Origin of the sequence: Enterobacter sp. Tr-810, from assembly GCF_011752765.1 — a bacterium.
GTDB lineage: Bacteria > Pseudomonadota > Gammaproteobacteria > Enterobacterales > Enterobacteriaceae > Enterobacter > Enterobacter soli.
The window spans coordinates 1-57,671 of record NZ_VWWW01000007.1 but is presented as its reverse complement, the minus strand read 5'-3'; the positions used below and the strand labels follow the sequence as shown (position 1 = coordinate 57,671).

Sequence of the window (57,671 nt, the reverse complement as noted above, 5' to 3'; positions counted from 1 at the left end):
AGCTTGCACACCACTTCCAGCAAACGGCGCTTCCCCGTGCCCTGGAAATACGCCACGCCGGCTTCAATCATATGTCCGGCGCAGTAGAGTTCGTGGCACTCAGCCAGATTCGTCCAGCGCGCTTCGGGGGCTTTTACCGTGAAATAGGTGTTGAGATAGCCATCTTCGCATTGCGCCGCCGCGACCAGCTCAATCACCTCATCGGCGGTTTTTTCCAGTTCTGCGTCGGGCTTCTGGCACAGTGACCACGCCACGGCTTCGAGCCATTTCGCCACATCGCTGTCCTGAAACACCATGCCGTAGAATTCGCCTTTCTCCAGACCCGCAGCAATGCGGAAGTTGGTGATGGCATGGCTCGGTTCGGCCTCCGTCACGCGATCGTTGAGCGCATCCCACTGATAGGGAATGACCACATCGCGCACCAGCTGCTGATACTTGCCAAGAAAGGGATCGTTAATTTTAAGGGTGTGCAGGTCGGCTTCCATTATGGACATCTCGTTCTCCTCAGGACTGTACGTGACGCTGGCGCAAATCGGTGGAAATGCGCGACATCATTGGATTATTGAGTCTGCACCAGCGAATACTGACAGCCAGAAGCAGATGGAAAAGGGCAGGGAGCAATGTCTCCATGGCGGTGATGCCTTGCAGAGATGCAGGTGTCTGGTTACCGGCACCAGGCTGATAGGCCACGGCGATAAACACCAGGCTGATGATCCCGGCGCTGGAGGCCCATGCCAGCTTGATGAAAAACAGATTGAAGGCGAAGTTCATGCCAGATGAGCGCACGCCGGTTTTCCATTCGCCGTAGTCGTCGGCGAAGGCCATCAGTGAAAAGTGCAGCGGCAGCGTAAAGCCCAGGATGACACCGTTGCTCAGGATCACAACCAGCCACAACGTCTGGTAATTCGGCCCGCCGGGCAGGAACCACATTCCCGCTGCGAGCACGGCCAGCACCAGATTGGTGTAATAGTAGAGTTTGACCGTATCAAAACGGCGGGACAGCGGGTTAACGATCACCGCTCCAAGAATGGCCGCAAAGGTCACCATGGTGAAAAACAGTGAGGTGTAGGCGGTGCTGCCCTGGAGCACGTAGGTGATGAAGTACATGTATCCGCCGCCGCGAATGTTGAACACATTGATCAGCAGGAAGGACATTACCAGCATCAGCAGCAACTGGTCGTTTTTACGCAGGCCCGCCAGATGCTCGCGCAGGGTGAATTTGCCCATCAGCGCCAGCGGTACACGTTCACGCACCCAGAAGAAGCAGCACAGGAACATCACCACAGCGATGGCACACAGCACGCCTACCCCAAGCTGATAGCCTTTTGCAGCATTACCCTGACCTAATGCAGATACCAGCCACGGCAGGCCAACGGACACTAAAAATCCGGCAACGCCGCACAACACAAAGCGCCAGGACTGGCAGGAGATCACCTCGTTGTGGCGTGTGGTCATGGTGTTAATCAGCGCGCAGTACGGCACGTTGATGGCGGTATAGCCCACCGACAGGAGCAAGTATGTTCCGAACGCCCAGGCGATTTTCACCCCCATGCTGGCTTCCGGGACGGTGAAGGTCAGTACGCCGATGATCCCAATCGGGAATGCCACCCACAGCTGCCAGGGGCGAAAGCGTCCCCACCGGCTTTGCGTACGGTCTGCAATCACGCCCATCACCGGGTCGGAGATGGCGTCAAACACGCGAAGTGCAATAAACAATGTGCCGACAAGGGCAGGCGTCAGGCCAAAGATATCGGTATAGAAAAAGGTGAGAAAGTTCATGATAAGACAGGTAATGACCGTGCCGCCCGCGTCACCCAGGCCGTAGCCTATTTTTTCGCGAACCGACAGGCGGTCATCCATTACCTGTTGTGCAACGTCAGATTCAGTAATCGGTGTGGAAGTCATGAGGTAACTCCTCGGTAATCGATTTTTATCGTATTTGTGCAAGGTACCCTATTCATTCTGCACTGAACGGAAAGGCCAACAAGGGAAGGGAAAAGTATAAAAAGATGACGATTCCGACCTGATGCCAAAAATGTGAGTTGGATCGGGCGAATAAGCTAATATTTATTAATAATCAATGGATAAACTCAATTATTACGATGATAAAAGCGGGAAAGTGAATACCGATGCTTGAATTATCCATAGCGCTTCCGATTAAAGTACAAAATGGCGGGTTATTTATTTCCCGGGGGGTGGGTCGCCATCCGGCGAGAAAACTGACGTCGTGGGAGATTATTTTTGTCGAAAAAGGGACATTAACGATCCTCGAGGAAAATACCCTTTTTGAGGTGAAGGCTGGAGAGAGCTTATTGCTTTGGCCGAATCGGCGACACGTTGGCGTGGAGGATTTCCCGGCAGATCTCAAATTCTACTGGCTGCACTTTGAAGTGGAAAACGTTGAAGTGCAAAACACTGCACAGAACGCCCCGCAGCTGGCAATAGAACAACATTGCAGCGTCAGGGATGCGCAATATGTCATTTCACTGTTCCGCCAGTTTCTGAGCGAGCAGGAAAAATTACAGCGCAGTATTGCGCTGGAACTCTTGTTGCTCCTGATTTTGCAGCAGGTTTCGCTCTCATCCGGATATGAAGACAAAATAGATGAGGCTGGCGCCTCGATGGCGTGGAAGGCGAAACAGCTTATTCGCACACAATTTCATTTACCCCTTTCCACGTCGCATCTTGCCAGGGAGTTGCACTGTAATGCCGACTATCTGGGGAGGGTGTTTCGACGCACTTTCCATTTAACCCTGACAGAGGCGATTCATCGCCAGCGTGTCAGGGCGGCAGAAAAACTGTTACTGAACGACTCCGCATCACTCACCGAGGTGGCAACCCGCTGCGGGTTTAATGACGTGGGCTATTTCCGGCAGATATTCACTAAGCACACGGGCTTAACACCCGCCGTCTGGAAACGGCGGTATTGTAAGGAACATATTAATTCCGGGTGATTACTGCCCGTAATAGGCATTAGCACCGTGCTTGCGCAGATAGTGTTTGTCCAGTAGCTCTTGCTGCATTACCGGTAGCTGGGGGGCCAGCTGGCGTGAGAACAGACCCATATAAGCACACTCTTCGAGGACCACCGCGTTATGTACGGCATCGGCGGCATTTTTTCCCCAGGCAAACGGGCCGTGGGAATGCACCAGCACCGCCGGGATCTGCATTGGGCTAAGGTCACGTTCCTCGAAGGTTTTGATGATCACTTCGCCGGTCTGATACTCATATTCCCCTGCAATTTCTGCCGTGGTCATCAGCCGCGTGCAGGGGATCGCCCCGTAGAAGTAATCAGCATGAGTGGTTCCCCAGGCCGGTAGATCTTGCCCCGCCTGTGACCAGATGGTTGCGTGGCGGGAATGGGTATGGACGATGCCGCCAATCTCAGGGTAACGGCGGTATAGTGCAAGATGCGTTGGCGTGTCGGACGAAGGTTTTTTGCTCCCTTCGACAACCGCACCGGTGGCGATATCCACCACCACCATATCTTGTGCGGTCATCACGTCATACTCCACGCCGGAAGGCTTGATCACCATCAGGCCGCGTTCACGATCGACTGCGCTCACGTTGCCCCAGGTAAACGTCACCAGCTGGTGGGCGGGAAGTGCAAGGTTTGCCGCCAGCACTTCGGCTTTGAGTTGTTCTAACATGCCATGCCTCCTTCCTGCATCCGGGCTTCAATCCAGCGACGTGCCTGGATAATTTCGAGTACGGGTTCTTTTGCTTTTTCAGTCCACATTTCAATGAGGAATGCCCCGCGATAGTTCAGCTGATTCAGCGTGTTAAACACGCCGACAAAATCAACGCAGCCTTCGCCAAATGGCACATCGCGGAACTGTCCCGGGCTTTGTTCAGTGACGGGTTGGGTATCTTTCAGGTGGATTGCCGCAATACGGTCAATGCCCAGCGTCAACTCGGCGGTGACATCGTTACCCCACGCGCTCAGGTTGCCGACATCCGGGTAAACGCTAAACCACGGTGAGGCGAGCATGTCGTCCCACTTTTTCCACTTGCTGATGGAGTTCATAAAGGCGGTGTCCATGATCTCCACCGCCAGCATCACCTGAGCAGCAGCGGCTTGTTCCACCGCCCAGGCCAGCCCTTCGGCGAAGCGTTGCTGCGTACCCTCGTCATGCTCTTCGTAATAAACGTCATAACCTGCAAGCTGAATGGTACGAATACCCAGATCACGCGCCAGCCTGATGGCTTTGGTCATGATCTCGCGAGCGCGTTCACGCACGGTTTCATCGCGGCTGCCAAACGGGAAGCGGCGGTGTGCGGACAAACACATCGACGGGATAGACACGCCCGTTTCCAGCATGGCTTCGACCAGAGACGCGCGCTGCGTGGTGCTCCACTCGAGGCGGGATAAGCGTTCATCGGTTTCATCGACCGACATTTCAACAAAATCGAACCCGCAGCTTTTTGCCAGAACCAGGCGTTCTGGCCAGGAGAGTGTTTTTGGCAGCGCTTTTTCATAAATACCTAACGGATGCTGACGCATGGTTACTCTCCCCAGATGTCGCGGATTTGCGAATGGAATGCCTGCGCCACCTGCGGTGGATTTTCTGCACCTGCCAGCGCCCGCCCGGCGATAAAGGCTTTAACGTTGATCTGCTTAAACAGCGGCAGGTCGGCAGGGGTGATCCCACCGGTGACAGAAAGCTGCAAACCGATATCGGACAGCGCTTTCATTCTGGCGAGGTCTGCTTCACCCCACTGCTGACCGCTGGCCTGGGCGTCACGCCCACGGTGGTAGATGGCTTGTCGTACGCCAGTGCGATACCACGCGCGGGCATCGTCCAGTGTCCAGTTGCCAAACAGCTCCATCTGGATTTCCCCACCGCAGCGCTGCGCGACGTCATGGCCTTTTTCAACGGTTGCCAGCGGTGCGGCGCAGATGATGGTCATCCAGTTGGCGCCTGCGCCAAATGCCTGTTCTGCCAGCGTTTCCCCGGCATCGGCCACTTTCCAGTCGGCCACGATGATTTTGTCCGGGCACTGCTCACGAAGCGCCCGCACGGCCTGTAAACCCTCGGTCAGGCACAGAATGGTGCCCGCTTCGACGATATCGACATGATCCGCCAGCAAAGCGACATCGCGCTGCGCGGCCTGAAGTGAGGTATGGTCGAGCGCCAGTTGAAGTAATGGACGGCTCATAGGTCGAACTCCTTAACACGGGCGTGATAGCCCTGTAGTGCGGTAATCAGTAACTGGTATCGGTGGTATTTGTGCTGGTAGGCCGCATGGGCGCGCATGTCGGGCTCAATAATTCGGATGTCATGGCGCAGGGCACGCTGCGCAGCGTGAAAATCGGTATAGATGCCCGTACCGACGAGTGCGGCCAGCGCGGCGCCGGAACATCCTGTCTCTTCAACCTGCGGCAGCTCTATCGCCAGGCCGCTGACATCTGCCAGCATTTGCATCCACACATCTGAATGGGTTGGGCCGCCCGTGACGCGCAGTGATGTCACTTGCGTAAAGCGTTCGAGCATCCGGTTCAGGTGGGTCATGTGGCTGAAGACCACACCCTCATAAACCGCCTGCAAAAGATGGGCCCGGGTGTGCAGTGCCTGCATTCCGTAAAAGCCACTGGTCATCTCCAGCCCGGCGTTGCTGCCATAAAGAAAAGGCAGGAAGAACACATCGCTTTCCGCTTTCGGTAAGCTGGCGACGGCGTGGTTAATCTCCGTGAACGACACGTTACCCCACTGTGCGGTCAGCCATTCCAGGTTGCCGGATGAGGTAGGGCTGGCTTCGTGCACGATGTACTGCTGCGGGTGAACATAGCGACCATACACATAGGGGAAGGGTTCGTTATCGCGAATGCCGTTGGCGATCCCGCTGGTTACGGCCCAGGTTCCCATCACCGCGTTAAGCGTGTATTCGTCATGTAATCCGGCGCAGATCGCGGTGGAAACCACATCAAACAGCCCGCCAACGACGGGAGTACCCGCCGCCAGACCGGTAAGCGAGGCTGCCTGAGCGGTGATTTCCCCGCAAATTTCTGCTGATCCGACAATCGGCGGAAGCGCGCCATCAATTTCGCCAATCCCGAGCCAGCGCGTCAGCTGCGGGTCGTACTGGCCGGTGTTCATGTTGTAGAGGTTGGATTCTGAGATGTTGCTCTCTTCGCAGCCTTTTACCCCCGTCAGACACCAGCGCAGGTAGTCGTGCGCCATCATCACGCAGCCAATCTGCTGATAACGCTGCGGTTCGTTCTCTTTGACCCAGCGCAGAAGCGATGCCGGATGCCCTGTCCACAGTGTCTGGCGCGTGTGCGGATAGAGTTTTTCGGGAATGCCGTCCTGCTGCCAGCGCTGCACTATCTCCAGCGCGCGACGGTCAGAAGAAAGCATGGCGTTGCCCAGCGGTTGATCTTGTTTATCAAGAAGAAACAACCCTTTGCCCTGAGCCGAAATACCAACGCCTTTGATCTGCTTGCCGTCGACACGAGCGTTTTTGAGCAGCAGCGCGACGGTTGCATGGCAGTGCTGCCAGAGCTGGTGCATATCGCGCTCGGCATAGCCAGGGCGCGGGCTGAGGGTGGCAACCGAACGGCGCTCAATACAGACTTCTTTTCCCTGGCTGTTGTATAAACCGGCTTTCAGATAAGTACCGCCACAATCGATACCCAGCCAGAAGGGCTCTTTTTCACTCATCTTCATCTCACTTATGGGCCGGGTGGCGCTGCGCTTACCCGGCCTACGGTTCGGTTTCAGCCCTCCCCAACAGGAGAGGGCTGAGGTAAGGGCATCAGGCCGCACGTTTATGCGGATTCACCGTGGGATTCGTTTCCGATCCGGCATCGCATTTCGCTGGTAACAGCAGGGCCAGCAGCGATGCCAGCGCCAGAGAAACCGCCAGGCAGTAAACCCCTGCGTCTTTGCTGTACAGCGTGATAAGTATGCCCACCGCATAAGGGCCGCAGAAACCACCGAGGTTACCCAGGGCGTTAATGACACCGCGCGCACCGCCTGCCATTTCGGCACTGAACAGACGCGCAGGAATGGTCCAGAACACGCCAGCAGCGGATTGCAGGAAGAAACCGCAGCCCACCAGAGCGGCATAGGCCAGCCAGGTGTTCTCTTTTAGCGCCACTGAAAGGAACATGCAGAGCGCGAAGCCAATCAGCGGCAGGGAGACAAACAGTTTGCGTTTACCGGTGCGGTCAGAGAGTGAAGAGAACAGGAACATGCCCGCAATCGCGCCGATGTAAGGCAGAATGGCGAGCATCCCCACCTGGCCGATGCTGGTGTGTGTCAGCTCTTTCAGGATGGTTGGCAGCCAGAGGGTGTAACCGTAAATCCCGGTCTGGTAGAAGAAGTTCAGGGCGATCAACTGCCACATGGTTTTGTCAGAGAGCACGGCACCCAGTGAGGCATTTTTCACCTCTTTACCGGCGATGGCTTGTTGTTCAGCCGCCAGGGTTTGCACCAGGTAGTTTTTTTCAGCCTCGGAAATCCAGCGTGCTTCCTGCGGGCGGTCGTAAACGGTGAGCGCCCACAGCACCAGAACTACAATCGACAGCAGGCCTTCAATGATGAACAGCCAGCGCCAGTCGAGTGCGGTGATGATCCAGCCTGACAGCGGCGCGGTGATAATCCCGGCGATGGGCACAAACATAATCACAATGGCGTTCGCGCGGCCACGTTCGGCATCCGGGAACCAGTTACTGATCATTGTGAGTACGACAGGCAGCATCCCGCCCTCTGCCACGCCGAGTAAGAAGCGTAGCGCCAGCAACTGATACTGGTTTGTGACGAGACCCGTCAGTACCGAGAGCACCGCCCAGGCGACCAGCGACCAGCCAATGAATTTCTTACCACTGCCGTGAACGGCAATTTTGCCGCCAGGCACCTGGAGGAACAGATAGCCCAGAAAGAAGATCCCACCCGCCAGGCCTGCCATGGTGGCAGAAATACCCAGCTCCTCGTCCATGCCGCCAGGCATCGCAAATGCGATATTCACACGGTCCATATATGAAATAATGCAGGCGATAAGAATAGGAGGAATGATCCTTAGCCAGCGCTGGTGTGGAATATCCGCATGTAGAGCATTAGAAGAAGTGTTCATATTTAATGTCTCAGTTAATGTAACCGATATAGGGATGTTTTTTTTATTGTTATTGCGTTGCTTTATTCATAGCGCTAATACCGTCGCGCAAAATGGCGATGCGATGGTTGACGTTAGCATTAGCATTTATTTCCAGTAATTTAATACCGGAGAATTTCAATGTTGCGGTGCTCGCCGCAGTAAACAGTGTTTTGGCGTGTTCAGTCGTCATTAAACTTTCGGCGCAGAACGAAGAAAACGGCGCGTGGAGATCTTGCCAGTCACCGTATTCACCGGTTGCTGTTGTCCCGGAGAACATCAGTGCCCCAAGCTTGCCAGCTCTGAGCGCCGCCTGAACATGCTCAGCGGGTAGCGTGGTATTTCGTCCTTCAATGGCCGAACGCGCCCAGTTAATGCACACGCTGATATCAGTGTCTTTTACGACATCCAGCACCTGCTCCAGGGGTAAAAATCCCTTACGCGGCGCGCAGCCGTTCATGGCATCGCAGTGTTCCAGAACCAGATCGCATGACCAGTCCCATCCGGCGATTTCGCGAACCGAGCGGGCGAACGCGTCAGTGGCCTGCTCAACAGAGGCATTGCCTGCCTGAGGCGCGGCCTGCATTTCCAGCGCGATCACTTTGCCCGGGAAACGCGTATTGACGGCATTAATCTTCTGGCGCAAATGGCGGTAAAAATTGATGCTGGCTTTTCGCTGCTCTTCATCCGCGGAGGCCAGGCCAAAGGCACCGTTTGTGCCACGCCGGCGCATGGTTTCCATTACCGCCGTGACCACGATTTGCCAGTCGCCAGGCGTATGCCGGAACAACCATTCATCGCCATAAGGATGCAGATCTTCAAGGCAGGGTTGTTCCAGCCCGCGAATGTACGGCGTGTCGGAAAGTTCTCGCCAGAAGGTTTGTTCTTCTTGTTCCCCTTTCTGGTGAAACGAGGGTGCGCAGGGGTACGCACCAATAATAAAACCGGTGTTGGTCATTTCGCGTTCCTGTATTTATCAGAAAATTACTGTAATTCGCTGATTGCCACTTTCACTACAATTTTACGAATTGCAGTTTCCTTGTTTTTAATACAGGCAGGACGATGAACATCCTGCGGGAAAAATATGGCGTAATTGCCCGGAGTCATTTCAATAAATGATTCGTTTTCACTGCCGTGATAAAAAATAATATCCCGTTGTTCCAGTAACGATTCACTTATTTCGTTATTACCCGTATCAATAGCGATACCTATTTTTTCTTCACCCCAGGCGAGAAACTGGATATCCAGGTAACGGCGATGGACTTCAGGACGGTTTTCGTGTTTTTCCTTCGTTTTCAGGTCGAGCACCTGGGCGAAGATGTTCCGTCCGTCGATTTCCACAACGCCAGGCTCTAGCGCGCTGAAGTCCGTGTTGCGCAGAAAATCGAGTGCTTTTTCAATTGCCTGCGGCAGACGGCACGGGTTTGGCTGCGAAATATGTCCGAATATCATGGCGTCACTCCTTACAGCGACTGGATCTTCGCCCATACGCTGTCGTCAACGGTGATACCGTCACGACGGTTCTCTTCCAGCAGGCGCGTGAATTCATGTCCCGGCAAGCGAACAGCAACGTTTTCGTCTGAGCGCTCGGCATTGGTGATGAAATCCATAATGCGCTGAAGTTTGGCATCGCGGGTTGGGCCGTCGATCAGTTTATCGACCTCAATGGCGATAAAGATCTGCGATACGCCGTACTCGTCGCTGTTGTCCTGGGTGACTTCCGCCACGGAGGAGCCGTTAGAGAGCAGAGTCGCAATCATATCCAGCACGATAGACAGGCCAGAACCTTTCCAGTAGCCCATTGGCAGAATACGGCGGTTTTTCTCAATCACGCCTGGTTCTTTGGTCAGGTTGCCTTCGTCGTCAAACCCTCCGTCAACCGGCAGCGTGCGCCCGGCAAGGCGGTTCACTTCCAGCATCCCGTAAGAGAACATCGACATCGACATATCTACCATGGTGATGGGGTTGGACGGGATGGCGACGATCAGTGGGTTTGTCCCGATGCAGCACTCTTTCGAGCCCCACGCGGGCATCACGGCGATGGAGTTTGTCCAGCAAATGCCAATATAGCCTTTCTCCGCAGCCTGCCAGCCGTAGCTGCCGCCGCGCATCCAGTGGTTAGCGTTACGCAATGCCACCAGGCCAATCCCGTGGTCGGAGGCCAACTCTGTGGCGCGATCCATCATCTTTTTCGCCGTCAGATTGCCAATAGAACGCTGGGCATCCCACTGTTCGATCGCCCCCAGCGTGGTCACGCGTTTTGGTAGCGCATCAGGAATGATGTCGCCTGCGTCAAGCTGCTGGATAAAACGTGGGAAGCGGTTCACGCCGTGTGAATAGACGCCTGATTCTGTGGTGCGGGCAAACATCTCCGCACAGGCATCTGCGGTATCTGCTTTGACGCCGCGATTGAGCAGAACGCGATTAAATGCCGCTTTCAACTCTTCGAATGTCACTTTCATCCCTGTTCTCCTGTTCTTTTTAGGGGCCGCTGTGAGTGCTTTTTTATCTCTAAATTTCACTATGCGAAATCTGATTTCAAATATAGCGATCAATTTTTGCCAGATCAACGACATTCATGATTTTCAAAATCGATTAAAATCAAGTGGTTGTGTTTTTTCTGTTGAGATCGTGAACTAAGCCACACTTTGCGCTACCATCAGGGCGCGATAAAAAGGAGCCATTTGATGAGCATGAAAGAGAGCGAAATGACGCAAGAAAAAGAGAGGCCAGCAGGTAGCCAGAGCTTGTTTCGCGGCCTGATGCTGATTGAGATCCTCAGTAACTACCCGAATGGGTGTCCGCTTGCGCATTTATCAGAACTTGCGGGGCTTAATAAGAGCACCGTGCACCGGCTGTTACAGGGGTTGCAGTCGTGTGGCTATGTCACACCAGCCCCGGCCGCGGGCAGCTATCGCCTGACCACCAAATTTATTGCCGTTGGGCAAAAGGCGCTGTCGTCTCTGAACATTATCCACGTGGCGGCACCGCATCTTGAGACGCTGAACATTGCCACGGGTGAGACGGTGAACTTCTCCAGTCGGGAAGATGACCATGCCATTCTGATTTACAAGCTGGAGCCGACGACCGGGATGCTGCGTACGCGCGCCTATATTGGCCAGCATATGCCGCTCTACTGTTCTGCAATGGGTAAGATTTACATGGCGTTTGGCCACCAGGATTATGTGGCGAGCTACTGGGAAAGCCATCAGGATCAGATCCAGCCCCTGACGCGTAACACCATTACTGAACTCAGCGCCATGTACGATGAGCTGGCAGAAATTCGCGAACACAGCCTGGCGATGGATAAAGAAGAGAATGAACTGGGCGTGTCGTGTATTGCCGTGCCGGTCTTTGATATTCATGGCCGCGTACCGTATGCCATCTCTATATCGCTTTCTACCTCGCGTATGAAGCAAGTGGGCGAGAAGAACCTGTTAAAACCCCTGCGTGAAACCGCAGAGGCAATTTCCCGCGAGCTGGGCTTTACCGTGCGCAGCTAAACGTCTGGCAAAAAGCCAGATCGGGTGGCAAATGCCACAAATCTGGCTCCTTTCCCCTGTTTGATCAAAGCGCTGGCGCGCACCTCTCTGGCACTCTGCGGTTTTAAGCGCGCAGGCGGAGTGAAGAGATGAACCGGTTTATTGTTGCTGATTCGGAAAAGTGCATTGGCTGTCGTACCTGCGAAGTGGCCTGCGTGGTTTCGCATCAGGACACGCAGGATTGCGCAGCCGTTACTGCCGTGGCGTTCTCTTCGCGTATCCGGGTGATAAAAGGCGGGGCATTTACTACTGCGGTGGCTTGTCATCAGTGCGAAGATGCGCCCTGTGCAAATGTTTGCCCAACCCAGGCAATTCGTTCTGAGGCGGGAGTCTGGCGGGTGGAACAGTCTCGCTGCATTGGTTGCAAGAGCTGTATGGTGGCTTGCCCGTTTGGGGCGATGCAGGTTGCCGTGGTCGCGGAGCACGCCCAGGCGCTGAAATGCGATTTGTGCGCACATCGCGCGGACGGGCCAGCCTGCGTTGCTGCTTGCCCGACACACGCGCTGAGCTGTGTTGATCCCGCCAGATTACGTACCGAACGTCTGCGTTATCTGGCGTAAGGCGTTACTGGCCGCCTTCGCGCCAGGCGATTTCAATCTCTTCTGCAAGGATTTTCACGCCAGCTTCAATTTTGTCCGGATCGGGAACGTAGTTCATACGCATACACTGGTGCGTGTGCGGCCATGGTTTATCCAGACCCGGGAAGAAGTAATCCCCTGGCACCATCAGGACGCCGCGTTTTTTCAGGCGCTGATAAAGCAGCTCCGTCGAAATCGGCAGATCCTTAAACCACAGCCACAGGAATATCGCCCCTTCCGGTTTATGGATCAGGCAGCGTTCTTCCGGTAAATAGCGGCGAAGGATCGCAATCGTCTCCTGAACGCGCTGGTAATAGAACGGTTTAATCACGTCGTTTGACAGGCGCAGCAGGTCGTTGCGTTTGATCATTTCGCACATCATCGCCGGGCCGATACCGCCAGGAGAAAGGCTGATAATGCCGTTCATGTTGGTGATGGCAGTGATGATTTTTTCGTTGGCAACGATGATGCCGCAGCGGCTACCCGGCAGGCCGAGCTTGGAAAGGCTCATGCACAGCACAATGTTGGGGTTCCAGAGCGGGCGCGCTTCGCTGAAGATGATGCCGGGGAAAGGCACGCCGTAGGCATTATCAATCACCAGCGGGATGCCGTGCTGATTTGCCAGCGCATCCAGCTTCATCAGTTCGTCATCGGTGATGACGTTGCCTGTCGGGTTGGTTGGGCGCGACACGCAGATCATGCCCGTCTCTTCGCCAATATGCAGATGCTCAAAATCGACGTGATATTTGAACTGGCCTTCCGGCAGCAGCTCGATATTCGGACGCGCAGAAACAAACAGGTCTTCTTCCAGGCCGGAATCGGCGTAGCCGATGTATTCCGGAGCCAGCGGGAACAGCACTTTTTTGGTGGTGCCGTCGGCGCGGCGCCCTGCAAAGAGGTTAAACAAGTAGAAAAATGCACTCTGACTGCCGTTTGTTAGTGCAATATTCTGTGGCTCGATATCCCAACCCAGCTCTTCACGCAGCATATCGGCAAGGAGGGTGAGCAGCTCTGTTTTACCCTGAGGGCCATCGTAATTGCAAAGCGCATCAGTCGCTTTACCGTTTTCCAGCATGTTGGCCAGCAGCGTCTGGAAATACTCATTCATCTCCGGGATTTGAGCCGGGTTTCCGCCGCCGAGCATGATTGCGCCCGGTGTGCGCAGCCCGTCGTTGAGATCCTCCATCAGGCGGGTAATGCCTGAATGGCGGGTAAATTTGTCGCCGAAAAGTGAAAACGTCATAGCAGGTGTTCTGTCGAGCTTATTATGAAAGTGGGTAACCATAACGCTAGCATCGGGCGGGTGCAAATCGAGTGAAACGATAGGGTTTATTGTTTTATGTGGTGACGGTGTGATTGTGTGGTGGATTGTTCTGCTGGTTTAACCCTCTCCCTTTCGGGAGAGGGTTACGGTGAGGGATTACTGGTTTCCCGCCCACACCACCATGGCTTTATCGCCATTATGCTCACGTACAAAACCATACCCTTGTTTTAGCGAAAGCGTGGTCTGCTTACCTTCGCCAATGGCCGGGTGGCGGGCGCGGAACTGCCCCAGGATCTGCCAGTGGGCCACGGTTAACGCCTCTTTGCCCGTGACATCCTGCCAGTTCATATCCGAACGTGTTCCCTGAAGTGGGTCAGATCCTGTAGGGCCAAATGGGCGTTCGGATTCATCCCCGTAGTAGATTTGCACGCTTCCTGGTGCCAGCAGGAGCAGCTCTGCGGCACGCTGCCCTCCTTCACGGAACAGGCGGGTATCGTGCGAAGAGAGATAGCTCAGGACGTTGAATCCCTGGAGTTTTTCCGCCATTTGCTGCCAGGTTAAGTCGATATCGGCCAGGCAATCCACCGCTTTCGCCGCCTGTTCCTGATAGTCGAAGTTGATCATTGCGTCGAAACCGTGGCGGTAATAGTCGCTTTGCATAACCCCGTGGCCCCAGGATTCGCCGGTCATCCAGAACGGGGCATCATCGAGCTTTTTGGTTGGGTTTTCTGCTTTCCACGCCTTTAACGCTGCGCTTGCCTGGTCTTTCAACTGCTGCCAGGCGGCAAGTTCGACATGTTTAGCCGTGTCGACACGGAAACCGTCGATGCCGTAATCACGTACCCACTGGCTGAGCCAGTGAGTCAGGTAATCCCGTGGCGTGTAGCCGGCAATCTCTTTGGCGCGCGTATCTGGCTTGTGTTGATAAAAGTTTGGCAGGCCGGAAGGGACGGTCGATTCCGTTTTCAGGTCAGGTAAAAACGCCAGCGACATGGTTAAGTCGTCATAACCTGGGCTGTCGTAATCACCGATATCGGTGCGTATCCATTTTTTGCCCCACCATTTTTCCCACGCGGCTTTATCACTGAAATTAATGTAGTCGTTAAAACTGTGCCAGCTCTGGCCCGCGCCCGGTTTCCAGTCAGTCCAGTGTTCGCCCAGGGTCTTTTTCAGTTCGTCGCCTTGCAGGTACAGTGCACCAAACTGGAATTCCTGCATATCGGCGAGCGTGGCGTAACCCGTGTGGTTCATTACGATATCGAACAGGATGCGGATACCGCGCTTATGGGCTTCATCAATCAGATGACGCAAGTCGTCTTCCGTGCCCATATTGGCATCCAGTTTTGTCCAGTCCTGCGTGTAGTAGCCGTGATAAGCGTAGTGAGGGAAGTCGCCTTTTGTTCCGCCGCCCACCCAGCCGTGGATCTGTTCCAGCGGGGAGCTTATCCAGAGCGCGTTAACACCCAACTGCTGTAAGTAATCGAGTTTACTCGCGAGGCCTTTGAGATCACCGCCGTGGAACGTGCCAATTTCCTGCATCCCGTCTTTATGGCGACCGTAGCTGTTGTCATTCGTCGGATCGCCATTAACGTAGCGGTCGGTCAGTACAAAGTAGACGGCAGCATTTTGCCAACTGAAGGGAGCGGGTTTGTCGGTTTCGGCGCGCTCCAGCAGCAACAACCCGTTGCTGTTAGCCGCGGGCTGAAGTGTGATTTTTCCGTTTTGCACGGTCGCGGTTTGCTTGCTGTAGAAATCGCGCACCACTGAGCCTTCCGGGAAGGTACTGCTCACGTCCAGAGTCAGCGGTTTTCCGTCCCATTTTGGGCACTGACGGATAACATTTGTCACCGGCTGTTCCGTCGCGCTCTGAATCGTCAGCATCAGGGTCGGCGTGCCAGAACGGGTATCGACACGCATCTGGTAGTCGCCATCACGGAACAGGCGCCACTGCGGCGGGGTACCTTCGCAAGGTTTAAGTGACAACATCTCGTTGAGTTTTATGGCATCAGTTGGCTGCCAGCACGTGTTGTCAAAACTCACCGTCAGAGGACGGGTACCCTTCGCGAGCTTTGCATGGCTGGTAAATATCCCGGTGCCTTCAGCGCTGAACGCGCCAAAACCCGCTGATGACCAGTCGGCGTGTGCCAGTGCGGGTAACATCAGAAAAGCTAATGCAGTGCGTTTCATTCCATTTTCCTGTCGCGGCATTTTTGACCAGTGTGCCACCAGGTAAAGTCGAGAAACTCATCCCTTTGCGCTTTCTGAGAGGGTGATGCGAAAGGATGAGTGATCCCGCGCAAAATTAAGCAGTTATCTGCGATAACGCACACAATTTTTCAGGAATGATGTTTTAGTGAGCAACTTTTAGGTGACATAGTTTCGGAATTGGACTATTTCTTTAGGTGCTCTGGAAGTCTATTTTTGATATGATTTGAGATTCCGCTCTCAAATTTGTGAAAAAAATAAGGTGTTGGAATGTTTAAATCCGACCAGGAGACCTAATGATATCGACTCCCATTCGACGATTTGGGGCTACGATACTCATGTTACTCACCGTGTCATTTTCAGGTGAGGTGCTTGCGAAAACGCACACGGATACATCGAGTCACAAAGCCCACGTCATAAAGACGACGAGTAAAAGTAAGGTCAGCAGTAAACAAGAGTATTCTCGCAATAGTGCAAAGAGTAGTTCACTTCCTGATTTGCGAAAATACCCTTCCGGGACACCAAGGAAAAAAGCGTTTCTCCGGACGGTAATGCCTTATATTACAAGTCAAAATGCCGCGATTACTGCGGATCGTAACTGGCTGACATCAAAGCAGTACGATAGCCGCTGGTCGCCATCTGAACGCACGCGTCTGAAAGAAATCGCACAACGCTACAAGGTCAGCTGGAACGGTAACACGCGTCGCGTGCCGTGGAATGCGTTGTTAGAGCGTGTGGATATCATCCCGGGCAGCATGGTAGCAACCATGGCCGCAGCCGAAAGTGGCTGGGGGACGTCAAAGCTGGCGCGTAGCAACAATAATCTCTTCGGTATGAAGTGTGTCAAAGGCCGTTGTAACAATGCGCCTGGTAAGGTGAAAGGGTATTCACAGTTTGAGTCTGTGAAAGACTCTGTGAACGCCTATGTGGTGAACCTGAACACGCACCCGGCATACTCCTCATTCCGTAAGTCACGCGCTCAGCTGCGTAAAGCGGATCAGGAAGTGACGGCAAGCACGATGATCCACAAGCTGAAAGGTTATTCCACCCAGGGACAGAGCTATAACAACTATCTGTTCGCGATGTACCAGGATAACCAGCGTTTAATCGCCGCACATATGTAATCCTCAAAAAAACGCCTTCCATTGGAAGGCGTTTTTCATTTCTGCATCAGGTTAAATCAACACTTCACTGTGACGCTCCCGATACTCCTTCGGCGTGGTGTCGTACTCTTTCTTGAATACCGAATAGAAGTATTGCAGCGATGGGTAACCACACATCTGCGATATCTCGTTGATCGACAGCGAGGTAGAGACAAGCAGGCTGCGTGCTTTTTCCAGTTTTTCGGCGTGAATAACTGCATGGATGGTTTCGCCAACCTCTTCCTTGAAGCGTTTTTCCAGGTTGGAGCGCGAGATGCCAACCGAATCCAGCACCTGATCGACCTTGATACCTTTGCAGGCATGGTTGCGAATGTAGTGCATGGCCTGGATCACGGCCGGGTCGTTGAGGGAGCGGTAATCGGTAGAACGCCGTTCCACCACGCGAACGGGAGGAACCAGTAAACGCTGGAGTGGCAAGGCTTCGTTATCCAGCAGCCGGTGGAGTAATTTTGCCGCCTGATACCCCATCTGGCGGGTTCCCTGTGCAACCGACGACAGCGCCACGCGTGACAGATAACGGGTAAGCTCTTCGTTATCAATACCGATAACGCACAGCTTTTCGGGAACGGGAATGTGTAAATGCTCGCAGACCTGTAGCACATGGCGGGCACGAGCATCGGTCACCGCGATAATGCCGGTTTGCGGAGGCAAGGTTTGCAGCCAGTCCGCAAGGCGGTTTTGCGCGTGCTGCCAGTTTTCAGGCGCAGTTTCCAGCCCCTGATACACCACCCCACGATACTTCTCCTGCGCAACCAGCTGGCAGAAGGCGTATTCACGCTCCATTGCCCAGCGCTTACCGCTTGAGGCGGGCAGGCCATAAAATGCAAAACGATGAACACCTTTCTCTTTTAAATGCAAAAAGGCACTTTCGACCAGCGCATGATTATCGGTCGCGATATAGTTAACTGGCGGGTAGTTTTCGGGTGAATGGTAAGAGCCGCCAACGCCCACAATCGGGACGTCGACGTCGGTAAGCAACTGTTCGATGACGGGATCGTCGTAATCAGCGATCACGCCATCGCCAAGCCAGTCTTTGATATTTTCAATGCGAGCCCTGAAATCCTCTTCGATGAAAATATCCCACTCCGATTGCGACGCCTGCAAATATTCGCCTACACCTTCAACCACCTGGCGGTCGTAGGCTTTGTTGGCATTGAATAACAACGTAATGCGGTGACGCTTCTCAAACATGGCTTACTTTCCCAAATAAGTAACAATGCTGTTATCAGGCCCGTCGCTTGGTTGCAGAGTCCATCCATACTGCCAACAACAGAATGGCCCCCTTGACGATATACTGCCAAAAGGTCGGGACGTCCATCATACTCATTCCGTTATCCAGCGAAGCCATAATAAATGCCCCCATCACTGCGCCCGCCACGCTGCCGACACCCCCGGCGAGGCTGGTGCCACCAATGACGCAGGCCGCGATGGCATCCAGTTCGGCGATGTTCCCTGCAGACGGCGAACCGGCACCCAGACGTGAACTGAGTATCAGCCCGGCGATCGCCACCATCAGGCCGTTAATGGCAAAGACGGCGAGCTTAGTGCGTTCGACATTAATACCCGACAGTCGCGCTGCCTCCAGGTTGCCGCCAATTGCATAAATACGGCGACCAAATGCGGTGCGCGTGGCCATAAACATGCCCGCCAGCAGCAGAAGTGCTAACAGCAACACCGGGGTCGGTACGCCACGATAGTCGTTCAGAAGCCAGATGGCACCCAGCACAATCACCGCAGTCAGCGCCTGACGCCCGACAACCGATGTCGGCGGAGCTGAGGCCAATCCCAGCGCCTGACGGCGCATACGCCCGCGCCACTGCCAGGCAACGAAGGCCATTAACCCTACCACACCGAGCGTGAAGCCTAAGCCACCAGAGAGATAGCTCTGCCCAATTTGTGACATGGATGCGCTGGTCGGCGACACGGTTGTGCCGTTAGTAATACCAATCAAAATGCCACGGAAGGCCAGCATCCCGGCAAGCGTGACAATAAACGAGGGCACTTTGCGATAGGCAACCCACCATCCATTCCATGCCCCGAGCACCAGGCCCATGATCAGCGTGACGGCGACAGTGAGCGGCAACGGCCAGCCTAACCAGACATCGAAAATGGCGGCTACACCGCCAAGCAGGCCCATCATTGAACCAACGGAGAGGTCTATCTCGGCGGAGATAATCACAAATACCATACCCACTGCCAGGATGCCTGTGATGGCCGTCTGGCGCAGCAGGTTGGAAACGTTACGTGCGCTCAGGTAAGAGCCATCGGTCATCCAGGTAAAAAACAGCATGATGACGATAATCGCGGCAATCATGACAAAGACTTGCAGGTTCAGTAGCTTAAGCCCCGCGAACGCGCCTGGCGTCGGTGCAGCGACTTTAAGATCAGACGGATTGCTTTTCGACATGGCGTTCGCTCCTTAATGCGGCTTCCATCACCTGCTCTTGTGTCAGGCTTTGGTTAATCAGGTTGGCTTTTAATTTCCCTTCATGCATGACCAGCACGCGGTCGCTCAGACCAAGCACTTCAGGGAGCTCAGAAGAAATGACAATGACCGCAATCCCTTGCTGCACAAGCTGATTAATCAGTTTGTAGATTTCGTATTTTGCACCGATGTCGATCCCGCGCGTCGGCTCATCCAGAATCAAAATGCGTGGATTGAGCAGCAGGCAGCGCGCCAGTATCGCTTTTTGTTGATTACCCCCACTCAGGCGACCAATGGCCAGTTCCGGGGAGGAGGTTTTTACCTTAAGCCTGGCGAGCGACTGGAGAATGCACTGCTGCTCGGCGGCATCGTCGAGGCTGCTGAGTGCACCAGAAAACTGATTAAGGGCGGCAAGAGTGATGTTTTTACCCACGGCCATAACCGGAACGATGCCGTCTTTTTTGCGGTCTTCCGGCACCATCGCGATGCCCTGAGCGATGGCCTGCTGGCAGCTGTCGATATGAACCGGCTGGCCATCAATATAAATACTGCCTTCCCAGCGCCCCGGCCAGACGCCGAACAGGCACTGTACGGCTTCGGTTCGCCCGGCGCCGACCAGCCCGGCGATGCCGAGGATCTCGCCGCGGTGAAGTGAGAAGGAGACATTGTTCACGCGCTTAATGTGGCGGTTAACGGGGTGCCATGCGGTCAGGTTTTCAACGCGCAAAACCTCATCCCCAATGCTGTGGGGTTCGTTCGGATACAGTGCGGTGAGCTCGCGCCCGACCATCATGGTAATGATGTCATCTTCGCTCATGCCTGCTGCTTCGCGAGTGCCGATGTGCTGACCATCGCGGATCACGCAGATGGTGTCCGAAATAGCTTTCACTTCATTGAGTTTGTGCGAAATGTAGATGCAGGCAATGCCGTGGTGTTGCAGGTCGCGGATGATGTTGAGCAGGACGGCCGTTTCCTGTTCGGTAAGTGATGCCGTCGGTTCATCGAGTATTAACAGCCGCACCTGCTTGTTCAGCGCTTTGGCAATTTCAACCAACTGCTGTTGGCCAAGCCCTAAATCCCCCACGCGGGTATTGGGTGAAATCGCAAGGCTCACCTGCGCCAGCAGCTTTTCACAGCGCAGCGTCATGGTGTCGTAATCCAGCACGCCGTGACGTGAAATCTCAGCGCCCAGGAAGATATTTTCCAGCACGGTGAGATGCTTAACCAGTGCCAGCTCCTGATGAATGATAGCGATGCCTTTGCGTTCGGTATCGCGGATGTGTGTGGCCTGAATCACCTCACCGGCAAAGACGATTTCGCCGTCGTAGCTGCCGTGAGGATAGATCCCGCACAACACTTTCATCAGCGTTGATTTACCCGAACCGTTTTCACCGCACAGTGAAACCACCTCTCCGGCGTTGAGCCGCAGGCTGACGTTATCGACAGCTTTCACCGCGCCGAAAGCTTTGGTGATGCTTTTCATTTCTAGTAAATAAGGCATAACTGCTCCACATGACCCGAAGTAAGAACAGCACAAGTCGATGCGCCCCCGCAGGGCAGGGGCAGCGCTGGATTACAGTTCACTCTTTTTGTGGAAACCGTCTTTAATCACGGTGGCGTCAATGTTCTCTTTATTGACTTCGATCGGGGTGAGCAGGCGAGACGGAACATCTTTCAGGCCGTTGTTCAGGCTAGTGTCTGCTTTAGGTTGTTGGTTACTGCCAAGCTCAACGGCAATTTCAGCTGCCGTGTTGGCGAGCTCGGTGATGGGTTTGTAAACAGTCATGGTTTGCGTGCCGGCGATAATACGTTTAACACCCGCGAGATCGGCATCCTGACCTGAAATCGCGACTTTACCGGCAAGGCCCTGCGCACTGAGTGCCTGAATGGCACCGCCTGCTGTTGCATCATTGGACGCAACAACAGCGTCAATTTTGTTGTTATTGGCGGTTAAGGCGTTTTCCATAATTTTCAGCGCATTTTCTGGAAGCCAGCCATCTGCCCATTGATCGCCAACCACTTTAATCTTGCCATCGTCAATATATGGCTTAAGTACTTTCATTTGTCCTTCACGGAACAGTTTGGCGTTGTTATCGACCGGTGAGCCGCCCATCAGGAAATAATTCCCCTGAGGCACTTTATCAACCAGACTTTTTGCCTGTAATTCACCCACTTTTTCATTATCGAATGAAATATAAAAATCAATATCCGCATTATTAATCATGCGATCGTAGGCTAAAACTTTTATACCTTCTTGTTTTGCTTCTTTAACTACGTTACTTAACACCTGGCCGTTATAGGGGATAATGACCAGAACATCTACGCCGCGGTTAATCATATTCTCGATTTGCGACATTTGGGTTTCTTCGTTGCCGTTAGCCGACTGAACAAACACCTGTGCGCCAAGCGATTCCGCTTTTTTCACAAAAATATCGCGATCTTTTTGCCAGCGTTCAAGGCGCAAATCGTCAATAGCCATGCCGATTTTTACCTCTTTTGCATGACCAGCAAAGCTTGCAAGCAGGAGAGTAGTGCAGAGAGTAAGGGACAGGTTCTTTATCTTCATAATTATAGGGCCTTTTTGTAGGTGATGTGCTGCTGAGATAAAAGAAACATTCACTGCTGTAGATGCAGCAAATTTTTAACGTGGAATGGCTGGCTGGCAATTACAGATTTTTATCTTCTCGTTATGATATTTGGTTTATTTCTGAATTTATGACCGCGATCTGATTTTAAAAAGCGTAACTTATTAATTACACGCAAATCTGGAATAAACGCCGAAAAAATAGTTTGCCTGCGCATTATTTTGCGAGCCAGCGCACAGTTGTGCATTCTCTCAATAGCAGTGTGAAATAACGTAATTGAGCAAGTCAGAATGTCTATTCACTATTACTCCAGTATCGACTACTCGCCGCATCCCTTGATTATGGAGCTCAATATGCAAGCTTATTTCGACCAACTCGATCGCGTTCGTTACGAAGGCCCGAAAACGTCCAATCCTTTAGCATTTCGTCACTACAACCCGGATGAGCTGGTGCTGGGTAAGCGCATGGAAGACCATTTGCGCTTTGCCGCCTGTTACTGGCACACCTTCTGCTGGAATGGCGCCGATATGTTCGGTGTGGGTTCCTTCGATCGCCCGTGGCAGCAACCCGGCGAGGCCATTGAGCTGGCGAAGCGTAAAGCGGATGTTGCGTTTGAATTCTTCCACAAGCTGAACGTGCCGTATTACTGCTTCCACGATGTGGATGTGTCACCGGAAGGCGCATCCCTGAAAGAGTATCTGAACAACTTTGCACAAATGGTTGACGTGCTGGCAGCGAAACAGCAGCAAAGTGGCGTGAAGCTGCTGTGGGGCACAGCAAACTGCTTCACTAACCCGCGTTATGGTGCCGGTGCGGCAACAAACCCTGACCCAGAAGTGTTCAGCTGGGCCGCCACCCAGGTGGTGACCGCAATGAACGCAACCCATCAGCTGGGTGGCGAGAACTACGTTCTCTGGGGTGGGCGCGAAGGTTATGAAACCCTGCTGAACACCGATTTGCGCCAGGAGCGTGAACAGATTGGTCGCTTTATGCAGATGGTTGTCGAGCATAAACACAAAATCGGTTTCCGCGGCACGTTGCTGATTGAGCCAAAACCGCAAGAGCCAACCAAGCATCAGTACGATTATGACGTTGCCACCGTGTATGGCTTCCTGAAGCAGTTTGGTCTGGAAAAAGAGATCAAAGTGAATATCGAAGCCAACCACGCCACGCTGGCGGGTCACTCTTTCCATCATGAAATCGCTTCTGCCATTGCGCTCGGTATCTTTGGTTCTGTTGATGCGAACCGTGGCGATGCACAGCTGGGCTGGGATACCGATCAGTTCCCGAACAGCGTTGAAGAAAATGCGCTGGTGATGTACGAAATCATCAAAGCAGGTGGCTTCACCACGGGTGGCCTGAACTTCGACGCCAAAGTGCGCCGTCAGAGCACTGACAAATATGACCTGTTCTACGGCCATATTGGCGCGATGGACACCATGGCGCTGGCGCTGAAAGTCGCGGCTCGTATGATTGAAGACGGTGAGCTGGATAAACGCGTTGCGAAGCGTTATAGCGGCTGGAACAGTGAGCTGGGCCAGCAAATTTTGAAAGGCCAGTTATCGCTTGCCGACATCGCGAAGTACGCTGAACAGCATCATCTGGCACCGCAGCATCAAAGCGGACATCAGGAATTGCTGGAAAACCTGGTGAATCACTACCTGTTCGATAAGTAACAGCGAGCTGAAGACGTGCATAGGCCCGGTAAGCGTAACGCCACCGGGCATTTCTGTTAAAGGAGTCACCGCAATGTATATCGGGATCGATCTTGGCACATCGGGTGTGAAAGCCATCCTGCTCAGCGAGCAGGGCGAAGTGTTAGCAACACAGACTGAAAAGCTTCAGGTTTCACGCCCGCATCCGCTGTGGTCGGAACAGGACCCGGAGCAATGGTGGCAGGCGACGGATCGTGCGATGAAGGCGCTGGATGAACAACACAGCCTGCGTGATGTAAAAGCGCTCGGCATTGCCGGGCAAATGCATGGCGCTACGCTGCTTGATAGCGAGCACCGCGTGTTGCGCCCGGCTATTCTCTGGAACGATGGCCGTTGCGGTGAAGAGTGCGCCATTCTGGAAGGCCGCGTGCCCACTTCCCGGGAGATAACGGGCAACCTGATGATGCCAGGTTTTACCGCACCAAAACTGCTGTGGGTGCAACGCCATGAACCTGAGGTGTTCCGTCAGGTCGCCAAAGTGCTGCTGCCGAAAGATTATCTGCGTTTTCGTATGACGGGTGATTTCGCCAGCGATATGTCCGACGCGGCGGGCACCATGTGGCTCGATGTGGCCAAACGCGACTGGAGTGAAGCTATGCTCGATGCCTGCCATCTGACGCGCGATCATATGCCGGCGCTTTTTGAAGGCAGCGAGATCACAGGGACATTACAGCCCGCCGTTGCTAAAAGCTGGAACATGCCGGCTGTGCCGGTGGTGGCCGGTGGTGGTGATAATGCGGCTGGTGCTGTGGGTGTCGGGATGGTTGATGCGGGGCAGGCGATGCTCTCGCTGGGGACATCCGGCGTCTATTTTGCGGTTAGCGATGGCTATCGCAGCAACCCTGAAAATGCCGTGCACAGTTTCTGCCATGCCCTTCCGGGTAAGTGGCATCTGATGTCGGTGATGCTGAGTGCGGCATCCTGCCTTGACTGGGCGGCAAAACTGACCGGATTGGCCGATGTCCCGACGCTGATTGCGGCGGCGCAGCAGGCGGATGAAAACGCAGGTACCGTCTGGTTTTTACCTTATCTTTCCGGCGAGCGTACGCCGCATAACAACCCTGAAGCCAAAGGCGTCTTTTTTGGGCTGACGCATCAGCATGGCCCGGCAGAGCTGGCGCGTGCGGTGCTCGAAGGCGTGGGTTATGCACTGGCTGACGGGATGGACGTCGTACACGACTGCGGACTAAAACCCGGCAGTATCACCCTGATTGGTGGAGGCGCCAGGAGCAGCTACTGGCGGCAGATGCTGTCTGATATCAGCGGGTTGCAGCTGGACTACCGGACGGGTGGTGATGTAGGCCCTGCGTTGGGGGCAGCGCGTCTGGCGCAGATTGCCCTGAATCCGGATACGCCGCTTGCACAGCTATTGCCGCAGCTTGCACTTGAACAGGCGCATGTGCCCGATGCTAAACGCCATGCACAGTACGCTGAAAGGCGCGATGTGTTTCGTAAAATCTACCAGCAGCTGCTGCCGTTAATGTCATAAAAGCGGTTGTCTGGAAGAGGCATGAGGATGTCCTTTTTTGGTCTGTTCGCGACCTCGTTTCCTCGCCAGGATAAGGTTACACCCACTGGCGAGGAGAACTATCATGTCACGTATTGCTTTACTTAATATCGATACTCAACAGTCTTTCCATCATCGTGATTACTGGCAGGAGAAGGATATTCCCGCTTTCCAGCAGGCGATGCTTGGGCTGATCGAAGGCTGCGAATCGCGCAACATTCCCGTTGTTGATATCTTTCATGTCGACGAAGACGGCCCCTTCTCACTGCAAAGTGGCTATGTCAAACCGATGGCCTTTTTACGTCATCGTCCTGCCGTAGTATTTCAGAAACACGTCCATAATGCCTTTACCGATACCGGTCTTGATCGCTGGCTGCGAGAGCGTGATATCAACCAGTTGATTATTTGCGGCATTCGCACCGAGCAGTGCTGTGAAACAACCGCCCGTGTGGCCTCCGATTTGGGCTATGCTGTGACCTTTGTTAGCGAGGCAACGCTCACGTTTCCGATGACGCATAAGGGGATCACCCTCAGCGCAGACGAACTGCGCCATCGCACCGAGACGGTGCTGGCTGGGCGATTTGCCGATATTAAAACCGTCGCGCAGGCGCTGGAGTCACTTTAATGAGCATCGACGTCTGGTTCGTCATGCTGCCAGGGGTGTTGTCATTAGACATGACCGGCCCTGCAGAAACCTTCGTGCTGGCAGGCGATGCATTTCGCCTGCATTACATTGGCCCGCAGCCCGAAGTCCCGACGTCGATTGGCCTGTCGATGGGGGGCATCCAGCCCTTGCCGGATACCCTGCCTGCGGGGAGTTTGCTGGTGCTGCCAGGCGTCAGCGACTCCCGCTATCAGTTTTCAACGCCGCAAGCGAAGGGTATTCAGAACTGGTTGATGCGCCTGCAACCGCAAATTCACCATCAGGACATTACTGTCATGTGCGTCTGTTCAGGGGCTTTGCTGGCGGCGAAATCCGGTTTGCTGAATGGCAGGCAGTGCACAACGCATCACGATGTCATTGACCGTTTGCGCAGTGCGGCACCGACGGCCGCGATCAAAGAGAATCGCATATTCGTTCAGGATGGAAGTATCTGGACCAGCGCCGGGATCACGTCGGGTATCGATCTGGCGCTGCACATGATCAACCGTCTTTGCGGGCCGGAAAAGGCGCTGGCCGTGGCGCGTGAGATGGTGGTCTGGTTCCGTCGCTCTGGCGACGACCCGCAGCTATCCCCCTGGTTACGCTATCGCAACCATATTCATCCTGCCATCCACCGTGCGCAAGATGCCCTCACCGCAGAGCCGCAAAAAGCGTGGAGCCTGCCGGATATCGCTGCCCTTGCGCACGTCAGCCCGCGCCATTTGACCCGGCTTTTTCAGGCCCATTTAGGGATAAGCGTTCGGGATTACCTGGAGCAATTGCGTCTGGCGGTGGCAGAGCAGTGGTTATTGCAGGGACGGGGAGTGGAGCAGGCGTCACTGGCGGCAGGGTTTTCCTCCCCGCGCCAGTATCGCCGCGCCAGGCAGCGCATCGTTAACTGACGAAACGGCGAGTATCGATCTTCTGTAGCAGCATCGACAACAACAAACTCACGGCCAGCGTGGCGGCAAAAATCCAGACAATATCCAGCAACGGCCAGCTTTTCAGCTCCACCCCTCGGGTCCGCAGGGCGTGGATCACCAGCGCATGAAAGCCGTAAATCCCCAGAGAATGCTGCGAGATAAACCCAAGCCAGGGAAGAGGGCGAGCATTCAGCGTATTTTTGACCAGCGTCAGCAGGGAAACGGCACAGATAAAGACCATCGGCCCGCAGTAGAGATACCACGTATCAGCGAAGTTACCGCGCCATTGCAGTTCGTACAGCGTCCCGCGGGAGATAATCACCACGCCGATGATAAAAATGGCGGCGCATAGCCCATTAAGCCCACGCTTTTGCGTGTCCATCATACCAATGGCGCGCCCCAACATGCCGTAGAGAATGTAGTAGAACGTATCACCACTGATATAGAGATTGACTGGCAACCATTCAAATCCCCCTATTTTTTGCGACACCGTATTGGGGTTGGCTACCACGCCAATCACCACCATTAGCGCCAGCAGCATTTTTCCACTCACTTTTTTTACCTGAATCAGCGGAGAAACCAGATAGATAACGATAATCGCGAAGAAGAACCACAGATGGTAGAACACCGGCTTTTGCAGCAGATACTTGAGTGAAAGCCCGGCGTTAATCGAGGTAAACAGCGTGATGTAGAGCAGCGCAATGGCGCTGTAAAACAGCAGACATGAGGCGATGCGCATGAAATGCTTCGGCTGCGCGCTGCGCTCACCAAAAAAGAGAAAGCCAGAAATCATAAAGAACAACGGCACGCTGACGCGGGACGCAGAGTTCAGAATATTGGCGATATCCCAGTTAACGTGACTGATACTGTGGGCGTTAGTGACATACCAGGTGGTGGTATGGATCATCACCACCATCAGACAGGCTATTCCTCGCAGGTTATCAATCCAGTTAATTTTCGACTGCATCAGTTCCTCTGTTGTCCTGTTAAAAAAAGTGTGACTGCCAATACGCGAAAGCCTCTCGTTGGAAAATTCTGAGTTTTATTATGCGGGCTTGTACGGAGGCCGCGAGATTCGCAGAATGCCAAACCTTAATCTATAAAAGCTTTGATACTAAAAATAACAGCCACAGACCAGGCCGGTAATAAAAATGATGATGAAGCGTGTGGCGTCACTCTTTCTGCTGCTTATGCTGGCAGGATGCAGTGCTTCGCAAGATGCCCCTGTGCAAAAAGCGCAGCAGGGTAAAATGAGTCCTGAACGTTCTTTGGATATGGAGCAGCTGTGCAAAGATCAGGCTGCCCACCGCTATAACACTGGCATGGAGAAAATCGATGTCACGGGCTTTGAACGGTTTCAGGGCAGTTTCGAGATGCGGGGACATACCTCTCGTAAAGAGGGCTTTGTCTGTTCTTTTGACGCAGACGGCCAGTTTTTACACCTCTCGATGCGCTAACATGTTCGTATAATCAGCAGCCAGACCGGGCAAGTCTTCTGGCTGAAAGGCTTATTTCCCAATTTTCCCTAAACAAACCCGTTTCGTACTGTATATCTTGCAGTCAGCGGGTATACTGATCCCTTCCATTAAAAACCACACGTATCCAGCACGACATACTATGCAAAAGTTTGATACCAAGACCTTCCAGGGCCTGATCCTGACCTTACAGGATTACTGGGCTCGTCAGGGCTGTACCATTGTTCAACCTTTGGACATGGAAGTAGGCGCAGGCACTTCACACCCGATGACCAGCTTACGCGCGTTGGGGCCAGAACCAATGGCAACGGCTTATGTGCAGCCATCCCGCCGCCCTACTGATGGCCGTTACGGCGAAAACCCGAACCGTTTACAGCACTACTATCAGTTCCAGGTTGTGATTAAGCCATCACCGGATAACATTCAGGAGCTGTACCTCGGGTCGCTGAAAGAGCTGGGTATGGATCCAACTATCCACGACATTCGTTTCGTGGAAGATAACTGGGAAAACCCAACGCTGGGTGCCTGGGGTCTGGGCTGGGAAGTGTGGCTGAACGGTATGGAAGTGACTCAGTTCACTTACTTCCAGCAGGTTGGTGGTCTGGAATGTAAACCGATTACCGGTGAAATCACCTACGGTCTGGAACGTCTGGCTATGTACATTCAGGGCGTAGACAGCGTTTACGACCTGGTCTGGAGCGACGGCCCACTGGGTAAAACCACGTACGGCGACGTGTTCCATCAGAACGAAGTGGAGCAATCCACCTATAACTTCGAATACGCAGATGTGGACTTCCTGTTCACGTGCTTCGAGCAGTATGAGAAAGAAGCCCAGCAGCTGCTGGCGCTGGAGACTCCGCTGCCGCTGCCTGCTTATGAGCGTATTCTGAAGGCCGCCCACAGTTTCAACCTGCTGGACGCCCGCAAGGCTATCTCCGTGACTGAACGTCAGCGCTACATTCTGCGTATTCGTACTCTGACCAAAGCCGTTGCAGAAGCTTACTACGCGTCCCGTGAAGCCCTTGGCTTCCCGATGTGCAATCGAAATAAATAAGAGGCGGCCATGTCTGAGAAAACTTTCCTGGTGGAAATCGGCACCGAAGAGCTGCCACCAAAAGCCCTGCGCAGCCTGGCTGAATCTTTTGCTGCGAACGTGACCGCCGAGCTGGATAACGCTGGCCTGGCGCACGGTAAAATTGAATGGTTTGCTGCACCGCGTCGTCTGGCGCTGAAAGTGGCCAACCTGGCGGCTTCTCAGCCCGATCGTGAAGTGGAAAAACGTGGCCCGGCGATTGCTCAGGCGTTCGACGCTGAAGGTAAACCAAGCAAGGCGGCGGAAGGCTGGGCGCGTGGTTGCGGTATCACCGTTGACCAGGCTGAGCGTCTGACCACTGACAAAGGCGAGTGGCTGCTGTATCGCGCCCATGTCAAAGGCGAAAGTGCAGAAGCACTGCTGCCAGACATGATTGCGACTTCTCTGGCGAAACTGCCGATTCCAAAACTGATGCGCTGGGGTGCGTCTGACGTGCACTTCGTGCGTCCGGTTCACACCGTGACCCTGCTGCTGGGTGACACCGTTGTTCCAGCCACCATTCTGGGTGTGGCATCCGATCGCGTGATCCGCGGCCACCGCTTTATGGGCGAGCCGGAGTTCACCATCGACAACGCCGATCAGTATCCTCAGATCCTGCTGGAGCGCGGTAAAGTCATTGCTGACTATGAGCTGCGTAAAGCGAAGATCAAAGCTGATGCAGAAGAAGCCGCGCGCAAGATTGGCGGTAACGCTGACCTGAGCGAAAGCCTGCTGGAAGAAGTCACCTCTCTGGTCGAGTGGCCGGTTGTGCTGACGGCTAAGTTCGAAGAGAAGTTCCTGGCGGTTCCGGCTGAAGCGCTGGTGTACACCATGAAGGGTGACCAGAAGTACTTCCCGGTCTATGCCAACGACGGCAAACTGCTGCCAAACTTCATCTTTGTGGCGAACATTGAGTCCAAAGATCCGGTCCAGATTATTTCCGGTAACGAGAAAGTGGTTCGCCCACGTCTGGCGGATGCGGAGTTCTTCTTTAATACTGACCGCAAAAAACGCCTGGAAGACCATCTGCCGCGCTTGCAGACCGTACTGTTCCAGCAACAGCTGGGTACGCTGCGTGACAAAACCGACCGTATTGCAGAGCTGTCCGGCTGGATCGCTCGTGAAATCGGTGCCGATGTGAACCACGCAACCCGCGCGGGCCTGCTGTCTAAATGCGACCTCATGACCAACATGGTGTTCGAATTTACCGACACCCAGGGCGTGATGGGGATGCACTACGCGCGTCACGATGGCGAAGCAGAAGATGTGGCGGTTGCTCTGAACGAGCAGTATCAGCCGCGCTTTGCGGGTGACGATCTGCCGTCCAACCCGGTTGCCTGCGCCGTCGCGATTGCCGACAAAATGGACACCCTGGCGGGTATCTTCGGCATCGGCCAGCATCCAAAAGGTGACAAAGACCCGTTTGCGCTGCGTCGTGCCGCACTGGGTGTGCTGCGTATCATCGTTGAGAAGAACCTGAACCTTGATCTGCAAACCCTGACCGAAGAAGCCGTTCGTCTGTACGGCGACAAGCTGACTAACGCGAAAGTGGTGGATGACGTTATCGACTTCATGCTCGGCCGTTTCCGCGCCTGGTATCAGGACGAAGGTTATACTGTCGACACCATTCAGGCGGTTCTGGCGCGTCGTCCAACCCGTCCGGCAGACTTCGATGCGCGTATGAAGGCGGTATCTCACTTCCGTACTCTGGAAGCAGCATCTGCGCTGGCTGCGGCTAACAAACGTGTATCCAATATCCTGGCAAAATCCGACGAAACGCTGAACGAGCGTGTAAACGCTGCGACGCTGAAAGAGCCGGAAGAGATCGCCCTGGCGATGCAGGTTGTGGTGCTGCGTGACAAGCTGGAGCCATTCTTCGCGGAAGGCCGTTATCAGGAAGCGCTGGTCGAACTGGCTGAACTGCGTGAGCCGGTTGATGCCTTCTTCGAGAAAGTGATGGTGAACGTAGAAGATAAAGATCTGCGTGTGAACCGTCTCTCTATGCTCGAAAAACTGCGTGAGCTGTTCCTGCGCGTGGCGGATATTTCGCTGCTCCAGTAATGTGCCCGTTGTTACAAACGCTAAAAACCCGCTTCGGCGGGTTTTTTTATGGCGCAGCGTTGTGTTAGCCGATGGCGGCAGGGAAGCGTTCATCAGCAACGGACTACCCCCTCTCCTCTTTGGGGAGAGGGCTGGGGTGAGGGGGAACATACAGCTGAGGCGGTCATTCCGTTCACTTTATGTTCCTTGCTACTCTGTCACCACATTACCGGTGAACGTGCCAGGGGGGCTCACCGCCACCACCCTGGCCTACAGGAAACGCTTCGGCGATTTTCAGCCGGACCATGGCGTCGCTGTAGATCTTTTATTTTAATGACGTCATTAATCGCTTCGGTAAGGACAAAAATTACAGAGGAACCCTCACCCCAAAGAGAGTGCGATTCTGTTTCGCCCAAAAATTAACCTTGAAACGGTTAACAAATTACCGTTATCCTTATGCCCGTTAACTTTTTCCCTCTGGAGCGCATCCCGAAAATGAACAAACACGACTGATGAATTTCGATCCTTGCTAAACGCCACCGCGTCGGCAGGGGATGTTTTGATTTCATTCAGGAGTGCTTATGGCTCATTTTGCGCAGTCCCCTTCTTTTATTTTGCATCAGGTCACCTGTCAGTTTGCGACGGGCGATACGCTTTTTGGTCCGCTGGATCTCGCTCTTGAGCCGTCGATGTGCGCGCTGGTTGGCCGTAACGGTAGCGGTAAAACGCGCCTGTTGCGTCTGCTGGCCGGGCTTGATGAACCTGCGAGTGGGCATATCGAGCGTTTCGGCACGCACGTCTATGTGGCGCAACACCATGATATTTCTCCACAAACGCCACTTGCTGAGCTACTCGGGTATGACGAGATTTTTGCAGCCCGCAAGCGTATCGAAAGCGGTGATTATCAGCCTGAGTGTCTGGAAATACTCGACGGACACTGGGATTTAGCGGAACGTCTGAGCGCGGCGTTTAGCCAGGCGAAACTCCCGCCATTTGATCCTGATAAACCTGCCGCAGAGCTTAGCGGGGGCGAACGTATTCGCGCCCTGTTGTGCGCAGCATTGACTGCCGGTGCTGATTATCTTCTGCTGGATGAGCCTACCAACCATCTCGACAGGCAAGGCCGGGAGTGGTTCTACGAACAACTTTCCCGCTATCAGGGGGGCGTGCTGGTCGCTTCTCATGATCGTGAACTGCTGGCGCAGGTTCCACGCATTCTGGAACTGAGCGCGTCGGGTCTGCGTAGTTACGGCGGGAATTATGCTGATTACCAGCGTCAGCGTGATGCCGAGCAGCAATCCGCCCGCGCAGCGCTTGAACACGCTGCCACAGAACGTAAGCGCACGCGTGAGCGGATGAAAAAAGAACATGACGACAGCCAGCGGCGTTCGGCAAAGACGCTGCGTACCGTCGATAGTCTTAATATCGCCTCGTTCGAGCGGATCAAATACAAAATGGCGGCGAAAGAGCGTATTGGATCGTGGAAAAAACAGCATAACGATCAAAATGATGCGCTGAATGATGCCGTCAACAAAGCGCGTGAGCGGGTGGAAGAAGATAACCCGGTGATGTTCACCCTGCCGGGAAGTCAGATTGCCGAGGGGAAACAGGTGCTGGTCCTTGAGGATCTGGTGCTGCCGTTTGTGGATATGCCGCCGATGAACTGGCGGATGGATGGCCCGATGCGCGTGGCGTTGCGGGGGCCAAACGGCTGTGGGAAATCAACGCTCCTGAAAACCATACTCGGGGAAACATTGTCGCACGCGGGCAGTTGCCGTGTGTCAGTAACCTGCGCTTATCTCGATCAACACCTGTCGCAGCTGGACCTGTCACTATCGGTGATGGCGCATCTCAACCTGAGCAACACGCCGCTGGAAGAAGGGGGGCTGCGCACCCGCTTAGCCCATCTTCAGCTGGGCGCTGATAAGGTGATGCTTCCGCTGGCGAAGTTGAGCGGCGGTGAACGTCTGAAAGCCGCGCTGGCCTGTGTGCTTTGGCGCGAAGAGGCCACACAGCTTCTGCTGCTTGATGAGCCGACCAACCATCTGGATCTGGCCTCCGTTCAGGCGATTGAAGCGGCGCTGGCGACGTTTCCCGGCGCGTTGCTGGTGGTGTCGCACGATGAGGCATTCCTGAACGGGCTGAACCTGACGCATGAGATGGTGTGGCATAGAGAGGGATGGCGCTGTGAGAGGCTTTAAAACACAAGCCCCCGCAAGGGCGGGGGCTGTCACAATCTGGTTTTACGCTATCTGTTTGCTGAGTGCAGGGTTTGCCTGAATCAGGCGCATCAGCTTTATCTCGGTGGCTGTGGGTCTTTCACGTTTTGACTCCCACTCCAGCACCATCGCTACGCTGACACCCATTGCTCTGGCGAATTCATCTGTTTTCAGTCCTGTCCCTTTGCGCAATTGCTCATATTCTGTAAAGGGATTGGATTTTTGTTGCAGGGTAATCGTCTGCGGTACATCTTTAAAAACAATCTGTTCCAGGCTGCTCAGCAGCTCAAACTCAGGATCTTTATATTCCATTGAGAACTCCTCTTAAATCACACAGCGGGATCGTGAACATCAGAGAGCCAGTTAAGAATAGTCCCTAAAACAGACGCAGGATCATCCGGGTTGTGATTAATCGTGCGGTAGGCGGAGCTTTACGCGTTTCAGCAGAAGGCTTATCCGCGCTAATCGACTGATTATTCATAAACAGCGCGGCAGCGTATTTTTTTGTAAATCGTCAGCAAGAAAACAGCAATAGTCGTTTTGCATGAAAAGAGTATCTTGCAAGGCTGACCTGGACTATCCTTGTCAGCGTCGGGCACGCGTGTGCCGGTGTGCGCTTTTTTGGGTGAAAGGAGTATTGAAATGGCGACAGGAAAGTCCTGCTCTCGCTGGTTTGCGCCTGTTGCGGCGTTATTGATGGTAGTTAGCCTGAGTGGGTGTTTCGATAAAGAAGGCGATCAGCGCAAAGCGTTTATCGATTTTCTACAGAATACGGTGATGCGCAGTGGCGAACGTTTACCAACGCTGACTGCGGATCAGAAAAAACAGTTCGGTCCTTTCGTGTCCGATTACGCCATTCTTTATGGTTATTCACAGCAGGTGAGCCAGGCGATGGACTCTGGTCTTCGTCCAGTGCTGGATAGCGTTAACGCCATCCGTGTGCCGCAGGATTATATGACCCAGCGTGAACCGCTGCGCCAGTCTAATGGTGCTCTGGGTGTGCTGAGCCAGCAATTGCAGAATGCAAAAATGCAGGCTGATGCTTCCCACTCTGCGCTGAAACAGGGCGACGATCTCAAGCCTGTCTTTGACAAGGTTTACGAGAAAGTGGTGACTAAGCCCGCTGACGCTATGCAACCGCTGATCCCAGCGGCGCAGATCTTCACTCAGCAGCTGGTACAGGTTGGGGATTACATCTCCCAGCAGGGGACCCAGGTGAGCTTTGTCTCTAATGGTATCCAGTTCCCGACCTCTCAGCAGGCCAGCCAGTATAACGCGCTGATAGGGCCGCTGGCGTCCCAGCACCAGGCCTTTAGCCAGGCGTGGAGCTCGGCAGTGACAGCCACTGAATAAGACAAAAAACCCCGCGAGCTGCGGGGTTTTTTTATGCGCGATGAAAATAACGCTTGTCATTCATGTACCACATAGGTATAACTGTTCCGTCGGTTTGTTACACAGACCTAAAGCAGTTTAGTAAAGCAGTCCAGATTGTTATCCATAGATACCCTTCGTTGTGACCCTTCCTTCATCGCTTAAAAATCTGTAACGCAACCTATCGCGCCGGAAGGCACAATATATTTGTTAATAAGGTAATTTCTATGTCTGCTAAAATGACTGGTCTGGTAAAATGGTTCAACGCTGATAAAGGTTTCGGTTTCATCACTCCTGATGATGGCTCTAAAGACGTGTTCGTACACTTCTCTGCTATCCAGAACGATGGCTACAAATCTCTGGACGAAGGTCAGAAAGTTTCCTTCACCATCGAAAGCGGCGCTAAAGGCCCAGCAGCTGGTAACGTTGTAAGCCTGTAAGCTTCCAACCCAGTAGCAAAGAATTTAAAAACCCGCCTTCTGGCGGGTTTTTTCGTTTCTACTGTTGTACCTGCGGGTTAACGCAGTTTTTCTCAACCCTTCCACCCAGCGCGGCGATAAGGTTGTCTACCGCGGTGGCCGCCATGTTGTAGCGGGTTTCGTGCGTTGCCGAGCCAATGTGGGGCAGGGCGACCACGTTTGGCAATGCCAGCAGCGGTGAACTGACCGGCAGCGGCTCTTGCTCAAACACATCCAGACCCGCGGCGTGGATCTCGCCGTTTTGCAGTGCTTCAATCAGCGCCTTTTCGTCCACCACCGGGCCGCGACCCGCATTGATGAAAATGGCTGATTTCTTCATTTTCGCGAACTCAGCTTTGCCAATCAGATGATGCGTTTCTTCCGACAGCGGCAGGATCAGGCAGACGTAATCGGCTTCCTGAAGCAAGGTATCCAGCTCGCAATAGCGCGCGTTAAAGCGCTCTTCAGCTTCAGTGTGATGGCGACGCGCGTTGTACAGCACCGGCATGTTAAAGCCGAAATGCGCGCGTTGCGCCAGCGCCATGCCAATACGGCCCATGCCGACAATCCCCAGCGTTTTGCCGTGAACATCCACACCGAACCAGTCCGGGCCGATGCTCTTTGTCCATTCACCCGCTTTCACGCGTTCGGCCACTTCCACCACCCGGCGGGCGGTGCTGAGCACCAGCGCCATCAGCGTGTCGGCCACGGTTTCTGTCAGAGCATACGGGGTATGCATCAGCAGAACTTTGCGGGTGTTCAGGGCCTCGACGTCGAAGTTGTCATACCCCACAGAAATCGTCGAGGTAGCACGAAGCTTCGGCATTTTCTCCAGCAATGCGACATCCACTTTTTCGCTTGAACCCAGCAGGCCTTCAGCGCTTGCGAACGCATCAGCGTGCTGCGCGACGGTGTCCGGGCTAAGGTTCTTCACCTGAGTTACGGTGAAGTGTCCTTCCAGGCGCTTTTGCAGATCTTCAGGCAGTGCTTTATACAAAATGACGGACGGCTTCATGCTAATCTCCGTTGATTTTAAAGGGGTCAGGCGTGACGTGCGCCGACGGGAAGCTGTTGATTATTAGCAGGCTTAACAATCAAAGTAAGCCACACTGAGGCGAAAAGTGCTACCCCCATAAATATGTACGAGGCTGACGGACTGCCGGTTGCACCGTTCAGGTAGCCCACAAACCAGGAGCCGCAGAACGAGCCCAGCGCACCCATACTGTTGATAAGCGCCATCGCGCCGCCTGCTACGTTGCGCGGCAGCATCTCCGGGATGATGGCGAAGAACGGGCCATACGGGGCATACATCGCTGCACCGGCAATCACCAGCAGGGTGTAAGATGCCCAGAAGTGGTTGGCACCCACGGCCCAGGAGCCGATAAAGGCAAAAGCAGCAATCAGCAGCAGTGGCCAGACAAACAGTTTACGGTTTTGCAGTTTGTCCGAGGCCCAGGAAGCGATAATCATGGCAATGGTTGCCGCCAGATAAGGCACGGATGACAGCCAGCCCACTTCCACCATGCCGAGGTTTTCGCCGCCGCTGCGGATAATCGACGGCAGCCACAGCACGAAACCGTAGACGCCAATGCTCCAGGTAAAGTACTGCGCGCACAGCAAAATGACGTTGCGGGAACGGAAGGCTTCACCGTAGTTACGTACCGCTTTCAGGCCCTGTTGCTCTTTATCCAACTGCGCCTGCAAAGCGGTTTTTTCATCTTCAGAGAGCCATTTCGCCTGTGAAGGTTTATCTTTTACCAGCACCCACCAGCAAAATGCCCAGATGACGGCAGGAACCCCTTCGATGATAAACATCTCGCGCCAGCCGAATGACTGGATCAGGTAGCCGGATACCACCGACATCCAGAGTACTGTGACCGGATTACCGAGGATCAGGAAGGTGTTAGCGCGGGAGCGCTCAGATTTAGTGAACCAGTTGCTGATGTAGATAAGCATCGCTGGCATGACTGCCGCCTCGACCACACCAAGAATAAAGCGAATGGCGGCCAGGGCAGGAATGTTGTTCACCACACCGGTCAGTGAAGCACAGCCACCCCAGAGGATCAGACAGATAAAGATAAGCTTACGAACACTGCGACGCTCGGCGTAAATCGCCCCGGGGATCTGGAAGAAGAAGTAGCCGAGGAAGAATAGGGCACCTAACAGGGAAGAGACACCTTTGGTGATCCCGAGGTCTTCAGTGATACCTGCGGCGGACGCGAAACTGAAGTTTGCACGATCAAGATACGCCAGGCTGTACGTGATAAACACGATTGGCATGATGTACCACCAGCGTTTTGCTGCATTGGTCGAACTGTTCATAGGCTTGCCTCTGTTGTTGAGGTTTGTACCGCCGTTGTATGTAGGGTACACGGTGGTTTGTTTTGTGTGGTGTGGCTCTCCCATGGGGAGAGGGAATTCAGGAACCGAGCTGCGCTCGTGTCGGTAATCCTTCGCTGTCGCCCTGCACCTGGATCGCCAGCGATCCAATTTTATTGCCGCGCGACACCGCCTGTTGCAGCGTTTTGCCTTCCAGCAGGGCGCTAATTACCCCCACGGCAAACCCGTCGCCAGCCCCAACGGTGTCGACAACGTTGTCGACTTTTACCGCGGCAACTGCGCCTTGTTCACCGTCTGCGGTTTTAAACCAGGCACCGTCGGCACCGGTTTTCAGCACCACGGCTTTTACCCCTTTGTTCAGGTAAAAATCGGCGATCCCTTCCGACGTTTTTTGGCCGGTGAGGATGATCCCCTCTTTCACACCGGGCAGTACCCAGTCGGCCTGGAAAGCCAGATGGTTAAGCTTTTCAACCATTTCTGCTTCGCTTTTCCACAGCACCGGACGCAGGTTAGGATCAAAAGAGATCGTTTTCCCTTGCGCTTTCATGGCCGCAGCCGCGTGATCCAGAAGCTCATAAGAGCTGGCGGAGAGCGCTGCCGCCACGCCGCTCAGGTGCAGATGACGTGCGGAGGTGAAATAGTGGGCGTGATAGTCATTTACCGACAGATGACTCGCTGCCGAGCCCTTACGGAAATACTCCACAATGGGATCGGTTCCATTTTCGACTTTAGATTTCAGCTGAAAACCGGTCGCGAAGCGCGCATCAAGGGTGACACCCGCGGCATCAATACCCTCTTTTTTCAGCGTATCCAGAACGAAATGGCCAAAGCTGTCATCACCCACGCGGCTTACCCAGCCGACGTTCAGCCCCAGGCGCGCCAGGCCGGTCGCGACGTTCAGCTCTGCTCCTGCCACGCGTTTGAAAAAGTGCTCTACTGCGCTAAGCTCGCCTGTTTGCGTGGCAACGAACATTGCCATGGCCTCGCCGATGGTGATCACATCCAGCGTCTTGTGCATGATTTACTCCTCGCGCAGCAGGTTAACGTAATGACGGGTGACGGCAGCCAGGTCCGGTCCTTCCAGCGGAAACTCGATCCCGCGCGGGGCGTCAGATGGCAGCTGATTAAGCAATTCCAGCCAGCGTGCGTCGGCGTGGTCTGGCGCTATGGCGCGAAACTGCTGATGATGTGGGACGGCGGCTTTGACATGGATATAACTTACGGCAGGCGCCAGATGGCGGGCAGCTTCTTCTGGTGAATCGCCCACCCACAGCCAGTTGCCCATATCAAATGTCAGCGTCACGGGCAGAGACAGCACCCGGCAAGCTGCCTTGAAGCGCTGCATCGGCGCAAGCTGGCCGCAGTCGGTTTGGTCGTTTTCGACCACCAGCGCCATGCCGCTTTCGTTCAGCAATGTACGCAGCTCCTCAAGCGGCTGCTTATCGCGGAAGTGACCCAGTGAAACTTTCAGCCACAGGGCATTGAGCGTGGTGGCTTCGGCCAGATACCACGAAAGGTCGGGGTTGAGGGTTCCGTCAGGCGTAAACAGGGGCACTGGCGCGGAATAACAGGCCAGTAAACCCAGCAGCTCAATGGATTCGCCCAGTGCGGGCAGCGCCAGTAACTCTTCGCTGCTGAACAGCTCACGGCGGATCTCAACGCCGTCGGCACCTGCGGCGGCAATCACCGGAAGCATCGCCCGTTGGCCACCTGCCTGTCGCACCTGATCCGCGCCATATGCGGCGGTGACCACCATTATTTTCCTGCCCATTGCCTGACTCCGTTACATCTCACATCGATAGTATTACGCTAGATGGAACCGGTTCCAAAGGAAAGGACAGGATGTTGAATTTATGATCGGCATCACGAAGGGGAAATTAACGGGCGGTAGAGCCCCGAACGATCAACTCGCCGGAGAAGACCTGCTCGTGAATGGCATCGCTGACGCCTTCAATACGGCGGACAACCTGCTCAACCGCGGCATAACCGATTTGCCACGTAGGTTGCTTGAGTGTGGTAATGCCCACGCCGGCCAGCTCGGCCCACTCCAGCTCATCGAACCCCAGCAGACCAATATCGCTGCCCCAGTGCAGGCCGATACGTTTGAGCGAACGGGCAACCTGTAGGGTCAGCGCACCGTTGGCGGAGATCACGGCTTTTCGCATCCCGCGATGACGGGTGTGGAACTGGCGCAGGATGTTGTCGATCTGGTCGGCTTCGTGCAGCGGGGTTTCGGCATTCTCGGCAATTACGCCCGGGTAGCGTGCCAGGGTCGCGCGGAATGCCGCCAGACGATCGCGGCGGGTATTGACCGTGCCCAGCGGTTCGCTCAGGAACAGGATAGCCTCGAAGCCCTGTTCGATGAGATGTTCGGTTGCGGTGGTGGCTGCCTGAGTGTTATCCAGGCCGACGACATCGCAGGCGAATTCCGGGATTTTTCGGTCGATAAGTACCATCGGCAGGGAGGATTGTTGCAGGCGATTGAGGCCTTCTTCGCGCATTCCCACGGCATTCACCACAATCCCTTCCACCTGGTAACTGCGCAGCAGATCAAGGTAATGCAGCTCCTGGTCAACCTCGTTGTTGGTGTTACACACCAGTGGGGTAAACCCTTTTTCACGGCAGGCCGCTTCAATACCGCTTAACACATTCACGGAGTAAGGGTTGGTGATGTCGGCGATGATAAGCCCGATAAGACGAGTTCGACCGCGCTTCAGGCCGCGGGCCATCAGGCTCGGGCGATAATCCAGATCGGCAATGGCTTGTTCAATTCGTGCCAGCAGGGCGTCAGACAACAGGTGTTTCTCGCCATTGAGATAGCGTGAAATACTGGTTTTTCCGGTTTTGGCGGCTTTGGCTACGTCGCTGATGGTGGCCCGTGCTGGTTTGCTCATCGCTGATTTCCCTGATTTGAGTGAGAACACCTTAGCGGGAAAATCTGACGAATCAAGTGATTTGCCCGGTGGCGCTGCGCTTACCGGGCCTACATGTCGAACGTAGGCCGGGTAAGGCGAAGCCGCCACCCGGCGCAATGATTACTGCACAGGGCTCAGAGTGATCTCTACGCGACGGTTCTGCGCTTTGCCTTCCGCGGTGCTGTTGCTGGCGATCGGATTGGCAGGGCCCATCCCTTTGCTGCTGATACGGCTAGCTTCAACGCCCTGGGTAATCAGCGAGCTGGATACGGCATCGGCACGCTGCTGCGACAGACGGTTGTTGAGATCCAGACTGCCCGTGTTGTCGGTAAAGCCGAACACGTTCACGGCTGTCTTGTTGTACTCTTTCAGCACCATCGCCACGCCGGTCAGGGTGTTTGCACCTGCTGGTTTTAAGGTGGCACTACTGGAGTCAAAGGTCACGTTGTTTGGCATGTTCAGGATGATATTGTCGCCATTACGCGTCACGCTCACGCCGGTTCCCTTCATTTTTTCGCGCAGTTTTGATTCCTGCACATCCATGTAGTAACCCGCACCGCCGCCCAGCGCTGCACCGGCCGCCGCACCAATCAGTGCGCCTTTGCCGCGGTCTTTCTTGGAAGAGGAGAGTGCGCCAATGCCCGCGCCTACCAGCGAACCGAGACCTGCGCCGATGCCCGCTTTTCCTGCTTCGCTCTCACCGGTATAAGGGTTTGTTGTGCAGCCTGAAACAGCCATTGCGCCGCTCACCAGAGCAGCAATTACGAGTACGCGTTTTTTCATCTTATTTCCTTAATCCTTTTTATTCTTTGCCACGACGAGCGTGGCGGTTGATTATGACGTCCAGATACGGAGAAAATTCCGGGTATTACTCTGAAATTTGTGTCAAACCATAAACAGCCTCAATAAGAAGGCCGTAAAACCTGCACGCAACCAGGAGCGCACGCTTGAGCACTTCAACAAAAACGATTCTGACCGCTGCCCACTGGGGCCCAATGCTGGTCGAAACCGATGGCGAAAACGTCTTGTCATCCCGCGGGGCATTGCCTTCGCAGCATCCCAACTCTCTTCAGACGGTTGTTCGCGATCAGGTACACAGTAAAACCCGCGTGCGCTGGCCGATGGTTCGCAAAGGATTTTTGATGTCACCGGATAAACCGCAAGGTATCCGTGGGCAGGATGAGTTTGTGCGTGTGAGCTGGGATGATGCGCTCGCACTGATCCACGCGCAGCATAAACGTATCCGCGAGAGCTACGGTCCGTCGTCCATTTTTGCGGGCTCTTATGGCTGGCGTTCAAACGGGGTACTGCACAAAGCCGCCACGCTTCTCCAGCGTTATATGAGCCTGGCCGGGGGGTATACCGGGCATCTGGGCGATTATTCGACCGGCGCGGCGCAGGCCATCATGCCGTACGTGGTGGGCGGGAACGAAGTTTACCAGCAGCAGACCAGCTGGCCGCTGGTGCTGGAACACACCGATGTGGTGGTGCTGTGGAGTGCTAACCCGCTAAATACCCTCAAGATTGCGTGGAATGCTACTGACGAACAAGGTATTCCCTACTTTGATGCGCTGCGTAAAAGCGGAAAACGTATTATTTGCATCGATCCGATGCGTTCTGAAACCATGGATTTCCTTGGCGACAGCGCCGAATGGATTGCCCCGCACATGGGAACCGATGTGGCGATGATGCTGGGTATCGCGCACACGCTGGTGGAAAATGGCTGGCAGGATGAAGCGTTTCTGGCGCGCTGTACCACCGGTTACGACAAATTTGCGGAGTACCTGACGGGCAAAACCGACGGTATCGCCAAGACGGCTGAATGGGCGGCAGCGATCTGCGGTGTAAATGCAGAGAAAATCCGCGAAATGGCGGCATTGTTCCACGAAAATTCCACCATGCTGATGTCAGGTTGGGGGATGCAGCGCCAGCAATACGGTGAGCAAAAACACTGGATGCTGGTGACACTGGCGGCGATGCTTGGGCAGATTGGTACGCCGGGCGGTGGTTTTGGCCTCTCTTATCACTTTGCGAACGGCGGAAACCCTACGCGTAAAGCCGCCGTGCTGGCGTCCATGCAGGGTACCGTTCACAACGGCACAGATGCCGTGGACAAAATTCCGGTGGCGCGCATTGTTGAGGCGCTGGAAAACCCTGGCGGGTTTTATCAGCACAACGGCATGGACCGGCATTTCCCGGATATTCGCTTTGTCTGGTGGGCGGGTGGTGCGAACTTTACCCATCATCAGGATACCAACCGTCTTATCCGCGCCTGGCAGAAACCGGAGCTGGTGGTGATTTCAGAATGCTTCTGGACTGCTGCCGCTAAACACGCAGATATCGTTCTGCCTGCCACGACCTCGTTTGAACGTAACGACCTCACCATGACCGGCGATTACAGCAATCAGCATATGGTCCCGATGAAGCGTGTTGTGGCACCGCGGGATGAAGCGCGCGACGACCTGAATGTCTTTGCCGAACTGAGCGAGCTTTGGGAAGAGGGGGGACGCGAGCGATTCACCGAGGGTAAAACCGATCTGGAATGGCTGGAAACGTTCTACCAGATAGCCGGGCAGCGGGGCGCGGCGCAGGGTGTCACACTGCCGCCGTTTGCCCAGTTCTGGGAAGCGAATGACATTTTCGAAATGCCAGAGAGCGAGCAGAACGCGCAATTTGTCCGTTTTGCCGATTTCCGCCGCGATCCGCAAAATCATCCGCTGAAAACCGAGAGCGGGAAAATTGAAATCTACAGCCAGCGTATTGCCAGCTTTGAGTATGCCGACTGTCCGCCGCATCCTGCATGGCTTGAGCCAGACGAATGGCACGGAAACGCGCAGCCGCAGCAGCTTCAGATATTGTCTGCTCACCCGGCGCACCGCTTACACAGCCAGCTGAACTATACCTCGCTGCGTGAACAGTACGCCGTAGCAGGACGCGAGCCGATCACGTTGCATAAAGACGATGCACAGGCGCGCGGGATTGTGGATGGCGATGTGGTGCGCGTCTGGAATCAGCGTGGACAAGTGCTGGCGGGTGCCGTGGTGAGTGACGGGATCAGACAAGGCGTTATCTGTATTCACCAGGGGGCATGGCCAGACCTTGAGCTGACCGAAGGCGGTATCTGTAAAAACGGGGCCGTCAACGTGCTGACCAAAGATCTCCCCAGCTCAAAGCTGGGGAATGGGTGTGCCGGAAACACGGCGCTGGCATGGGTCGAGAAATATCAGGGGCCGGAACTTACACTAACGGCGTTTGATCCGCCTGCCAGCTCATAATCCACGTCGGGTGTTGAGTATCATCCTGCCAGGCGCTGTCTTCGATGCGAAAGCCCTGGGAATGGTAGAAATTCACCGCCCGGACGTTTTTCTGATACACCTCAAGGCTTAAATGCGGGTAGCGCTGCTGAACATAGTTCAGCAGCGCGCGTCCGATGCCTTTCCCGATGAACGCCGGGGCGACAAACAGTGCGCCAACAAACTGTGTCTGCATCACGCTAATGAATCCGCACGGGTGCCCATCTTCTTCCCAGATCCAGGTTTCTGCGGACGGGAGATAGACTTCTCGCACCAGGATTTCATTCTCTTTCCAGTACCCTGGGTCGATAAACGGATGCGCCTCGGTGGTGCTTTCAAGCCATAAGCTCAGTAGCGGATCTGCATTCTCACTTTGCCATTTGCGGATCATCAACGCCCCCAGGGTGACAGAAACAGCCTGTGATATGGTCGTTCACCAGCCCACAGGCTTGCATGAAGGAATAACAGATAGTGGTGCCCACAAATTTAAACCCTCTTTTCTTCAGCGCTTTAGACAGTGCATCTGAAGCGGGGGTCGACGTGGGGATCTCCGCAAGCGTTGCGGCCAGCGTCACTTTCGGGGTGTTATCCACAAATGACCAGACAAAATCTGAGAATGGCTCGCCGTTTTGCGCCATGGCCAGGTACGCCCGCGCATTACCGATGATGGCCTGTATTTTGCCGCGATGACGGATAATTCCGGCGTCCAGTACCAGCTTTTCTACATCCTCATCGGTCATTGCGGCGACCTTTACGGGATCAAACTGATGGAAGGCCGCGCGGTAGTTTTCACGCTTCTTCAGAACGGTTATCCAGGAAAGACCGGCCTGCTGACCTTCCAGACAGATCATCTCAAAGAGTTTTTTGCCGTCTTTTTCCGGCACACCCCATTCCTGATCGTGATAGTCGATATAGAGCTGATCCTGGCTTACCCAGCCGCAACGTTGCATAGGTTATCTCCCTTATTGATACTGAAATCGCAAAAATTTCAATCTTTCAGGCTTGACGTGTCTGCTAAAGAGACAATAGTTAATACAGGGCTAAGCCCTGATACCTCTTCCTAAACAATGATAAATATCGCCGAATTCGGCTCTGTCTGGAGTCGCTTTGATGATGATAAAAAAAATCAGTGGCTGCCATGCAGTTTTTGGCCTGGCAGGTGTCTCAGTCTGTTTTTTTTCCTGTAACACTGCTTTGGCCTGGCAACAGGAATATATCGTTTCAGATACACAAAGCAATACGGCGGAACGCTATACATGGGACGCCGATCACCAACCGCGTTATGAAGATATTCTCGCAGAGCGTATTAAGACGTCGCAGAATGTGCCTGGGCTCGCCCTGACTCTGCCGTCTGACTCGACGTCTGAACTTCCCGGCTCGATGAGCCTTGGGTGGAATTTCCCTGTCACTCGCCATATCACCACCGGGCCCGTCGTGGCATGGCGTTACGATGGTTCGGCACCCAACATGTACAACGAGTTTGGTGATAGCGCGACAACGCAATCACTGACAGACCCGCTCTGGCACGCCAGCGTCAGTTCGCTGGGCTGGCGAGTGGATACGCAATATGGCGAACTGCGCCCCTGGGCACAGATTAGCTATAACCAGCAGTTTGGTGAAAATCAGTGGAAATCGCAGTTTGGCATGTCTCAGACACCCGCGCCGATGCAGTACGGTAGCTGGATGGATGTGACTGTCGGCGCCGATGTGCTGCTTAACCCACATATGGCAGCGTATGCCTCTTTATCCCAGGCGGATAACACCACTGCTGGCGAAGACTTTTTGTATACCCTGGGTGTCAGTGCAAAATTTTAGGGTTGTTACTTTTTTCAACGATGCGATAACATCTTTGGCGCAATAATGGTCGGGGTTGCAGCGATAGTATGCACTAACACACTTTCGCTCCTGACCCCGGCAAGGTCATTCATTCCTGATTCCAGGCATTTCATTCCGTTTCTCCTGCATTTCATGCCGTTTTCCCCCAGGTGTTTTAAGGTTTTGTTTATCGTTGTCCTCAGCGAATTCCCTTAATTTCTCTTGCAGGACAACTGCCATGAACACATCATCATACAACCGCACTCGCTGGCTGACCTTATTTGGCACCATCGTGACTCAGTTTGCGCTGGGTTCGGTCTATACCTGGAGCCTGTTTAACAGTGCTCTTTCCGATAAGCTCGGTGCGCCGGTGAGCCAGGTGGCGTTTTCCTTTGGCTTATTGAGTCTTGGCCTGGCGCTTTCCTCCTCGGTAGCGGGCAAGTTGCAGGAACGCTTTGGTGTTAAGCGTGTCACCATGGCATCCGGCGTTTTGTTGGGTGTGGGTTTTTTCCTGACGGCACACTCCAGCAACCTGATGATGCTGTGGCTGAGCGCCGGGGTGCTGGTGGGGCTGGCAGACGGCGCGGGTTATCTGCTGACGCTGTCAAACTGTGTGAAATGGTTCCCGGAACGCAAGGGGTTAATCTCCGCCCTTGCTATCGGCTCTTATGGCCTGGGCAGCCTCGGCTTCAAATTTATCGATTCGCACCTGCTGGCCTCCGTGGGTCTTGAGAAAACCTTCATGATCTGGGGCGTTATCGTGCTGGTGATGATTCTGTTCGGGGCAACGCTGATGAAAGATGCGCCTCAGCAGGAAGTAAAATCCGTGAATGGTGTGATGGAGAATGACTTCACCCTGGCGCAGTCCATGCGTAAACCACAGTACTGGATGCTGGCGGTTATGTTCCTGACGGCCTGCATGAGCGGTCTGTATGTGATTGGCGTGGCGAAAGATATTGCTCAGGGGATGGTGAAACTGGATGCGCTCACCGCTGCTAACGCGGTAACCGTTATCTCTATCGCGAACCTGTCCGGCCGCCTGGTGCTGGGTATTCTGTCCGATAAAATTGCCCGTATCCGCGTGATCACCATTGGTCAGGTGGTATCGCTGGTGGGGATGGCGGCGCTGCTCTTTGCGCCACTGAATGAAGCCACGTTCTTTGCCGCGATTGCCTGCGTTGCCTTCAATTTTGGCGGCACCATCACGGTATTCCCGTCACTGGTGAGTGAATTCTTTGGTCTGAATAACCTGGCGAAAAACTACGGTGTGATTTACTTAGGTTTTGGTATCGGCAGTATTTGCGGCTCGCTGATTGCCTCACTGTTTGGCGGGTTCTACGTGACCTTCTGTGTGATATTCGCGTTACTGATTATTTCGCTGGCACTGTCGACCACCATTCGCCAGCCTCAGCGCGAAGTGTTTAAAGAAGCGCATGCGTAATGGATGCAGCAAAAAGGCCGGGTTTCCGGCCTTTTTTGTTCGTAACATTGAAGCATGGCTTAAAACGTCCGAAATCGAATTTTCTTTTTTGTAAAAAACTGTCGCGATCACACTCTCTGCTGCCACTTTTCCCTTTCCCTGTGGTCTACTTACCACGCTTGTAGACGTTTCCGATAACGACTTCCATAGCGATTTTTTATTCTGTTCACTTTTGATTCAACGTGAACGGCGATCTCGTCCCTTTTTCCGGGTAGCTTGCATGAAATACATTAAATCGATGGCACAACAAAAGCTGAGTTTTTTGCTGGCGTTGTACATCGGCCTGTTTATGAATGGCGCAGTTTTCTTCCGTCGGTTTGATGGATACGCGCAAGATTTTACCGTCTGGAAAGGAATTGCAGCGGTTGTCGAATTAGTCGCTGCGGTATTGGCTACATTCTGTTTGCTTCGTGTGCTTTCACTGTTTGGTCGACGCCTGTGGCGCGTATTGGCCTCGTTTGTCGTGCTGTGTTCGGCGGGCGCCAGCTATTACATGACCTTTATGAACGTGGTGATTGGCTACGGCATTATTGCCTCTGTGATGACCACGGATATCGACCTGTCGAAAGAGGTGGTTGGCCTGCATTTTGTCCTCTGGGTGATTGCCGTCAGCGCCTTACCGTTGCTGCTTATCTGGAGTAACCGCTGCCGATATACGCTGGTGCATCAGCTTCGTACGCCAGGACAACGCATCCGAAGCGTTGCGCTGGTACTGCTGGCCGGGCTGATGGTCTGGGGGCCGATTCGTCTGCTGGAAGTGAAGCAAAAATATGACGAGCGTACTGCTGGTGTGGATATGCCAAGCTACGGCGGCGTTGTTGCTAACTCTTATCTGCCGTCTAACTGGATTTCTGCGCTGGGGCTGTATGCCTGGGCACAGGTGGATGAATCCTCTGATAACAAATCGCTGATGAACCCAGCGAAGAAGTTTACCTATGATGCGCCGAAAGATATCGATGACACCTATGTCGTCTTTATTATCGGTGAAACGACCCGCTGGGATCACATGGGTATCCTGGGTTATAACCGCGATACCACGCCGAAACTGGCTCAGGAGAAAAACCTGATCGCGTATCGTGGCTACTCTTGCGATACGGCAACAAAGCTTTCCCTGCGCTGCATGTTCGTGCGTGAGGGTGGGGCAAGCGATAACCCACAGCGTACGCTCAAGGAACAGAACGTTTTCTCAGTACTTCGCCAGCTTGGGTTCACGTCCGATCTCTATGCGATGCAAAGCGAGATGTGGTTCTACAGCAACACCATGGCGCAGAACATTGCCTATCGTGAGCAGATTGGTGCTGAGCCGCGTAACCGTGGCAAGAATGTTGATGACATGCTGCTTATCGACGAGATGAAAAACTCGCTGAACGGCAACCCTGATGGTAAGCACATGATTATTCTGCATACCAAGGGCTCGCACTTTAACTACACGCAGCGCTATCCACGTAATTTTGCAAAATGGACGCCAGAGTGTGTCGGGGTAGATAAAGACTGTACCAAAGAGCAGTTGATTAACTCCTTCGATAACTCGGTGACCTACGTTGACCACTTTATTGATACCGTGATTGACCAGGTGCGTGATAAGAAAGCGATTGTGTTCTATGCCGCTGACCATGGTGAATCCATCAATGAGTTCGAGCACCTGCACGGCACGCCGCGCAAGATGGCGCCACCGGAGCAGTTCCGCGTACCAATGATGGTGTGGATGTCGGACAAGTATCTGGAAGACCCGGAGAAAGCGAAGATGTTTGCCCATCTGAAGAAAGAGGCAGATATGAAGGTTCCGCGTCGTCACGTTGAACTGTACGACACCATTTTAGGCTGCCTGGGGTATACCTCACCGAACGGTGGCATTAACGAAAATAACAACTGGTGCAAACTCCCTGATAACACCGTAAAAGCCGCGCAATAGCTTGTCTGGCGAGTTTCTCGCCAGTTGAATGGCTTTTTTAATTTAAGGGATTGACGGGGGCGCACCTCAGCAGTAAGATGCGCTCCGCATTCGGCGAGTAGCGCAGCTTGGTAGCGCAACTGGTTTGGGACCAGTGGGTCGGAGGTTCGAATCCTCTCTCGCCGACCACATTCGAAACCCCTGCTCTTAGAGCAGGGGTTTTTTGCATCTCGCCGACCACATTCTGAAAAGGGCTAACCGCAAGGTTAGCCCTTTTTGCATTATGACTTTATCCCGCCAGAGTACCCAAAACGAACCTTAGCCCTGCTTCAACCTGCCTGTTAACGATTTTGTGACATAATCCATTGTATTTTTTTATATATAGATTGATCTTTTTTCGCGTTGCTTATGGATAACCTCAGCATTTTTCGCTGTGCGTTTTAACGTTCGCGGAATTTAGTGCTCAGATAATCACCATTCTGCAAGAAAATTTACCCAATCTGAATAAAAGTTAATCACTGAATGTTGCAGAATATGAAGATATTTGTGCTGCAACATGGTGAGTAGCATAAATTTCCCTGCTGAAAACTGGCGTCTAAAGTTTTTTTAATCTTTGTTTGCGGTTTCTCACACTCAGCGTAAATCCCCGTCACCTGTATTGACGTTTTCACATTCTGTTGACAGATTGTAGGGCACGAGGGGCATTTCAGGGAGGATCTGCGCTGCAACTCAAAGGCTCTTCTGAAAGGATTCTCCATCCCTTTAACGCCTTCGGGCATCACCGACCGGACCGGGTAAAAAATAAATAAAGGTCAGGCGGCGTAACACAACAAAGCAAAACATCACATTGGAGCAGAATAATGAGTATTTCCTTGAAGAAGTCGGGGATGCTGAAGCTTGGTCTGAGCCTGGTGGCTCTGACCGTCGCAGCAAGCGTACAGGCAAAAACCCTGGTTTACTGTTCTGAAGGCTCGCCGGAAGGCTTTAACCCACAGCTCTTTACCTCTGGTACAACGTACGACGCAAGCTCCGTACCAATCTATAACCGTCTGGTTGAATTCAAAACCGGGACTACGGAAGTTATTCCGGGTCTGGCTGAGAAGTGGGAAGTCAGCGAAGACGGCAAAACCTATACCTTCCATTTACGCCAGGGCGTGAAGTGGCAGGACAGCAAAGAATTTAAACCAACGCGCGACTTTAACGCCGATGACGTTGTGTTCTCTTTCGATCGTCAGAAAAACGCTCAGAACCCGTACCACAAAGTGTCTGGCGGCAGCTATGAATACTTCGAAGGGATGGGTCTGCCAGATCTGATCTCTGAAGTGAAAAAAGTTGACGATAAAACCGTTCAGTTCGTGCTGACCCGCCCTGAAGCCCCATTCCTGGCTGACCTGGCGATGGACTTCGCGTCTATTCTGTCTAAAGAATACGCGGACAACATGCTGAAAGCGGGCACCCCGGAGAAAGTGGACCTGGATCCAATCGGTACTGGCCCATTCCAGCTGCTGCAATACCAGAAAGATTCTCGCATTCTGTATAAAGCGTTCCCGGGTTACTGGGGTACTAAACCTCAGATCGACCGCCTGGTGTTCTCCATCACCCCAGACGCCTCTGTGCGTTATGCAAAACTGCAGAAAAACGAGTGCCAGGTTATGCCATACCCGAACCCGGCTGATATCGCGCGTATGAAGCAGGACAAAAACATCAACCTGCTGGAGCAGGCTGGCCTGAACGTGGGCTATCTCTCCTTCAACACCGAGAAGAAACCGTTTGATGACGTGAAAGTGCGTCAGGCGCTGACTTACGCGGTGAACAAAGAAGCGATCATCAAAGCGGTTTATCAGGGTGCAGGCGTTGCCGCTAAGAACCTGATCCCACCTACAATGTGGGGCTACAACGACGACGTTAAAGACTACACCTACGATCCTGAGAAAGCGAAAGCGCTGCTGAAAGAAGCAGGCCAGGATAAAGGCTTTACCGTTGAACTGTGGGCGATGCCAGTACAGCGTCCGTACAACCCGAACGCACGCCGTATGGCTGAAATGGTTCAGGCTGACTGGGCTAAGATCGGTGTTCAGGCCAAGATTGTGACTTACGAGTGGGGCGAGTATCTGAAACGCGCCAAAGCGGGTGAGCATCAGGCTGTGATGATGGGCTGGACCGGCGACAATGGGGATCCAGACAACTTCTTCGCAACCCTGTTCAGCTGTGCGGCTGCGAAAGACGGTTCCAACTACTCTCGCTGGTGCTATAAGCCGTTTGAAGACCTGATTCAGCCGGCGCGTGCAACCGACGATCACAACAAACGTATTGAACTCTACAAACAAGCTCAGGTTGTCATGCACGATCAGGCTCCGGCGCTGATTGTTGCTCACTCCACCGTGTACGAGCCAGTGCGTAAAGAGGTGAAAGGCTACGTGGTTGATCCACTGGGCAAACACCACTTCGAAAACGTATCTGTTGAATAATAAGTAGGGTGTTCTCCCTCTCCCTTAGGGAGAGGGCAGGGGTGAGGGGTGCGCATGTCGCCTCTCACCCTAACCCTCTCCCACAGGGAGAGGGAATTTACATTTGTGAGCAATACAGACGTCACGTTATTTGTCGTGCGTCATCAGAGAGAATCCGGGTTATGTTGCAGTTCATCCTCCGACGTCTGGGACTTGTTATCCCCACGTTTATCGGTATCACCCTTCTCACTTTTGCCTTCGTTCATATGATCCCCGGCGATCCGGTAATGATTATGGCGGGCGAGCGTGGTATCTCCCCTGAACGCCATGCACAGCTGCTGGCGGAGCTTGGTCTGAACAAGCCGCTGTGGCAGCAATACCTCAACTATATCTGGGGTGTGTTGCACGGTGACTTAGGTATTTCGCTGAAAAGCCGCCTTCCGGTGTGGGACGAGTTCGTGCCGCGTTTTAAAGCGACGCTGGAACTTGGTGTCTGCGCCATGATTTTTGCCACTGCGGTGGGTATTCCGGTCGGTGTACTGGCTGCCGTTAAGCGTGGTTCTATTTTCGATCATACTGCTGTTGGTCTGGCGCTGACCGGTTACTCCATGCCTATCTTCTGGTGGGGCATGATGCTGATTATGCTGGTGTCGGTGCAGTGGAACCTGACGCCGGTTTCCGGACGCGTCAGCGATATGGTCTTCCTTGATGACTCCAATCCGTTGACCGGCTTTATGCTGATCGATACGGCCATTTGGGGTGAGCCGGGTAACTTCATCGATGCAGTGGCCCACATGATCCTGCCTGCAATGGTGCTGGGCACCATTCCTCTGGCGGTTATCGTGCGTATGACCCGCTCATCCATGCTGGAAGTGCTGGGCGAGGACTACATCCGTACTGCCCGCGCGAAAGGCCTGACCCGGATGCGCGTCATCATCGTTCACGCGCTGCGTAACGCAATGCTGCCGGTCGTTACTGTTATCGGTTTGCAGGTGGGGACGTTGCTGGCAGGGGCGATCCTGACCGAGACCATCTTCTCCTGGCCGGGGCTTGGACGTTGGCTGATTGATGCGCTGCAACGCCGTGACTATCCGGTGGTGCAGGGCGGTGTGCTGCTGGTTGCGACGATGATTATCCTCGTCAACCTGCTGGTCGATTTGCTGTACGGCGTGGTGAACCCGCGTATTCGTCATAAGAAGTAAGGGGCCATCATGTCACAGGTTTCTGAAAACAAAGTTGTCGCTGCACCGGTTCCAATGACACCGTTGCAGGAGTTCTGGCACTACTTCAAACGCAACAAAGGCGCAGTGGTAGGGCTGGTGTATGTTTCTATCATGATTCTGATTGCTGTATTTGCGAACGTGCTTGCACCGTATAACCCGGCGGATCAGTTCCGTGATGCCTTGCTTGCCCCTCCTGCATGGCAGGATGGCGGTAGCCTGACACACCTGTTGGGTACTGACGATGTGGGCCGCGATGTGCTGTCGCGTCTGATGTACGGCGCACGCCTGTCGCTGCTGGTCGGCTGCCTGGTGGTGGTACTGTCGCTGATCATGGGTATCGTTCTGGGTCTGGTAGCAGGCTACTTCGGCGGTATTGTTGATAACATCATCATGCGTATTGTCGACATCATGCTGGCCCTGCCTAGCCTGCTTCTGGCACTGGTTCTGGTCGCGATATTCGGCCCGTCGATAGGCAACGCAGCGCTTGCGCTGACCTTCGTGGCACTGCCTCACTATGTGCGATTAACACGCGCGGCTGTGCTGGTGGAAGTGCATCGCGACTACGTTACCGCTTCTCGCGTGGCGGGTGCCGGTGCAATGCGTCAGATGTTCGTTAACATTTTCCCGAACTGCCTTGCGCCGCTGATTGTTCAGGCGTCGCTCGGTTTCTCTAACGCCATTCTCGATATGGCCGCTCTTGGCTTCCTTGGCATGGGTGCGCAGCCGCCTACACCGGAGTGGGGCACCATGCTCTCCGACGTGTTGCAGTTCGCGCAAAGCGCCTGGTGGGTCGTCACCTTCCCGGGTCTGGCGATTCTGCTGACGGTGCTGGCATTTAACCTGATGGGTGATGGTCTGCGTGATGCACTTGATCCCAAACTGAAGCAGTAAGAGGCACGAGATGGCGTTATTAAATGTAGATAAATTATCGGTGCACTTCGGTGACGAAGGCACACCGTTTCGCGCCGTGGACCGCATCAGCTACAGCGTAAATCAGGGCGAAGTGGTCGGCATTGTAGGGGAGTCAGGTTCCGGTAAATCGGTCAGCTCGCTGGCGATTATGGGGTTGATTGACTATCCGGGCCGCGTGATGGCGGAAAGCCTGGAGTTTAACGGACAGGATCTGAAGCGCATTTCCGAAAAACAGCGCCGCCAGCTGGTCGGTGCTGAAGTGGCGATGATCTTCCAGGACCCGATGACCAGCCTTAACCCATGCTACACCGTCGGTTTCCAGATTATGGAAGCGATTAAGGTGCATCAGGGGGGTAACAAGAAAACTCGTCGTCAGCGTGCCATCGACCTGCTGACGCAGGTGGGTATCCCTGACCCAGGTTCACGTCTGGACGTTTATCCGCACCAGCTTTCCGGTGGTATGAGTCAGCGCGTTATGATTGCGATGGCCATTGCCTGTCGACCGAAACTGCTGATTGCCGATGAACCGACAACGGCGCTGGACGTGACCATCCAGGCGCAAATCATCGAACTGCTGCTGGAGTTGCAGCAGAAAGAGAACATGGCGCTGGTACTGATCACTCACGACCTGGCGCTGGTGGCTGAAGCGGCACACAAAATTATTGTGATGTATGCCGGGCAGGTTGTGGAAACGGGCGCGGCGAACGACATCTTCCGTGCGCCACGTCATCCGTATACTCAGGCTCTGCTGCGTGCACTGCCGGAGTTTGCACAGGACAAAGCGCGTCTGGCGTCATTGCCGGGTGTTGTGCCGGGCAAATATGACCGTCCGCAGGGCTGCTTGCTGAACCCGCGCTGCCCGTACGCAACGGACAAATGCCGCGCCGAGGAGCCAGAGCTTGCCTTGCTGGGGGACGGCCGTCAGTCCAAATGTCACTACCCACTCGATGATGCCGGGAGGCCAACACTATGAGTACGCAACAGGCCGCCACGCAACAACTGCTGTTGCAGGCCATCGACCTGAAAAAACACTACCCGGTGAAGAAGGGGCTGTTCGCGCCTGAGCGCCTGGTAAAAGCGCTTGATGGCGTATCGTTCACCCTGGAGCGCGGTAAAACGCTGGCGGTGGTGGGCGAGTCCGGCTGCGGGAAATCCACGCTGGGCCGCTTGCTGACGATGATCGAAACGCCTACCGGTGGTGAGCTTTACTACCAGGGGCAGGATCTGCTCAAGCACGATCCGCATGCGCAGAAGCTGCGTCGCCAGAAAATCCAGATTGTGTTCCAGAACCCGTACGGTTCATTGAACCCGCGTAAGAAAGTAGGGCAGATCCTCGAAGAGCCTCTGCTGATTAACACCAGCCTGAGCAAAGAACAGCGTCGTGAAAAAGCGCTGGCGATGATGGCGAAAGTCGGGCTTAAAACCGAGCACTACGACCGCTACCCGCATATGTTCTCTGGCGGCCAGCGTCAGCGTATCGCTATCGCCCGCGGTCTGATGCTTGACCCGGATGTGGTGATTGCTGATGAACCGGTTTCGGCGCTCGACGTTTCCGTTCGTGCTCAGGTGCTTAACCTGATGATGGACTTGCAGCAGGAGTTGGGGCTGTCGTACGTGTTTATTTCACACGACCTGTCTGTTGTTGAGCATATTGCGGATGAAGTGATGGTGATGTACCTGGGGCGGTGTGTCGAGAAGGGGACGAAAGATCAGATCTTTAATAATCCTCGTCATCCGTATACTCAGGCGCTGCTGTCTGCAACACCGCGTCTGAACCCGGACGACCGTCGTGAGCGCATTAAGCTGACCGGCGAGCTGCCAAGCCCGCTGAATCCGCCTCCGGGATGTGCGTTCAACGCCCGTTGCCGTCGTCGCTTCGGCCCTTGCACCCAGTTGCAGCCGCAGCTGAAAGACTACGGTGGTCAACTGGTGGCGTGCTTTGCCGTCGACCAGGATGAAAACGGCGAAAAGCCGCACGCGTAATGCGAAAACAAAAAACCGGCGATTATCGCCGGTTTTTTTATGTCTGCTTACCGCTTATTTCCGCAGGCGGATCTGGTCGACCGCGTGCTTCTCGCTCTTGGTGAGGATCAGGCTCGCGCGCTCGCGGGTCGGCAGAATGTTCTCTTTCAGGTTCACGTAGTTGATCTCATTCCACAGCCCGGTCGCTACATTGATGGCCTCTTCTTTAGAGAGCTGGGCGTAGTTGTGGAAGTAGGAGTCAGGATCGGTGAATGCCCCTTCGCGGAATTTCAGGAAGCGGTTGATATACCAGCTTTGCAGCAAATCTTCCGGTGCATCGACATAAATAGAGAAATCGACAAAGTCGGAGACAAACACGTGGTGTGGGTCGTGCGGATAGTCCATGCCGCTTTGCAGCACATTCAATCCTTCCAGAATCAGGATGTCTGGCTGAACCACCGTTTTGTCGCCATCCGGAATACGGTCATAAATCAGGTGTGAGTAAACCGGTGCGGTCACGTTTGGCGCGCCTGATTTCAGATCGGAGACGAATTTAACCAGCCGGTGCATATCATAAGAAAGAGGGAAACCCTTCTTCTTCATCAGACCCCGTTCTTTTAACACTTCATTCGGGTGCAAAAAGCCGTCTGTGGTGATCAGCTCTACGCTGCGATGCTCAGGCCAGCGGCTCAGCAGCGCCTGCAATACGCGCGCGGTGGTGCTTTTACCGACGGCAACGCTACCCGCAATACTGATGATATAAGGAATACGCTGGCCGTTAGTTCCAAGGAACTGTTCCAGCACTGCCTGGCGTCGTAAATTGGAACTGATATAGAAGTTAAGCAATCGAGATAATGGTAAATAGATTTCTGCCACCTCTTCCAGTGACAGGTCTTCATTTATCCCTTTTAACCGCGCTATCTCACCTTCCGTCAACGTCATAGGGACGGAATCGCGCAGGGCAGCCCACTGGCTGCGGTTAAAGTGAAGATAAGGCGTCATTAACGTTTGCTCTTTTTTGCTCATAAGCATGTTTCAGTGAACCAGCGACAAAACAGCCGGGTCGTGGCTCTTCACATAGTTAATTTTGGACAATGGGCAGGAGGTTAACACCAGATGACAGGAATAATAAGAAAAAATATAGGGAAGCGCTGCTTTACGCGGGAGTCATCACGGTACGCTATATACGGTGTAAATCATGTATTCATGCTGGATTTTTAACCGTGAGTGGGTGAATTTACAGCGTTTAGACCTTCTTTCGAATAAAATGTGAGCGAAAGAACGTTTTATGCAATTTTTTAGTTGCATGACTGCTCATGTCTCCATAGAATGCGCGCTACTTGATGCCGACTTAGCTCAGTAGGTAGAGCAACTGACTTGTAATCAGTAGGTCACCAGTTCGATTCCGGTAGTCGGCACCATCAAGTCCGGTGGGGTTCCCGAGCGGCCAAAGGGAGCAGACTGTAAATCTGCCGTCACAGACTTCGAAGGTTCGAATCCTTCCCCCACCACCACTTTCTGGCAGCGTAAATGCCGCCGGAGCTGGTTAGAAAAATTAATCAGCTCAAACATGAAAAGAGAGAAATCTCTTTTTTTGTTACAGAAAGAACTGGGTAGCCGAGTTTCAGGATGCGGGCATCGTATAATGGCTATTACCTCAGCCTTCCAAGCTGATGATGCGGGTTCGATTCCCGCTGCCCGCTCCAATACGTGCTGATATGGCTCAGTTGGTAGAGCGCACCCTTGGTAAGGGTGAGGTCCCCAGTTCGACTCTGGGTATCAGCACCACTTCACTTCTCCCTCCCGTTTCTCTCTGTTTCAATTTAAATGTATTCAACAGTTCAGGCATTTCGCCTGGTTGATGTGGTGATATCACCGATTTATCCGTGTCTTAGAGGGACAATCGATGTCTAAAGAAAAGTTTGAACGTACAAAACCGCACGTTAACGTCGGTACTATCGGCCACGTTGACCATGGTAAAACAACGCTGACCGCTGCAATCACTACCGTTCTGGCAAAAACCTACGGTGGTTCTGCTCGTGCATTCGACCAGATCGATAACGCACCAGAAGAAAAAGCTCGTGGTATCACCATCAACACTTCCCACGTTGAAT

Annotated in this window: 51 protein-coding genes and 5 tRNA genes (1 of these 56 running past the window's edge); 29 read left to right on the top strand and 27 right to left on the bottom strand. The window is 54.0% G+C overall.

Annotated features, from left to right (window positions below; genetic code table 11):
* Together F3J30_RS18190 and F3J30_RS18185 are read right to left on the bottom strand one after the other, a co-directional pair.
* Positions 1 to 494 carry the 5' portion of a glycoside hydrolase family 127 protein gene (locus F3J30_RS18190; RefSeq protein ID WP_166718113.1) on the bottom strand. Its footprint begins 1,456 nt before the window's first position, so 494 of the gene's 1,950 nt are visible here — the first part of the coding sequence; the start codon lies at positions 492 to 494; its stop codon lies beyond the left edge, outside the window.
* A 10-nt stretch (positions 495 to 504) separates the two neighbouring features.
* A complete protein-coding gene (locus F3J30_RS18185) occupies positions 505 to 1,905 on the bottom strand; it encodes an MFS transporter (protein ID WP_166718112.1) in 1,401 nt (466 codons plus the stop codon).
* A 224-nt stretch (positions 1,906 to 2,129) separates the two neighbouring features.
* Between F3J30_RS18185 and F3J30_RS18180 the strand changes: the two genes are divergently transcribed.
* A complete protein-coding gene (locus tag F3J30_RS18180) occupies positions 2,130 to 2,954 on the top strand; it encodes a helix-turn-helix transcriptional regulator (RefSeq protein WP_166718111.1) in 825 nt (274 codons plus the stop codon).
* On the opposite strand, the gene araD is transcribed toward F3J30_RS18180, so the two are convergent.
* The 8 genes from araD to yiaK all read right to left on the bottom strand — a co-directional run bounded on the left by araD (position 2,955) and on the right by yiaK (position 10,556).
* A complete protein-coding gene (gene araD, locus F3J30_RS18175; protein ID WP_014068398.1) occupies positions 2,955 to 3,650 on the bottom strand; it encodes an L-ribulose-5-phosphate 4-epimerase in 696 nt (231 codons plus the stop codon).
* A complete protein-coding gene (locus F3J30_RS18170; RefSeq protein ID WP_166718110.1) occupies positions 3,644 to 4,504 on the bottom strand; it encodes an L-ribulose-5-phosphate 3-epimerase in 861 nt (286 codons plus the stop codon). Before F3J30_RS18170 ends, araD begins: the two co-directional genes overlap by 7 nt.
* Positions 4,505 to 4,506: 2 nt before the next feature.
* Entirely contained in the window at positions 4,507 to 5,160 is a 654-nt protein-coding gene (gene ulaD, locus F3J30_RS18165; protein ID WP_166718109.1) for a 3-keto-L-gulonate-6-phosphate decarboxylase UlaD, read from the bottom strand.
* Positions 5,157 to 6,662 (bottom strand): FGGY-family carbohydrate kinase, encoded by a 1,506-nt coding sequence (locus F3J30_RS18160; protein ID WP_166718108.1) that lies wholly within the window; start codon positions 6,660 to 6,662, stop codon positions 5,157 to 5,159. Before F3J30_RS18160 ends, ulaD begins: the two co-directional genes overlap by 4 nt.
* Before the next feature lie 94 nt (positions 6,663 to 6,756).
* Positions 6,757 to 8,076 (bottom strand): MFS transporter, encoded by a 1,320-nt coding sequence (locus F3J30_RS18155; protein WP_166718107.1) that lies wholly within the window; start codon positions 8,074 to 8,076, stop codon positions 6,757 to 6,759.
* Between the two features lie 49 nt (positions 8,077 to 8,125).
* Positions 8,126 to 9,052 carry a DUF4862 family protein gene (locus F3J30_RS18150; RefSeq protein ID WP_014068403.1) on the bottom strand — a complete coding sequence of 309 codons (927 nt, stop codon included), beginning with the start codon at positions 9,050 to 9,052 and terminating at the stop codon, positions 8,126 to 8,128.
* Between the two features lie 26 nt (positions 9,053 to 9,078).
* Positions 9,079 to 9,546, bottom strand: coding sequence for a YhcH/YjgK/YiaL family protein (locus F3J30_RS18145; RefSeq protein ID WP_166718232.1), 468 nt, complete (start codon positions 9,544 to 9,546; stop codon positions 9,079 to 9,081).
* 11 nt (positions 9,547 to 9,557) lie between these two features.
* Positions 9,558 to 10,556, bottom strand: coding sequence for a 3-dehydro-L-gulonate 2-dehydrogenase (yiaK, locus tag F3J30_RS18140; protein WP_166718106.1), 999 nt, complete (start codon positions 10,554 to 10,556; stop codon positions 9,558 to 9,560).
* Between the two features lie 225 nt (positions 10,557 to 10,781).
* Between yiaK and yiaJ the strand changes: the two genes are divergently transcribed.
* Positions 10,782 to 11,597: an IclR family transcriptional regulator YiaJ gene (gene yiaJ, locus F3J30_RS18135; RefSeq protein ID WP_014068406.1), complete on the top strand. Its 816-nt coding sequence runs from the start codon at positions 10,782 to 10,784 to the stop codon at positions 11,595 to 11,597.
* Between the two features lie 128 nt (positions 11,598 to 11,725).
* Positions 11,726 to 12,196 carry a 4Fe-4S binding protein gene (locus F3J30_RS18130; protein WP_166718105.1) on the top strand — a complete coding sequence of 157 codons (471 nt, stop codon included), beginning with the start codon at positions 11,726 to 11,728 and terminating at the stop codon, positions 12,194 to 12,196.
* 4 nt (positions 12,197 to 12,200) lie between these two features.
* On the opposite strand, the gene avtA is transcribed toward F3J30_RS18130, so the two are convergent.
* Together avtA and F3J30_RS18120 are read right to left on the bottom strand one after the other, a co-directional pair.
* Complete coding sequence (avtA, locus tag F3J30_RS18125; protein ID WP_014068408.1) at positions 12,201 to 13,457, bottom strand: valine--pyruvate transaminase; 1,257 nt, start codon at positions 13,455 to 13,457, stop codon at positions 12,201 to 12,203.
* Between the two features lie 177 nt (positions 13,458 to 13,634).
* Positions 13,635 to 15,665, bottom strand: a complete 2,031-nt coding sequence (locus F3J30_RS18120) for an alpha-amylase (protein ID WP_166718104.1) — start codon at positions 15,663 to 15,665, stop codon at positions 13,635 to 13,637.
* 314 nt (positions 15,666 to 15,979) lie between these two features.
* On the opposite strand from F3J30_RS18120, the gene F3J30_RS18115 reads away from it, so the two are divergent.
* Positions 15,980 to 16,807 carry a protein bax gene (locus F3J30_RS18115; protein WP_166718103.1) on the top strand — a complete coding sequence of 276 codons (828 nt, stop codon included), beginning with the start codon at positions 15,980 to 15,982 and terminating at the stop codon, positions 16,805 to 16,807.
* Between the two features lie 51 nt (positions 16,808 to 16,858).
* Here F3J30_RS18115 and xylR read toward each other — a convergent pair whose 3' ends face one another.
* The 4 genes from xylR to xylF form a co-directional block, all read right to left on the bottom strand.
* Entirely contained in the window at positions 16,859 to 18,037 is a 1,179-nt protein-coding gene (xylR, locus tag F3J30_RS18110) for a D-xylose utilization transcriptional activator XylR (RefSeq protein ID WP_166718102.1), read from the bottom strand.
* Between the two features lie 34 nt (positions 18,038 to 18,071).
* Positions 18,072 to 19,253, bottom strand: a complete 1,182-nt coding sequence (gene xylH, locus F3J30_RS18105) for a xylose ABC transporter permease XylH (RefSeq protein WP_014068412.1) — start codon at positions 19,251 to 19,253, stop codon at positions 18,072 to 18,074.
* Positions 19,231 to 20,772 (bottom strand): xylose ABC transporter ATP-binding protein, encoded by a 1,542-nt coding sequence (locus F3J30_RS18100; protein WP_166718101.1) that lies wholly within the window; start codon positions 20,770 to 20,772, stop codon positions 19,231 to 19,233. Before F3J30_RS18100 ends, xylH begins: the two co-directional genes overlap by 23 nt.
* 72 nt (positions 20,773 to 20,844) lie before the next feature.
* Positions 20,845 to 21,837: a D-xylose ABC transporter substrate-binding protein gene (xylF, locus tag F3J30_RS18095; RefSeq protein WP_166718231.1), complete on the bottom strand. Its 993-nt coding sequence runs from the start codon at positions 21,835 to 21,837 to the stop codon at positions 20,845 to 20,847.
* Between the two features lie 372 nt (positions 21,838 to 22,209).
* On the opposite strand from xylF, the gene xylA reads away from it, so the two are divergent.
* The 4 genes from xylA (at position 22,210) to F3J30_RS18075 (ending at position 26,623) form a co-directional block, all read left to right on the top strand.
* On the top strand, positions 22,210 to 23,532 hold the full coding sequence (gene xylA / locus F3J30_RS18090; RefSeq protein WP_166718230.1) for a xylose isomerase: 1,323 nt from the start codon (positions 22,210 to 22,212) through the stop codon (positions 23,530 to 23,532).
* A gap of 73 nt (positions 23,533 to 23,605) precedes the next feature.
* A complete protein-coding gene (gene xylB, locus F3J30_RS18085) occupies positions 23,606 to 25,060 on the top strand; it encodes a xylulokinase (protein WP_166718100.1) in 1,455 nt (484 codons plus the stop codon).
* A 103-nt stretch (positions 25,061 to 25,163) separates the two neighbouring features.
* A complete protein-coding gene (locus F3J30_RS18080; protein WP_166718099.1) occupies positions 25,164 to 25,703 on the top strand; it encodes an isochorismatase family protein in 540 nt (179 codons plus the stop codon).
* The gene (locus F3J30_RS18075; RefSeq protein WP_166718098.1) at positions 25,703 to 26,623 is read left to right on the top strand and encodes a helix-turn-helix domain-containing protein; all 921 of its coding nucleotides are present in this window, start codon (positions 25,703 to 25,705) and stop codon (positions 26,621 to 26,623) included. Before F3J30_RS18080 ends, F3J30_RS18075 begins: the two co-directional genes overlap by 1 nt.
* Here the strand turns inward: F3J30_RS18075 and F3J30_RS18070 are convergent.
* Positions 26,616 to 27,611, bottom strand: a complete 996-nt coding sequence (locus tag F3J30_RS18070; RefSeq protein WP_166718097.1) for an acyltransferase — start codon at positions 27,609 to 27,611, stop codon at positions 26,616 to 26,618. The two genes, F3J30_RS18075 and F3J30_RS18070, sit on opposite strands and share 8 nt — an antisense overlap.
* Before the next feature lie 184 nt (positions 27,612 to 27,795).
* On the opposite strand from F3J30_RS18070, the gene F3J30_RS18065 reads away from it, so the two are divergent.
* The 4 genes from F3J30_RS18065 (at position 27,796) to F3J30_RS18050 (ending at position 33,432) form a co-directional block, all read left to right on the top strand.
* On the top strand, positions 27,796 to 28,101 hold the full coding sequence (locus tag F3J30_RS18065) for a YsaB family lipoprotein (RefSeq protein WP_166718096.1): 306 nt from the start codon (positions 27,796 to 27,798) through the stop codon (positions 28,099 to 28,101).
* Positions 28,102 to 28,261: 160 nt separating this feature from the next.
* The gene (gene glyQ, locus F3J30_RS18060) at positions 28,262 to 29,173 is read left to right on the top strand and encodes a glycine--tRNA ligase subunit alpha (protein WP_003860141.1); all 912 of its coding nucleotides are present in this window, start codon (positions 28,262 to 28,264) and stop codon (positions 29,171 to 29,173) included.
* A gap of 9 nt (positions 29,174 to 29,182) precedes the next feature.
* A complete protein-coding gene (gene glyS / locus F3J30_RS18055) occupies positions 29,183 to 31,252 on the top strand; it encodes a glycine--tRNA ligase subunit beta (RefSeq protein WP_166718095.1) in 2,070 nt (689 codons plus the stop codon).
* 560 nt (positions 31,253 to 31,812) lie between these two features.
* Complete coding sequence (locus F3J30_RS18050; protein WP_166718094.1) at positions 31,813 to 33,432, top strand: ABC-F family ATP-binding cassette domain-containing protein; 1,620 nt, start codon at positions 31,813 to 31,815, stop codon at positions 33,430 to 33,432.
* A gap of 42 nt (positions 33,433 to 33,474) precedes the next feature.
* Here F3J30_RS18050 and F3J30_RS18045 read toward each other — a convergent pair whose 3' ends face one another.
* Entirely contained in the window at positions 33,475 to 33,762 is a 288-nt protein-coding gene (locus tag F3J30_RS18045) for an HTH-type transcriptional regulator (protein WP_014068424.1), read from the bottom strand.
* Positions 33,763 to 34,092: 330 nt separating this feature from the next.
* On the opposite strand from F3J30_RS18045, the gene F3J30_RS18040 reads away from it, so the two are divergent.
* Both F3J30_RS18040 and cspA read left to right on the top strand, forming a co-directional pair.
* The gene (locus F3J30_RS18040; RefSeq protein WP_014068425.1) at positions 34,093 to 34,803 is read left to right on the top strand and encodes a DUF3053 domain-containing protein; all 711 of its coding nucleotides are present in this window, start codon (positions 34,093 to 34,095) and stop codon (positions 34,801 to 34,803) included.
* 245 nt (positions 34,804 to 35,048) lie between these two features.
* Positions 35,049 to 35,261, top strand: coding sequence for an RNA chaperone/antiterminator CspA (gene cspA, locus F3J30_RS18035; protein ID WP_003860775.1), 213 nt, complete (start codon positions 35,049 to 35,051; stop codon positions 35,259 to 35,261).
* Between the two features lie 58 nt (positions 35,262 to 35,319).
* Here the strand turns inward: cspA and ghrB are convergent, their stop codons facing one another.
* The 6 genes from ghrB to F3J30_RS18005 all read right to left on the bottom strand — a co-directional run bounded on the left by ghrB (position 35,320) and on the right by F3J30_RS18005 (position 41,317).
* On the bottom strand, positions 35,320 to 36,294 hold the full coding sequence (gene ghrB / locus F3J30_RS18030) for a glyoxylate/hydroxypyruvate reductase GhrB (RefSeq protein WP_166718093.1): 975 nt from the start codon (positions 36,292 to 36,294) through the stop codon (positions 35,320 to 35,322).
* 26 nt (positions 36,295 to 36,320) lie between these two features.
* The gene (locus tag F3J30_RS18025) at positions 36,321 to 37,601 is read right to left on the bottom strand and encodes an MFS transporter (protein WP_166718092.1); all 1,281 of its coding nucleotides are present in this window, start codon (positions 37,599 to 37,601) and stop codon (positions 36,321 to 36,323) included.
* Positions 37,602 to 37,698: 97 nt separating this feature from the next.
* Entirely contained in the window at positions 37,699 to 38,637 is a 939-nt protein-coding gene (locus F3J30_RS18020) for a sugar kinase (RefSeq protein ID WP_166718091.1), read from the bottom strand.
* Positions 38,638 to 38,640: 3 nt separating this feature from the next.
* A complete protein-coding gene (locus F3J30_RS18015) occupies positions 38,641 to 39,390 on the bottom strand; it encodes a hypothetical protein (protein WP_014068429.1) in 750 nt (249 codons plus the stop codon).
* A gap of 106 nt (positions 39,391 to 39,496) precedes the next feature.
* Positions 39,497 to 40,513 (bottom strand): LacI family DNA-binding transcriptional regulator, encoded by a 1,017-nt coding sequence (locus F3J30_RS18010; RefSeq protein ID WP_014068430.1) that lies wholly within the window; start codon positions 40,511 to 40,513, stop codon positions 39,497 to 39,499.
* A gap of 141 nt (positions 40,514 to 40,654) precedes the next feature.
* The gene (locus F3J30_RS18005) at positions 40,655 to 41,317 is read right to left on the bottom strand and encodes an OmpA family lipoprotein (protein WP_166718090.1); all 663 of its coding nucleotides are present in this window, start codon (positions 41,315 to 41,317) and stop codon (positions 40,655 to 40,657) included.
* 212 nt (positions 41,318 to 41,529) lie between these two features.
* Between F3J30_RS18005 and F3J30_RS18000 the strand changes: the two genes are divergently transcribed.
* Positions 41,530 to 43,809 (top strand): molybdopterin guanine dinucleotide-containing S/N-oxide reductase, encoded by a 2,280-nt coding sequence (locus tag F3J30_RS18000; protein WP_247650641.1) that lies wholly within the window; start codon positions 41,530 to 41,532, stop codon positions 43,807 to 43,809.
* On the opposite strand, the gene F3J30_RS17995 is transcribed toward F3J30_RS18000, so the two are convergent.
* The gene (locus F3J30_RS17995) at positions 43,772 to 44,218 is read right to left on the bottom strand and encodes an N-acetyltransferase (RefSeq protein WP_166718088.1); all 447 of its coding nucleotides are present in this window, start codon (positions 44,216 to 44,218) and stop codon (positions 43,772 to 43,774) included. The two genes, F3J30_RS18000 and F3J30_RS17995, sit on opposite strands and share 38 nt — an antisense overlap.
* Positions 44,196 to 44,777: a DNA-3-methyladenine glycosylase I gene (gene tag, locus F3J30_RS17990; RefSeq protein WP_014068434.1), complete on the bottom strand. Its 582-nt coding sequence runs from the start codon at positions 44,775 to 44,777 to the stop codon at positions 44,196 to 44,198. The genes F3J30_RS17995 and tag overlap by 23 nt, the downstream gene beginning before the upstream one ends.
* Before the next feature lie 160 nt (positions 44,778 to 44,937).
* On the opposite strand from tag, the gene F3J30_RS17985 reads away from it, so the two are divergent.
* The 9 genes from F3J30_RS17985 to dppF all read left to right on the top strand — a co-directional run bounded on the left by F3J30_RS17985 (position 44,938) and on the right by dppF (position 55,578).
* Entirely contained in the window at positions 44,938 to 45,642 is a 705-nt protein-coding gene (locus F3J30_RS17985; RefSeq protein ID WP_166718087.1) for an autotransporter domain-containing protein, read from the top strand.
* Positions 45,643 to 45,880: 238 nt separating this feature from the next.
* The gene (locus F3J30_RS17980; protein WP_166718086.1) at positions 45,881 to 47,083 is read left to right on the top strand and encodes an MFS transporter; all 1,203 of its coding nucleotides are present in this window, start codon (positions 45,881 to 45,883) and stop codon (positions 47,081 to 47,083) included.
* Between the two features lie 259 nt (positions 47,084 to 47,342).
* On the top strand, positions 47,343 to 49,034 hold the full coding sequence (gene eptB / locus F3J30_RS17975) for a kdo(2)-lipid A phosphoethanolamine 7''-transferase (protein WP_166718085.1): 1,692 nt from the start codon (positions 47,343 to 47,345) through the stop codon (positions 49,032 to 49,034).
* 91 nt (positions 49,035 to 49,125) lie between these two features.
* Positions 49,126 to 49,202: transfer RNA gene (locus tag F3J30_RS17970), tRNA-Pro, on the top strand.
* A 671-nt stretch (positions 49,203 to 49,873) separates the two neighbouring features.
* Positions 49,874 to 51,481, top strand: coding sequence for a dipeptide ABC transporter periplasmic-binding protein DppA (gene dppA / locus F3J30_RS17965; protein ID WP_014068442.1), 1,608 nt, complete (start codon positions 49,874 to 49,876; stop codon positions 51,479 to 51,481).
* 161 nt (positions 51,482 to 51,642) lie between these two features.
* Positions 51,643 to 52,662, top strand: coding sequence for a dipeptide ABC transporter permease DppB (gene dppB, locus F3J30_RS17960; RefSeq protein WP_014068443.1), 1,020 nt, complete (start codon positions 51,643 to 51,645; stop codon positions 52,660 to 52,662).
* A gap of 9 nt (positions 52,663 to 52,671) precedes the next feature.
* Entirely contained in the window at positions 52,672 to 53,574 is a 903-nt protein-coding gene (dppC, locus tag F3J30_RS17955; RefSeq protein WP_166718084.1) for a dipeptide ABC transporter permease DppC, read from the top strand.
* 10 nt (positions 53,575 to 53,584) lie between these two features.
* Positions 53,585 to 54,568, top strand: a complete 984-nt coding sequence (gene dppD / locus F3J30_RS17950) for a dipeptide ABC transporter ATP-binding protein (protein WP_166718083.1) — start codon at positions 53,585 to 53,587, stop codon at positions 54,566 to 54,568.
* Entirely contained in the window at positions 54,565 to 55,578 is a 1,014-nt protein-coding gene (gene dppF / locus F3J30_RS17945; RefSeq protein WP_166718082.1) for a dipeptide ABC transporter ATP-binding subunit DppF, read from the top strand. Before dppD ends, dppF begins: the two co-directional genes overlap by 4 nt.
* Before the next feature lie 54 nt (positions 55,579 to 55,632).
* On the opposite strand, the gene coaA is transcribed toward dppF, so the two are convergent.
* Complete coding sequence (gene coaA, locus F3J30_RS17940) at positions 55,633 to 56,583, bottom strand: type I pantothenate kinase (protein ID WP_014068447.1); 951 nt, start codon at positions 56,581 to 56,583, stop codon at positions 55,633 to 55,635.
* 319 nt (positions 56,584 to 56,902) lie between these two features.
* On the opposite strand from coaA, the gene F3J30_RS17935 reads away from it, so the two are divergent.
* The 5 genes from F3J30_RS17935 to F3J30_RS17915 all read left to right on the top strand — a co-directional run.
* A tRNA-Thr gene (locus F3J30_RS17935) sits at positions 56,903 to 56,978 on the top strand.
* Positions 56,979 to 56,986: 8 nt separating this feature from the next.
* Positions 56,987 to 57,071: transfer RNA gene (locus F3J30_RS17930), tRNA-Tyr, on the top strand.
* A gap of 117 nt (positions 57,072 to 57,188) precedes the next feature.
* Positions 57,189 to 57,263 (top strand) — tRNA-Gly (locus tag F3J30_RS17925).
* A 6-nt stretch (positions 57,264 to 57,269) separates the two neighbouring features.
* A tRNA-Thr gene (locus F3J30_RS17920) sits at positions 57,270 to 57,345 on the top strand.
* Between the two features lie 118 nt (positions 57,346 to 57,463).
* Positions 57,464 to 57,671, top strand: a 208-nt coding sequence (locus F3J30_RS17915; protein WP_021242225.1) for a GTP-binding protein, incomplete at its 3' end; no start/stop codon positions are given.

Coding starts and splice junctions, on each gene's coding strand:
- F3J30_RS17980 (WP_166718086.1), top strand. CDS start 45,881: ATGAACACATCATCATACAACCGCACTCGCTGGCTGACCTTATTTGGC.
- F3J30_RS18120 (WP_166718104.1), bottom strand. CDS start 15,665: ATGAAACGCACTGCATTAGCTTTTCTGATGTTACCCGCACTGGCACAC.
- F3J30_RS18170 (WP_166718110.1), bottom strand. CDS start 4,504: ATGCGTCAGCATCCGTTAGGTATTTATGAAAAAGCGCTGCCAAAAACA.
- dppB (WP_014068443.1), top strand. CDS start 51,643: ATGTTGCAGTTCATCCTCCGACGTCTGGGACTTGTTATCCCCACGTTT.
- F3J30_RS18045 (WP_014068424.1), bottom strand. CDS start 33,762: ATGGAATATAAAGATCCTGAGTTTGAGCTGCTGAGCAGCCTGGAACAG.
- cspA (WP_003860775.1), top strand. CDS start 35,049: ATGTCTGCTAAAATGACTGGTCTGGTAAAATGGTTCAACGCTGATAAA.
- F3J30_RS17985 (WP_166718087.1), top strand. CDS start 44,938: ATGATGATAAAAAAAATCAGTGGCTGCCATGCAGTTTTTGGCCTGGCA.
- dppA (WP_014068442.1), top strand. CDS start 49,874: ATGAGTATTTCCTTGAAGAAGTCGGGGATGCTGAAGCTTGGTCTGAGC.
- yiaK (WP_166718106.1), bottom strand. CDS start 10,556: ATGAAAGTGACATTCGAAGAGTTGAAAGCGGCATTTAATCGCGTTCTG.
- F3J30_RS18000 (WP_247650641.1), top strand. CDS start 41,530: ATGCTGGTCGAAACCGATGGCGAAAACGTCTTGTCATCCCGCGGGGCA.
- F3J30_RS18160 (WP_166718108.1), bottom strand. CDS start 6,662: ATGAGTGAAAAAGAGCCCTTCTGGCTGGGTATCGATTGTGGCGGTACT.
- F3J30_RS18180 (WP_166718111.1), top strand. CDS start 2,130: ATGCTTGAATTATCCATAGCGCTTCCGATTAAAGTACAAAATGGCGGG.
- F3J30_RS17995 (WP_166718088.1), bottom strand. CDS start 44,218: ATGATCCGCAAATGGCAAAGTGAGAATGCAGATCCGCTACTGAGCTTA.
- F3J30_RS18070 (WP_166718097.1), bottom strand. CDS start 27,611: ATGCAGTCGAAAATTAACTGGATTGATAACCTGCGAGGAATAGCCTGT.
- ulaD (WP_166718109.1), bottom strand. CDS start 5,160: ATGAGCCGTCCATTACTTCAACTGGCGCTCGACCATACCTCACTTCAG.
- F3J30_RS18010 (WP_014068430.1), bottom strand. CDS start 40,513: ATGAGCAAACCAGCACGGGCCACCATCAGCGACGTAGCCAAAGCCGCC.
- F3J30_RS18025 (WP_166718092.1), bottom strand. CDS start 37,601: ATGAACAGTTCGACCAATGCAGCAAAACGCTGGTGGTACATCATGCCA.
- eptB (WP_166718085.1), top strand. CDS start 47,343: ATGAAATACATTAAATCGATGGCACAACAAAAGCTGAGTTTTTTGCTG.
- F3J30_RS18115 (WP_166718103.1), top strand. CDS start 15,980: ATGATATCGACTCCCATTCGACGATTTGGGGCTACGATACTCATGTTA.
- glyS (WP_166718095.1), top strand. CDS start 29,183: ATGTCTGAGAAAACTTTCCTGGTGGAAATCGGCACCGAAGAGCTGCCA.
- F3J30_RS18185 (WP_166718112.1), bottom strand. CDS start 1,905: ATGACTTCCACACCGATTACTGAATCTGACGTTGCACAACAGGTAATG.
- F3J30_RS18020 (WP_166718091.1), bottom strand. CDS start 38,637: ATGCACAAGACGCTGGATGTGATCACCATCGGCGAGGCCATGGCAATG.
- glyQ (WP_003860141.1), top strand. CDS start 28,262: ATGCAAAAGTTTGATACCAAGACCTTCCAGGGCCTGATCCTGACCTTA.
- F3J30_RS18150 (WP_014068403.1), bottom strand. CDS start 9,052: ATGACCAACACCGGTTTTATTATTGGTGCGTACCCCTGCGCACCCTCG.
- F3J30_RS18080 (WP_166718099.1), top strand. CDS start 25,164: ATGTCACGTATTGCTTTACTTAATATCGATACTCAACAGTCTTTCCAT.
- F3J30_RS18075 (WP_166718098.1), top strand. CDS start 25,703: ATGAGCATCGACGTCTGGTTCGTCATGCTGCCAGGGGTGTTGTCATTA.
- ghrB (WP_166718093.1), bottom strand. CDS start 36,294: ATGAAGCCGTCCGTCATTTTGTATAAAGCACTGCCTGAAGATCTGCAA.
- dppC (WP_166718084.1), top strand. CDS start 52,672: ATGTCACAGGTTTCTGAAAACAAAGTTGTCGCTGCACCGGTTCCAATG.
- F3J30_RS18155 (WP_166718107.1), bottom strand. CDS start 8,076: ATGAACACTTCTTCTAATGCTCTACATGCGGATATTCCACACCAGCGC.
- xylF (WP_166718231.1), bottom strand. CDS start 21,837: ATGAAGATAAAGAACCTGTCCCTTACTCTCTGCACTACTCTCCTGCTT.
- yiaJ (WP_014068406.1), top strand. CDS start 10,782: ATGAGCATGAAAGAGAGCGAAATGACGCAAGAAAAAGAGAGGCCAGCA.
- F3J30_RS18005 (WP_166718090.1), bottom strand. CDS start 41,317: ATGAAAAAACGCGTACTCGTAATTGCTGCTCTGGTGAGCGGCGCAATG.
- tag (WP_014068434.1), bottom strand. CDS start 44,777: ATGCAACGTTGCGGCTGGGTAAGCCAGGATCAGCTCTATATCGACTAT.
- F3J30_RS18065 (WP_166718096.1), top strand. CDS start 27,796: ATGATGATGAAGCGTGTGGCGTCACTCTTTCTGCTGCTTATGCTGGCA.
- xylB (WP_166718100.1), top strand. CDS start 23,606: ATGTATATCGGGATCGATCTTGGCACATCGGGTGTGAAAGCCATCCTG.
- F3J30_RS18050 (WP_166718094.1), top strand. CDS start 31,813: ATGGCTCATTTTGCGCAGTCCCCTTCTTTTATTTTGCATCAGGTCACC.
- F3J30_RS18130 (WP_166718105.1), top strand. CDS start 11,726: ATGAACCGGTTTATTGTTGCTGATTCGGAAAAGTGCATTGGCTGTCGT.
- araD (WP_014068398.1), bottom strand. CDS start 3,650: ATGTTAGAACAACTCAAAGCCGAAGTGCTGGCGGCAAACCTTGCACTT.
- coaA (WP_014068447.1), bottom strand. CDS start 56,583: ATGAGCAAAAAAGAGCAAACGTTAATGACGCCTTATCTTCACTTTAAC.
- dppD (WP_166718083.1), top strand. CDS start 53,585: ATGGCGTTATTAAATGTAGATAAATTATCGGTGCACTTCGGTGACGAA.
- xylA (WP_166718230.1), top strand. CDS start 22,210: ATGCAAGCTTATTTCGACCAACTCGATCGCGTTCGTTACGAAGGCCCG.
- avtA (WP_014068408.1), bottom strand. CDS start 13,457: ATGACGTTTTCACTTTTCGGCGACAAATTTACCCGCCATTCAGGCATT.
- F3J30_RS18015 (WP_014068429.1), bottom strand. CDS start 39,390: ATGGGCAGGAAAATAATGGTGGTCACCGCCGCATATGGCGCGGATCAG.
- F3J30_RS18100 (WP_166718101.1), bottom strand. CDS start 20,772: ATGCCTTATTTACTAGAAATGAAAAGCATCACCAAAGCTTTCGGCGCG.
- xylH (WP_014068412.1), bottom strand. CDS start 19,253: ATGTCGAAAAGCAATCCGTCTGATCTTAAAGTCGCTGCACCGACGCCA.
- dppF (WP_166718082.1), top strand. CDS start 54,565: ATGAGTACGCAACAGGCCGCCACGCAACAACTGCTGTTGCAGGCCATC.
- F3J30_RS18145 (WP_166718232.1), bottom strand. CDS start 9,546: ATGATATTCGGACATATTTCGCAGCCAAACCCGTGCCGTCTGCCGCAG.
- F3J30_RS18040 (WP_014068425.1), top strand. CDS start 34,093: ATGGCGACAGGAAAGTCCTGCTCTCGCTGGTTTGCGCCTGTTGCGGCG.
- xylR (WP_166718102.1), bottom strand. CDS start 18,037: ATGTTTGAGAAGCGTCACCGCATTACGTTGTTATTCAATGCCAACAAA.